The sequence below is a fragment of the Actinomycetota bacterium genome (assembly GCA_019347575.1).
Lineage (GTDB): Bacteria > Actinomycetota > Nitriliruptoria > Nitriliruptorales > Nitriliruptoraceae > JAHWKY01.
This window is the reverse complement of sequence record JAHWKY010000013.1, coordinates 56635-110087: the sequence shown is the minus strand read 5'-3', so window position 1 is coordinate 110087 and position 53453 is coordinate 56635. Positions and strand designations below refer to the sequence as shown.

80 protein-coding genes and 1 pseudogene (1 of these 81 running past the window's edge) are annotated in these 53453 nt (G+C 69.0%); 13 read left to right on the top strand and 68 right to left on the bottom strand.

The window, feature by feature from the left end; all coding sequences use genetic code 11:
• Positions 1–83 precede the first annotated feature (83 nt).
• Positions 84–824 (bottom strand): RNA polymerase sigma factor WhiG, encoded by a 741-nt coding sequence (whiG, locus tag KY469_10920; protein MBW3663601.1) that lies wholly within the window; start codon positions 822–824, stop codon positions 84–86.
• A 64-nt stretch (positions 825–888) separates the two neighbouring features.
• Complete coding sequence (locus KY469_10915; protein MBW3663600.1) at positions 889–1845, bottom strand: tyrosine recombinase XerC; 957 nt, start codon at positions 1843–1845, stop codon at positions 889–891.
• Positions 1846–1988: 143 nt separating this feature from the next.
• Between KY469_10915 and KY469_10910 the strand changes: the two genes are divergently transcribed.
• Complete coding sequence (locus KY469_10910; protein MBW3663599.1) at positions 1989–2840, top strand: alpha/beta hydrolase; 852 nt, start codon at positions 1989–1991, stop codon at positions 2838–2840.
• 3 nt (positions 2841–2843) lie between these two features.
• Here the strand turns inward: KY469_10910 and KY469_10905 are convergent, their stop codons facing one another.
• Both KY469_10905 and KY469_10900 read right to left on the bottom strand, forming a co-directional pair.
• Entirely contained in the window at positions 2844–3971 is a 1128-nt protein-coding gene (locus KY469_10905) for a DNA-protecting protein DprA (protein ID MBW3663598.1), read from the bottom strand.
• Positions 3968–4600 (bottom strand): ATP-binding protein, encoded by a 633-nt coding sequence (locus KY469_10900; GenBank protein ID MBW3663597.1) that lies wholly within the window; start codon positions 4598–4600, stop codon positions 3968–3970. The genes KY469_10905 and KY469_10900 overlap by 4 nt, the downstream gene beginning before the upstream one ends.
• A 94-nt stretch (positions 4601–4694) precedes the next feature.
• Between KY469_10900 and KY469_10895 the strand changes: the two genes are divergently transcribed.
• Positions 4695–4901 (top strand): hypothetical protein, encoded by a 207-nt coding sequence (locus KY469_10895; protein MBW3663596.1) that lies wholly within the window; start codon positions 4695–4697, stop codon positions 4899–4901.
• Here the strand turns inward: KY469_10895 and KY469_10890 are convergent.
• A complete protein-coding gene (locus tag KY469_10890) occupies positions 4898–6082 on the bottom strand; it encodes a Fic family protein (GenBank protein MBW3663595.1) in 1185 nt (394 codons plus the stop codon). The two genes, KY469_10895 and KY469_10890, sit on opposite strands and share 4 nt — an antisense overlap.
• 122 nt (positions 6083–6204) lie before the next feature.
• Between KY469_10890 and KY469_10885 the strand changes: the two genes are divergently transcribed.
• From KY469_10885 to KY469_10860, 6 genes are all read left to right on the top strand, one after another.
• Entirely contained in the window at positions 6205–6369 is a 165-nt protein-coding gene (locus tag KY469_10885) for a hypothetical protein (protein ID MBW3663594.1), read from the top strand.
• A gap of 31 nt (positions 6370–6400) precedes the next feature.
• A complete protein-coding gene (locus KY469_10880) occupies positions 6401–6898 on the top strand; it encodes a hypothetical protein (GenBank protein ID MBW3663593.1) in 498 nt (165 codons plus the stop codon).
• Between the two features lies 1 nt (position 6899).
• Positions 6900–7304, top strand: a complete 405-nt coding sequence (locus tag KY469_10875) for a hypothetical protein (protein ID MBW3663592.1) — start codon at positions 6900–6902, stop codon at positions 7302–7304.
• Between the two features lie 210 nt (positions 7305–7514).
• Positions 7515–9812 carry a cell wall-binding repeat-containing protein gene (locus tag KY469_10870; GenBank protein ID MBW3663591.1) on the top strand — a complete coding sequence of 766 codons (2298 nt, stop codon included), beginning with the start codon at positions 7515–7517 and terminating at the stop codon, positions 9810–9812.
• 13 nt (positions 9813–9825) lie between these two features.
• Positions 9826–10056, top strand: a complete 231-nt coding sequence (locus KY469_10865) for a hypothetical protein (GenBank protein ID MBW3663590.1) — start codon at positions 9826–9828, stop codon at positions 10054–10056.
• Positions 10053–10319 (top strand): hypothetical protein, encoded by a 267-nt coding sequence (locus KY469_10860; GenBank protein ID MBW3663589.1) that lies wholly within the window; start codon positions 10053–10055, stop codon positions 10317–10319. Before KY469_10865 ends, KY469_10860 begins: the two co-directional genes overlap by 4 nt.
• A 214-nt stretch (positions 10320–10533) precedes the next feature.
• Here the strand turns inward: KY469_10860 and KY469_10855 are convergent, their stop codons facing one another.
• From KY469_10855 to KY469_10650, 42 genes and pseudogenes are all read right to left on the bottom strand, one after another.
• Complete coding sequence (locus tag KY469_10855) at positions 10534–10719, bottom strand: hypothetical protein (GenBank protein ID MBW3663588.1); 186 nt, start codon at positions 10717–10719, stop codon at positions 10534–10536.
• 3 nt (positions 10720–10722) lie between these two features.
• The gene (locus tag KY469_10850; protein MBW3663587.1) at positions 10723–11622 is read right to left on the bottom strand and encodes an N-acetylmuramoyl-L-alanine amidase; all 900 of its coding nucleotides are present in this window, start codon (positions 11620–11622) and stop codon (positions 10723–10725) included.
• Positions 11615–11869, bottom strand: a complete 255-nt coding sequence (locus KY469_10845) for a hypothetical protein (GenBank protein MBW3663586.1) — start codon at positions 11867–11869, stop codon at positions 11615–11617. The genes KY469_10850 and KY469_10845 overlap by 8 nt, the downstream gene beginning before the upstream one ends.
• Complete coding sequence (locus KY469_10840) at positions 11866–12393, bottom strand: hypothetical protein (GenBank protein ID MBW3663585.1); 528 nt, start codon at positions 12391–12393, stop codon at positions 11866–11868. Before KY469_10840 ends, KY469_10845 begins: the two co-directional genes overlap by 4 nt.
• A complete protein-coding gene (locus KY469_10835) occupies positions 12390–12641 on the bottom strand; it encodes a hemolysin XhlA family protein (GenBank protein MBW3663584.1) in 252 nt (83 codons plus the stop codon). The genes KY469_10840 and KY469_10835 overlap by 4 nt, the downstream gene beginning before the upstream one ends.
• A gap of 254 nt (positions 12642–12895) precedes the next feature.
• Positions 12896–16009 carry a hypothetical protein gene (locus KY469_10830; GenBank protein MBW3663583.1) on the bottom strand — a complete coding sequence of 1038 codons (3114 nt, stop codon included), beginning with the start codon at positions 16007–16009 and terminating at the stop codon, positions 12896–12898.
• 70 nt (positions 16010–16079) lie between these two features.
• Positions 16080–16337 carry a hypothetical protein gene (locus tag KY469_10825; protein MBW3663582.1) on the bottom strand — a complete coding sequence of 86 codons (258 nt, stop codon included), beginning with the start codon at positions 16335–16337 and terminating at the stop codon, positions 16080–16082.
• 53 nt (positions 16338–16390) lie between these two features.
• On the bottom strand, positions 16391–16654 hold the full coding sequence (locus KY469_10820; GenBank protein ID MBW3663581.1) for a hypothetical protein: 264 nt from the start codon (positions 16652–16654) through the stop codon (positions 16391–16393).
• Positions 16655–16866: 212 nt separating this feature from the next.
• A complete protein-coding gene (locus tag KY469_10815; protein MBW3663580.1) occupies positions 16867–17451 on the bottom strand; it encodes a hypothetical protein in 585 nt (194 codons plus the stop codon).
• Positions 17448–18515, bottom strand: a complete 1068-nt coding sequence (locus tag KY469_10810; protein ID MBW3663579.1) for a hypothetical protein — start codon at positions 18513–18515, stop codon at positions 17448–17450. The genes KY469_10815 and KY469_10810 overlap by 4 nt, the downstream gene beginning before the upstream one ends.
• Positions 18512–20092, bottom strand: coding sequence for a hypothetical protein (locus tag KY469_10805; GenBank protein MBW3663578.1), 1581 nt, complete (start codon positions 20090–20092; stop codon positions 18512–18514). The genes KY469_10810 and KY469_10805 overlap by 4 nt, the downstream gene beginning before the upstream one ends.
• Complete coding sequence (locus KY469_10800; GenBank protein ID MBW3663577.1) at positions 20092–22428, bottom strand: tape measure protein; 2337 nt, start codon at positions 22426–22428, stop codon at positions 20092–20094. The genes KY469_10805 and KY469_10800 overlap by 1 nt, the downstream gene beginning before the upstream one ends.
• 83 nt (positions 22429–22511) lie before the next feature.
• Positions 22512–23054, bottom strand: a complete 543-nt coding sequence (locus KY469_10795) for a DUF5361 domain-containing protein (GenBank protein ID MBW3663576.1) — start codon at positions 23052–23054, stop codon at positions 22512–22514.
• Positions 23000–23266 (bottom strand): hypothetical protein, encoded by a 267-nt coding sequence (locus KY469_10790; protein ID MBW3663575.1) that lies wholly within the window; start codon positions 23264–23266, stop codon positions 23000–23002. Before KY469_10790 ends, KY469_10795 begins: the two co-directional genes overlap by 55 nt.
• A 93-nt stretch (positions 23267–23359) precedes the next feature.
• Complete coding sequence (locus tag KY469_10785; protein MBW3663574.1) at positions 23360–23566, bottom strand: hypothetical protein; 207 nt, start codon at positions 23564–23566, stop codon at positions 23360–23362.
• 40 nt (positions 23567–23606) lie between these two features.
• Positions 23607–24167: a phage tail protein gene (locus KY469_10780; GenBank protein MBW3663573.1), complete on the bottom strand. Its 561-nt coding sequence runs from the start codon at positions 24165–24167 to the stop codon at positions 23607–23609.
• Between the two features lie 59 nt (positions 24168–24226).
• Positions 24227–24637, bottom strand: coding sequence for a hypothetical protein (locus KY469_10775; protein ID MBW3663572.1), 411 nt, complete (start codon positions 24635–24637; stop codon positions 24227–24229).
• Positions 24638–24740: 103 nt separating this feature from the next.
• Positions 24741–24986, bottom strand: a complete 246-nt coding sequence (locus KY469_10770; GenBank protein MBW3663571.1) for a hypothetical protein — start codon at positions 24984–24986, stop codon at positions 24741–24743.
• The gene (locus tag KY469_10765; GenBank protein ID MBW3663570.1) at positions 24987–25310 is read right to left on the bottom strand and encodes a hypothetical protein; all 324 of its coding nucleotides are present in this window, start codon (positions 25308–25310) and stop codon (positions 24987–24989) included. It lies immediately after the preceding gene.
• The gene (locus tag KY469_10760) at positions 25307–25699 is read right to left on the bottom strand and encodes a hypothetical protein (GenBank protein MBW3663569.1); all 393 of its coding nucleotides are present in this window, start codon (positions 25697–25699) and stop codon (positions 25307–25309) included. The genes KY469_10765 and KY469_10760 overlap by 4 nt, the downstream gene beginning before the upstream one ends.
• Before the next feature lie 77 nt (positions 25700–25776).
• A complete protein-coding gene (locus tag KY469_10755; protein MBW3663568.1) occupies positions 25777–26118 on the bottom strand; it encodes a hypothetical protein in 342 nt (113 codons plus the stop codon).
• A 17-nt stretch (positions 26119–26135) separates the two neighbouring features.
• On the bottom strand, positions 26136–27170 hold the full coding sequence (locus tag KY469_10750; GenBank protein MBW3663567.1) for a major capsid protein: 1035 nt from the start codon (positions 27168–27170) through the stop codon (positions 26136–26138).
• A 532-nt stretch (positions 27171–27702) separates the two neighbouring features.
• A pseudogene (locus tag KY469_10745) lies at positions 27703–27810 on the bottom strand (head decoration protein).
• Between the two features lie 146 nt (positions 27811–27956).
• Positions 27957–28637, bottom strand: coding sequence for a hypothetical protein (locus tag KY469_10740; protein MBW3663566.1), 681 nt, complete (start codon positions 28635–28637; stop codon positions 27957–27959).
• Positions 28638–28715: 78 nt separating this feature from the next.
• Positions 28716–29498 (bottom strand): hypothetical protein, encoded by a 783-nt coding sequence (locus KY469_10735; GenBank protein MBW3663565.1) that lies wholly within the window; start codon positions 29496–29498, stop codon positions 28716–28718.
• Position 29499: 1 nt separating this feature from the next.
• Positions 29500–31041 carry a phage portal protein gene (locus KY469_10730; GenBank protein ID MBW3663564.1) on the bottom strand — a complete coding sequence of 514 codons (1542 nt, stop codon included), beginning with the start codon at positions 31039–31041 and terminating at the stop codon, positions 29500–29502.
• A 13-nt stretch (positions 31042–31054) separates the two neighbouring features.
• A complete protein-coding gene (locus tag KY469_10725) occupies positions 31055–32848 on the bottom strand; it encodes a terminase (GenBank protein MBW3663563.1) in 1794 nt (597 codons plus the stop codon).
• Positions 32802–33146 carry a hypothetical protein gene (locus KY469_10720; GenBank protein MBW3663562.1) on the bottom strand — a complete coding sequence of 115 codons (345 nt, stop codon included), beginning with the start codon at positions 33144–33146 and terminating at the stop codon, positions 32802–32804. Before KY469_10720 ends, KY469_10725 begins: the two co-directional genes overlap by 47 nt.
• 209 nt (positions 33147–33355) lie before the next feature.
• Positions 33356–33832: a hypothetical protein gene (locus KY469_10715; GenBank protein MBW3663561.1), complete on the bottom strand. Its 477-nt coding sequence runs from the start codon at positions 33830–33832 to the stop codon at positions 33356–33358.
• A gap of 219 nt (positions 33833–34051) precedes the next feature.
• The gene (locus KY469_10710) at positions 34052–34345 is read right to left on the bottom strand and encodes an HNH endonuclease (GenBank protein MBW3663560.1); all 294 of its coding nucleotides are present in this window, start codon (positions 34343–34345) and stop codon (positions 34052–34054) included.
• Complete coding sequence (locus tag KY469_10705; protein MBW3663559.1) at positions 34342–34584, bottom strand: hypothetical protein; 243 nt, start codon at positions 34582–34584, stop codon at positions 34342–34344. The genes KY469_10710 and KY469_10705 overlap by 4 nt, the downstream gene beginning before the upstream one ends.
• 301 nt (positions 34585–34885) lie before the next feature.
• A complete protein-coding gene (locus KY469_10700; protein MBW3663558.1) occupies positions 34886–35653 on the bottom strand; it encodes a hypothetical protein in 768 nt (255 codons plus the stop codon).
• On the bottom strand, positions 35650–35916 hold the full coding sequence (locus KY469_10695) for a hypothetical protein (protein MBW3663557.1): 267 nt from the start codon (positions 35914–35916) through the stop codon (positions 35650–35652). The genes KY469_10700 and KY469_10695 overlap by 4 nt, the downstream gene beginning before the upstream one ends.
• A gap of 36 nt (positions 35917–35952) precedes the next feature.
• Complete coding sequence (locus tag KY469_10690; protein MBW3663556.1) at positions 35953–36579, bottom strand: molecular chaperone DnaJ; 627 nt, start codon at positions 36577–36579, stop codon at positions 35953–35955.
• Between the two features lie 286 nt (positions 36580–36865).
• Positions 36866–37585: a hypothetical protein gene (locus KY469_10685; protein MBW3663555.1), complete on the bottom strand. Its 720-nt coding sequence runs from the start codon at positions 37583–37585 to the stop codon at positions 36866–36868.
• A 48-nt stretch (positions 37586–37633) separates the two neighbouring features.
• The gene (locus KY469_10680) at positions 37634–38068 is read right to left on the bottom strand and encodes a hypothetical protein (GenBank protein MBW3663554.1); all 435 of its coding nucleotides are present in this window, start codon (positions 38066–38068) and stop codon (positions 37634–37636) included.
• A complete protein-coding gene (locus KY469_10675) occupies positions 38055–38906 on the bottom strand; it encodes a hypothetical protein (GenBank protein MBW3663553.1) in 852 nt (283 codons plus the stop codon). Before KY469_10675 ends, KY469_10680 begins: the two co-directional genes overlap by 14 nt.
• A 279-nt stretch (positions 38907–39185) precedes the next feature.
• The gene (locus KY469_10670; GenBank protein ID MBW3663552.1) at positions 39186–39701 is read right to left on the bottom strand and encodes a hypothetical protein; all 516 of its coding nucleotides are present in this window, start codon (positions 39699–39701) and stop codon (positions 39186–39188) included.
• On the bottom strand, positions 39698–39931 hold the full coding sequence (locus tag KY469_10665) for a hypothetical protein (protein MBW3663551.1): 234 nt from the start codon (positions 39929–39931) through the stop codon (positions 39698–39700). The genes KY469_10670 and KY469_10665 overlap by 4 nt, the downstream gene beginning before the upstream one ends.
• The gene (locus tag KY469_10660) at positions 39928–40179 is read right to left on the bottom strand and encodes a hypothetical protein (GenBank protein ID MBW3663550.1); all 252 of its coding nucleotides are present in this window, start codon (positions 40177–40179) and stop codon (positions 39928–39930) included. Before KY469_10660 ends, KY469_10665 begins: the two co-directional genes overlap by 4 nt.
• Entirely contained in the window at positions 40176–41168 is a 993-nt protein-coding gene (locus tag KY469_10655; GenBank protein ID MBW3663549.1) for a phage Gp37/Gp68 family protein, read from the bottom strand. The genes KY469_10660 and KY469_10655 overlap by 4 nt, the downstream gene beginning before the upstream one ends.
• Positions 41165–42577, bottom strand: coding sequence for a DNA cytosine methyltransferase (locus tag KY469_10650; GenBank protein MBW3663548.1), 1413 nt, complete (start codon positions 42575–42577; stop codon positions 41165–41167). The genes KY469_10655 and KY469_10650 overlap by 4 nt, the downstream gene beginning before the upstream one ends.
• Before the next feature lie 50 nt (positions 42578–42627).
• Here KY469_10650 and KY469_10645 point away from each other — a divergent pair, with 50 nt between their 5' ends.
• Positions 42628–42819 (top strand): hypothetical protein, encoded by a 192-nt coding sequence (locus tag KY469_10645; GenBank protein ID MBW3663547.1) that lies wholly within the window; start codon positions 42628–42630, stop codon positions 42817–42819.
• A gap of 7 nt (positions 42820–42826) precedes the next feature.
• On the opposite strand, the gene KY469_10640 is transcribed toward KY469_10645, so the two are convergent.
• From KY469_10640 to KY469_10540, 21 genes are all read right to left on the bottom strand, one after another.
• Positions 42827–43543 (bottom strand): hypothetical protein, encoded by a 717-nt coding sequence (locus tag KY469_10640; GenBank protein ID MBW3663546.1) that lies wholly within the window; start codon positions 43541–43543, stop codon positions 42827–42829.
• A 19-nt stretch (positions 43544–43562) separates the two neighbouring features.
• Positions 43563–43784, bottom strand: coding sequence for a hypothetical protein (locus KY469_10635; protein MBW3663545.1), 222 nt, complete (start codon positions 43782–43784; stop codon positions 43563–43565).
• Between the two features lie 150 nt (positions 43785–43934).
• The gene (locus KY469_10630) at positions 43935–44417 is read right to left on the bottom strand and encodes a septal ring lytic transglycosylase RlpA family protein (protein MBW3663544.1); all 483 of its coding nucleotides are present in this window, start codon (positions 44415–44417) and stop codon (positions 43935–43937) included.
• Position 44418: 1 nt separating this feature from the next.
• Positions 44419–45306, bottom strand: coding sequence for a YfdQ family protein (locus tag KY469_10625; GenBank protein ID MBW3663543.1), 888 nt, complete (start codon positions 45304–45306; stop codon positions 44419–44421).
• Entirely contained in the window at positions 45303–45677 is a 375-nt protein-coding gene (locus tag KY469_10620) for a hypothetical protein (protein MBW3663542.1), read from the bottom strand. The genes KY469_10625 and KY469_10620 overlap by 4 nt, the downstream gene beginning before the upstream one ends.
• Positions 45670–46038 carry a hypothetical protein gene (locus KY469_10615; GenBank protein MBW3663541.1) on the bottom strand — a complete coding sequence of 123 codons (369 nt, stop codon included), beginning with the start codon at positions 46036–46038 and terminating at the stop codon, positions 45670–45672. Before KY469_10615 ends, KY469_10620 begins: the two co-directional genes overlap by 8 nt.
• Positions 46035–46298 carry a hypothetical protein gene (locus KY469_10610; GenBank protein ID MBW3663540.1) on the bottom strand — a complete coding sequence of 88 codons (264 nt, stop codon included), beginning with the start codon at positions 46296–46298 and terminating at the stop codon, positions 46035–46037. Before KY469_10610 ends, KY469_10615 begins: the two co-directional genes overlap by 4 nt.
• Positions 46295–46915 carry a hypothetical protein gene (locus KY469_10605; protein MBW3663539.1) on the bottom strand — a complete coding sequence of 207 codons (621 nt, stop codon included), beginning with the start codon at positions 46913–46915 and terminating at the stop codon, positions 46295–46297. Before KY469_10605 ends, KY469_10610 begins: the two co-directional genes overlap by 4 nt.
• Positions 46912–47169: a hypothetical protein gene (locus tag KY469_10600; protein ID MBW3663538.1), complete on the bottom strand. Its 258-nt coding sequence runs from the start codon at positions 47167–47169 to the stop codon at positions 46912–46914. The genes KY469_10605 and KY469_10600 overlap by 4 nt, the downstream gene beginning before the upstream one ends.
• Positions 47166–47735, bottom strand: a complete 570-nt coding sequence (locus tag KY469_10595; protein ID MBW3663537.1) for a 3'-5' exoribonuclease — start codon at positions 47733–47735, stop codon at positions 47166–47168. The genes KY469_10600 and KY469_10595 overlap by 4 nt, the downstream gene beginning before the upstream one ends.
• Positions 47732–48109 (bottom strand): hypothetical protein, encoded by a 378-nt coding sequence (locus tag KY469_10590; protein ID MBW3663536.1) that lies wholly within the window; start codon positions 48107–48109, stop codon positions 47732–47734. The genes KY469_10595 and KY469_10590 overlap by 4 nt, the downstream gene beginning before the upstream one ends.
• The gene (locus KY469_10585) at positions 48106–48468 is read right to left on the bottom strand and encodes a hypothetical protein (GenBank protein ID MBW3663535.1); all 363 of its coding nucleotides are present in this window, start codon (positions 48466–48468) and stop codon (positions 48106–48108) included. The genes KY469_10590 and KY469_10585 overlap by 4 nt, the downstream gene beginning before the upstream one ends.
• Positions 48468–49193: a hypothetical protein gene (locus KY469_10580; protein MBW3663534.1), complete on the bottom strand. Its 726-nt coding sequence runs from the start codon at positions 49191–49193 to the stop codon at positions 48468–48470. Before KY469_10580 ends, KY469_10585 begins: the two co-directional genes overlap by 1 nt.
• Positions 49190–49417: a hypothetical protein gene (locus KY469_10575; protein ID MBW3663533.1), complete on the bottom strand. Its 228-nt coding sequence runs from the start codon at positions 49415–49417 to the stop codon at positions 49190–49192. The genes KY469_10580 and KY469_10575 overlap by 4 nt, the downstream gene beginning before the upstream one ends.
• Positions 49414–50061, bottom strand: a complete 648-nt coding sequence (locus KY469_10570; protein ID MBW3663532.1) for a hypothetical protein — start codon at positions 50059–50061, stop codon at positions 49414–49416. The genes KY469_10575 and KY469_10570 overlap by 4 nt, the downstream gene beginning before the upstream one ends.
• Positions 50058–50348, bottom strand: a complete 291-nt coding sequence (locus KY469_10565; GenBank protein ID MBW3663531.1) for a hypothetical protein — start codon at positions 50346–50348, stop codon at positions 50058–50060. Before KY469_10565 ends, KY469_10570 begins: the two co-directional genes overlap by 4 nt.
• A 75-nt stretch (positions 50349–50423) precedes the next feature.
• Positions 50424–50747, bottom strand: a complete 324-nt coding sequence (locus tag KY469_10560) for a hypothetical protein (GenBank protein MBW3663530.1) — start codon at positions 50745–50747, stop codon at positions 50424–50426.
• Complete coding sequence (locus KY469_10555; protein MBW3663529.1) at positions 50744–50911, bottom strand: hypothetical protein; 168 nt, start codon at positions 50909–50911, stop codon at positions 50744–50746. Before KY469_10555 ends, KY469_10560 begins: the two co-directional genes overlap by 4 nt.
• Positions 50904–51305: a hypothetical protein gene (locus KY469_10550; GenBank protein MBW3663528.1), complete on the bottom strand. Its 402-nt coding sequence runs from the start codon at positions 51303–51305 to the stop codon at positions 50904–50906. Before KY469_10550 ends, KY469_10555 begins: the two co-directional genes overlap by 8 nt.
• A complete protein-coding gene (locus KY469_10545; GenBank protein MBW3663527.1) occupies positions 51302–51604 on the bottom strand; it encodes a hypothetical protein in 303 nt (100 codons plus the stop codon). Before KY469_10545 ends, KY469_10550 begins: the two co-directional genes overlap by 4 nt.
• Positions 51604–51849, bottom strand: coding sequence for a helix-turn-helix domain-containing protein (locus tag KY469_10540; GenBank protein ID MBW3663526.1), 246 nt, complete (start codon positions 51847–51849; stop codon positions 51604–51606). The genes KY469_10545 and KY469_10540 overlap by 1 nt, the downstream gene beginning before the upstream one ends.
• A gap of 269 nt (positions 51850–52118) precedes the next feature.
• Between KY469_10540 and KY469_10535 the strand changes: the two genes are divergently transcribed.
• The 4 genes in view from KY469_10535 to KY469_10520 are tightly spaced (at most 29 nt apart) and all read left to right on the top strand, a layout consistent with a single transcriptional unit that may run on beyond the window.
• On the top strand, positions 52119–52484 hold the full coding sequence (locus KY469_10535) for a helix-turn-helix domain-containing protein (protein MBW3663525.1): 366 nt from the start codon (positions 52119–52121) through the stop codon (positions 52482–52484).
• A gap of 10 nt (positions 52485–52494) precedes the next feature.
• Positions 52495–52716, top strand: a complete 222-nt coding sequence (locus KY469_10530) for a DUF4177 domain-containing protein (GenBank protein ID MBW3663524.1) — start codon at positions 52495–52497, stop codon at positions 52714–52716.
• A gap of 29 nt (positions 52717–52745) precedes the next feature.
• Positions 52746–53186 carry a hypothetical protein gene (locus KY469_10525; protein ID MBW3663523.1) on the top strand — a complete coding sequence of 147 codons (441 nt, stop codon included), beginning with the start codon at positions 52746–52748 and terminating at the stop codon, positions 53184–53186.
• Positions 53186–53453 carry the 5' portion of a hypothetical protein gene (locus KY469_10520; GenBank protein MBW3663522.1) on the top strand. The gene runs 116 nt beyond the window's last position, so only the first 268 of its 384 coding nucleotides appear in the window; its start codon is at positions 53186–53188; its stop codon lies off the right edge, out of view. The genes KY469_10525 and KY469_10520 overlap by 1 nt, the downstream gene beginning before the upstream one ends.

The following is a 53453-nucleotide window of genomic DNA, read 5'->3' as shown; positions in this document are numbered from 1 at the left end:
CCCGCGACGGTGGTCACCGTACTCAGGACCCAAGGGAACGAGACGCCGACGTCCACGCAGGGTGTGGAAAGCGCGTCACCTGTCTAGCCCTGGATGCGCTCGGTGAGCTTGGCACGCAGGCTCATGACCGACTTCGTGTGGATCTGGCAGATCCGGGACTCGGTGACCCCGAGGATGTCGCCGATCTGCGCGAGCGTGAGACCCTCGAAGTAGTACAGCGCCAGCACCTTCTGCTCACGCTCACTGAGACGCGTGATGGAGTCCCGCAGCAGCCGCTTCATCTCCGCGTCGTCGACCGTGGCCTCGGGGTCAGGCATGAGCTGGTCCTGGATGGTGTCCTTCAACGGGACGCGGTCGCCGTCACCGATGTCGAACGTCTCGTCGAGCGCCACCATCGAGACCAGGGAGACCTGCTGCAGCATGTCGGCGAGCTGATCCTCGCTCACCTCGAGCTCGTCGGCCAGTTCCTCGTCCGTGGGTGTCCGCTGGAGCTGGTGCTCGAGGCGGGCGACCGCACGCTCGATGCGCTTGGACTTGGTACGAACCGAGCGCGGGACCCAGTCGACGGAGCGGAGCTCGTCGATGATGGCGCCCTTGATGCGGGTGATCGCGTAGGTCTCGAACTTGACGCCGTGCCCGAGGTCGAAGCGCTCGAGCGCGTCCATCAGCCCGAACATGCCGTACGACACGAGGTCGTGGTGCTCGATGGTGTTGGGGAGCCCGACGCCGACGCGCCCCGCCACGTACTTGACGAGCGGGGCGTAGTTGAGGATCAGCTGCTCGCGAAGCCCGGGGTCGCCCGTCTCCTTGAACCGCTCCCACAACGCGCGGATCTCGGGATCCACGCCGCTCCTTCCACGTGTGGTACCGGCGAGGGCCGCGCTCATGCTACCCACCCCCTCCCGTCGAAGGCCGTACACCGGCACGCGGATGGGCGGCGGTGTAGACCTCGACCAGGCGACCACGGGAGACGTGGGTGTAGCGCTGGGTGGTCTGCAGCGAGGCGTGACCGAGCAGCTCCTGGACGGCACGGAGGTCAGCGCCACCCTCGAGCAGGTGGGTGGCGTAGCTGTGCCGGAGCGTGTGGGGCGTCACGCGACCGAGCCCAGCAGTGCGAGCCGCGGCGGTGACGGCGGTACGCGCGTCGCGGGGTCCGAGCCGGTCGCCGCGGGTGTTGAGGAACAGCGCGGGCTCGGCTCCCGTCGCGAGCTCGGGGCGGCCGCCCACGACGTAGGCGTCGAGCGCGGCGATGGCCGGCTCTCCGAGCGGGACGATGCGTTCCTTGCGGCCCTTCCCGAACAGCCGCACCTGCGCCTCGGCGAGGTCGAGGTCGGCCAGGTCGAGCGCACACGCCTCCGACACCCGCGCTCCGGACGAGTACAGCAACTCGAGCAGCGCCCGGTCGCGCAGGCCCGTCGGCGACGTGGGGTCGGGGGCCAGGAGCAGCGCCACGACCTGATCGGGGCGCAGGACACGCGGCAGTGCCCGCCCCTGCTTGGGGGTGATCAGCAGGTTGGCAGGGTCACGGTCGACGTAGCCGCGACGGCGCAGGAACGCGAAGCACGTCCGCAGCGCGCTGGCCTTGCGGGCCATGGTCGAGCGGGCGTAGCCCGCGCCGGCGAGGTGGGCGAGGTACCGGCGCAGGACCACGAGCTCGACCTCGCCGGGATGCTCGATGCCGAGGTCGCTGCACCACCGGGCGAGGTCGCGCACGTCACGACGGTAGGCGGTGACCGTGCCCGGGCTGAGGTCACGCTCCGCCGTCAGGTAGCCGATGAAGGCGTCGATCGCGCCCGCCCACGCGGGCGGCAGCGGCGATCCCGCCGCCGCTGTCGCCTCCGGCATCTCGCATCCTCACACCGTCCCCCGAGACACATGCTGTTGTAGTTGTGAACTGTTGTCAAGAGCAGTGCCCGCTTGATGTGACCTGTGCGAGGGAGCACCGGGCCACCGGTACCCTACGGTCACGTCCCACCACGGAGGGAGACGTGCCAGCGTCCGCATCCCCGCCGGAGCCGCAGTGGTTCGTGCACGACGGTCACAGGCTGGTCTACGAGGTGCACGGCGAGGGCCCCCACACGCTGGTCTTCCTCCACGGGCTGCTGCTGGGCTCGGGGATGAACCGCGCGATCGCCCGTCGCCTCGCCGCCGAGGGGCACCGGGTCGTGCTCCTCGAGCTGCTGGGGCATGGCCGTAGCGACCGATCGCCGTACGCGTTCGATCACCGCATCGAGTTCTACGCTGAGCAGGTCGTGGGGCTGCTCGACCACCTCGAGGTCGCCCAGGCGGTCGTCGGCGGTACCTCCCTCGGTGCGAACGTGGCGCTCCAGGTCGCGAACGACTTCCCCGACCGCGTACGTGCGTTGCTGCTCGAGATGCCGGTGCTGGAGCGGGGCGGGGTCACGGCTACGTTGCTGTTCGTGCCGCTCCTGATCGCGCTGCGCTACGGGACGCGCACGGCCCGGGTGGTCACCTCGCTGGTCCGACGCCTCCCCCGGACCGGCTACGACGCGTTCGACGCCTTGCTCGACCTCGCCTCGGCAGATCCCCGCAGCATGGCCGCCGTGCTGCACGGACTCACGTCCGGCCAGATCGCCCCGAGCCGTCGCGACCGCGAGCGCATCGAGGTTCCGACGTTGGTGATCGGCCACCCAGCAGATCTGCTGCACCCCATCGACGATGCGTCCGCGTTGGTCCGCGAGCTACCCAACGCCGAGCTCGTCCGCGCGTGGTCGGTGGCCGAGCTGCGCACCTTCCCCGGGCGCCTGGTACCCACCATCGCGTCGTTCCTCGACGGAGCCTGGGTCCCGTACCTGACGGCCGCCGCCGACGAGGCCTGAGGCTCACCGCGGGGCGCGCGACAACCGGACACCTTCGGCCGACTCGGCGATGAAGCCGGCGACCCGCGCCCGCGTGAGCGCGGCGAGCAGCTGACCGGCAGGCGTGCCGGTGATCGCCGCGAGCTCGTCGACCGCCACCGCCCGCGGCCAGCGCCGAGCCAGCTCCGCGTGCACCGGCTCCGGCAACGGCGACGGTGTCTGCGCCGGACGGTCGTGATCCACCTCGGACCGTCCCAGGGCGTCGAGCACGTCAGACGGACCCGTGCACGGAGCGGCTCCCTCGGCCAGTAGACGGTGCGGCGCGGCGGACCCCGGAGCGCGTACGTCGCCGGGCACCGCGAGGACGGGCACATCCAGGGCCGCGGCCGCGGCGGCGGTCCGGAGAGAGCCGGAACGGTCGCTGCCCTCGACCACGACGACCGCGTCGACCATCCCCGCCACGACCCGGTTGCGCGCGACCACGTTGTGCGGTTTGGGCTCCACGCCGGGCAGGTACTCCGACACGAGCGCCCCACCCGCCTCGAGGGCCTGATCGAACAGCCCGCCCACGGTCGCGTGTGGTCGCGGGTAGCGAACGTCGTGGCCACAGCCGAGCACCACCGCGGTCGCTCCGGACGTGCCGAGCGCAGCCCGGTGGGCCGCGGCGTCGATGCCCACAGCTCCCCCACTGACGACCAGCACACCGGCGCGCCCCGCCGACTCGGCGATCCACGCGGCGATCGCAGTTCCGTAGCCGGTCGCGCGTCGCGCCCCGACGATCGCGACGGCCGGCACGTCGGGGATGCCAGCCGCCGGACCACGCCACGCGAGGAGCGGCGGGGCGCCGGACTCGGGCCAGCCGCGGGCGAGCCGCCACGGGTAGGCCGGATCGCCGACGGCCGCCGCCCGCACGCCCAGCTGCCGCCACAGGCGCACGACCGGGATGATGCTCTGGCGTTCGGTGAGGGTGGTCGGGGGTGCGATGCGGTCGAGGAGGTCGTCGGGGTCGAGTGAGCCTTCGGTGATCGCCAGCTCCACGGCGTGCTTGACCAGGGGAGAGGTACCGCCGCGCCGCGCGATCGTCGCCACGAGCCGCTCGAGGACCGCGGGGTCCGTTCCCGGCGCGGCGATGTCCCCCCAGGGGGCGCTCACGCGACCGACGTGAGGTCGCGCAGCCGGTAAGCCACTGCCTCCTCGACGTCGTCGGTGCCGATCGTGTCACGGCCCGCGAGGTCGGCGATCGTCCGGGCGACCCGCAGACTGCGGTCGAAGGCTCGCGCCGACAGCCCCATGGCCTCGATCGCCGCGGCGAGGGTCCGCAACGCGCCCGGCTCCGCGGTCTCGCGGACACGCGACGAGGGCACGCCACGGTTCAGCGCGCCGGCTCCCCACCGGTCGCGAGCGACGGCCCGTGCGGCGGCGACCCGCTCGGCGACCACGTGGCTCTCCTCGCCGTCGGGGGGGCCGGTGAGACGGGACTCCTCGACCGGGCCGAGCTCGACCTGCAGGTCGATGCGGTCGAGCAGCGGACCCGACAGCCGGTTGCGGTAGCGCTTCACCTCGTCCGGGCGGCAACGGCACGCCCGCCTCCGCGAACCGAGGTGCCCGCAAGGGCACGGGTTGGTCGCCGCGACGAGCAGGACCTCAGCCGGGAACCGCACGGTGGCCTTCGTCCGCGTGATCGTCACGTAGCCGTTCTCGAGGGGCTGACGCAGGTGGTCGGAGACACCGCGGGGCACCTCGAGCAGCTCATCGATGAAGAGGACACCTCGATGGTCCAGGGTGCGTGAATCACCCTAGGCGGCAAGTGTGGCGAGGGACCACCCAACGCGCCTGATACTCGCACCACATCACATCAGCGACCAGGAGGTCATCATGCAGTTCCGTACCGCCACCGTCTATTGGAACAAGGAACAGGAGTCGGTCCCTCAGACCCTGCACGACGTCGAGGTCGCGCTCGAAGGCGACTGGGTCCGCATCCGCCGCGACGACGGCGGCGAGACGAGCTACCCGTCCCGGAGGGTCGACCGGATCGAGTGGGGCAACGCCGAGGAACACGGCTCCCGCCGCGACGACGGCTAGTCGGTTGGATGGGTGAGTGGCAGGAAACCTTCGAGCACCGCGATGTTCGGAATCCAGCCCTTCTCCCGGCGCACGACCAGCCCAAGTTTCGAGAGGGCGGTGAGATCGCGCGTAACGGTCTTCCTCGTCTTGTCCGCGTACTCGCGCGCAAGCCGAGGACTCAGATCAGGGATCTCGTCGCGCGTCACCGGCTGGTCGTGCGGCATGTCGAAGACGAGATGCTTCTGACGGCGCCGGGCTGGCGTCTCCTTCTTCTTGCCGAGTGCCCCGTGGACGAAGTTCTCCCACGTCGCACGCATCTGGAACCCCCGGACGAACTGAAGTTGGTCGCGAAGCTGGTCAACGAACCCCTGGATCGCGTAGTGAAGGAACCCGTCGACGGAGTACGGCTGTCGGGTAGATGTGCGGTCGAGCTCGATGTAGTAGCGATCACGGGTCAGGTTGTAGAAGTCGCTCATCAGGTGAGCAGCGGGGACGGGGACGCCGGCCTCGATAAGCAGCTGGAACTCGATGAGTCGAGCGACTCGGCCGTTGCCGTCATCGAAGGGGTGGATCCATGCGAGATACAGGTGCGCGAGGATCGACTTGAAGACGGCGATCGCGAAGCGCATCTCGTCGTCGACGACCTGGAGGTCCTGGAGCCATTGACACATGCGGTCGACGAGGTACTCCGCATCTTCAGCGGGGACGGCTCGGTAGCGCATAACCCCTACCTGGTCGGTGCGGAACTGTCCCGGGGTGACACCGTCCCGCAGCTCGGTCTCCTCCAGGACCATGCGGTTGAACATCTTGATCCGCTCGGACGTGAGTTCCAGCGTTCGCCCATGAACCACATCACCGATGATGTGGTTGTAGGCGGCGAGGATGTTCTCGATCTCCTGCTGCTGGTACTCCCGCGACGGAGGAAGGTCCAGGTCGCCCTCGATGATCTTGAGAACTTCCTCCTCGGTGAGGGTGTTGCCTTCGATACTCGTGGTGCCGTGGACACCTTTCGACAGATAGATGTTGTTGAGGGAGTCCTGCTCCATCGGCTTCAACGGCACCCCGGCGATGTGTTCGCACTTCGACTGCGCCTCACCGATCAGCATCCATGTCTTGTGACTCAACGCCTTGAGGTCGGCTGTGAAGTCAATCCATGGATGGGTTTCCTGGTACCGCCGTAGCAATGCCGCGTTGCTCATTCAGATGCCCTTCGCGACGGAGGGAAGATTGTAGACCAGTTACCTGTCCATGTCGATGTCCGTGCGGTTGTCCAGTTCAGACGGTAGCCTACGCGAGACCTAACCGATGGAAGAAGGCGTAGATGGCTGAGGAGCGAAAGCTCGGGGATCTGCACAATGACGTCGTGCGTCACGTGCTTGATCTACTGGAGAAGGAGACCTTCCCGCTGAAGGTGCTGCAACTGGCGGAGGCGTACGCCTGGCTCAGGAGCCCAGCCCAGCCGCACGGGTCGAGTGGCAGCGCCTGAGCCGTCATCTCCCAGTAGGAGTTCAAGTTCAATGCAGCAACCCGACGACGTACCAACACCCCGTGATGCACGACCGCTCAAGCGTCTCGTGTTCGGCTCCAACGAGTTCATCAACACCCCCGCGATCCTCCTGGCGGGGGGAGAACCCCAGATCTTCCTCGAAGTCCGCGAGGACCGGCAGCTGCTCCTCACCGCCGACCTGTACGACGAGCAGGGCACGCACGTCGCTCGGCTCCGACGGAACGCATGGACGTTCAACCCCGAGGACCGATACACGATCACCACGTCCCCGAGCGATCTGTCGCTGACCGATGGAGCCACGGATCAGGTCGTGTTCCACGCTTCGGTCGAGTCCCGGGACGAGGTCGTCGTCGACCAGGGATCGTTCTTCACCTCTGGAGGCGACCGCATCACCGTGGAGCCGGACAGGTTGGTTATCGGTGGCATGACGATGATGAGCAGCCGGTTCGAGAACTGCCGAGCAGGCATCGAGATCGGTCAGGGGTTCGTCGGGCTGGGATCGGGCTGACGTGCAGCTCGAGTTCGTGACGATGGCGCGTGGCGCCGAGCTGCGCGGCCGTCACTTCTGGGCCGCGGGGGCGGGTTGGAACGACCTTGGGCTTCGGAAGACTCCGGTCGAACTCGACAAGCTAGCCGTCGTGCTCGTCTTCTCTGTCTTCGCAGACGACCGGATGACGGCGTGGTCCGCCGAGATGGTCGACCCTGGCGGCAACATCATCGCGGGAGCGGACGGACTGTTCAGCCTCGACCGCTGGCCCGACGGCGTACCCGACGACTGGCCCTTGCAGCTACCTATGACCGTCGAGTTCGAGAATGTGGTGCTGCCAACCACCGGACAGTACGAGGTTCGCGTCTCGCTAGAAGGTGAGGGTGAGGTCTCGTTCCCGGTCCTGATGTGGCACTCGAACCGTTGACCGAGACGCTGTAGCCCAGGTCGTCAACATCGACCTCGGCGGGCCGGTCCGGGGCCTCGATCCAGTTGACCAGGCCCAGCTGCATCCGCGGTGTCGTCACGACCCGTCCTCGGGGACCCATCCGTCGGGGATGCCGTCTTAGAAACCCATCCCCCAGCATGCGACCGGCAGGTAGGGTCGCGGAGCCGACGAGCGACCACGGGGGTCCTGATGTTCCGCACGCTTCTCGCCACTGCTGCCCTGACCGCCACCATCCTCGCACCTGCCAGCGCAACCAGTCATCTCGAGGTGGTGTGGCTCGCCGTCGGGCAAGGCGACGCAGCCCTGTACCGAGCCCCGTGCGGCGACGTGGGGCTGGTCGATGCCAACGCCGGTGCGGCCGACGAGGTCCTGGCGCAACTCGACGCGTGGGGGTCTCGGTCGGAGCTGCGATGGATGAGCGTGTCGCACTACGACGCCGACCATCTCGGCGACGTGCAGGACGTGGGCCAGGCCACAGGAGTCGGCGTCGCGGCGGTGTACGACCGTGGCGGCGACCGAACCGTCAAGGACTCCAACACCTACCGCAGCTACTTCGACTGGGTGACCGGCGAGACGGTCCGCCAGCCCGTCGACATCGGGGATGCGTTCTCGCTGTGCTCCGGGGCGGACCGGGTCACGTTCACGGTCATCTCGGCCGGCACGGATGGCACCGCCGCTGACGGTGTGGCCGTTACCGAGGAGAACGACCGTGGCGTGTGTCTGCTGGTCGAGTACGACGACCTCGACATCGCCACCTGCGGTGACGTCAACGGCACGGACGAGGGGTCACGTGCCGACGTCGAGTCGGCGGTCGCAGCCTCCTACGGCGACGTGGACGCGGTCAAGGTGAACCATCACGGAGCCCGATTCTCCTCCAACGAGACGTACGTGTCGACGCTGTCGCCACAGGCTGCGGTCATCCCGGTGGGCAAGAACAGCTTCGGGCATCCAGATCCTGACGTGGTCGCGCGCTGGGACGAGAAGGGCCGCGTGTTCCAGACCCAGCACCCGGACACTGGCGACCCCGTCGACGGCAACGTGACGTTGACCAGCACCGGCCGTACCTCGTTCGCCATCACCACATCCGCCTCTGGGGTTCACGACACGTTCACGCTCGACGAGGCGTCTACCAGCAGCGGACACATCCGCCGGTTCGCGGGCGATGACCGGATCCACACCTCCGTGCTGATCTCGCAGGCGACGTTCCCCGGTGACGGCGCCGTGGACACGGTCGTGATCGCGCTCGCGTTCCGCTATCCGGATGCGCTCGCCGGTGCACCGCTGGCCCGCAAGCGTGGCGGACCGATCCTGCTGACCGGCGGGGACCGGCTCGACGAAAAGGTCGCCGATGAGCTGCGTCGACTGGCGCCTGCCCGCGCGATCTTGCTTGGCGGTCCCGAGGCATTGTCGGAAGACGTCGAGGAAGATGTGCGTGCCGCCGGCGTCGGCGACGTGTCCCGCATCGGCGGCGATGACCGGTTCCACACCGCCCAGCTCGTCGCGGCCGAGGTCGCAGGGCCCGACCTCGATCACGTCTACGTCGTCGAGGGTGCGGACCTCGACCCCGGTCGGGGATGGCCCGATGCCGTGTCCGTCGCGGGTCTCGCTGCTCGGCAGGGTGAACCCGTGCTGCTCGTCACCACCGAGGCGCTCCCGCCCGCGACACGGCGCGCTATCAGCGATCTCGGAGTGGGTACAGCCACGATCGTGGGTGGGCCAGCGGCTGTGTCGACCGACGTCGAACAAGCCATCCGCGACCTCGGTGTGACGGTAGCCAGGATCGCCGGGGACGATCGCTACGACACGTCGAACCGGGTCGCCGCTCGTGCGCGCGACCTTGGCGCCGACCCGGCCCGGACCTGGCTCGCGACCGGGCTCGACTTCCCCGACGCGCTGGCGGCAGGCCCCGCCGTCGCGGCAACCGACGGCATCCTGCATCTGGTCCACGGACACGAGCTAGCGCGGTCGCCATCGACGGTCGACTGGATCGACGAGCACGCCTGCACCTTCTCGCCGCTGACGTTGACCGGCGGGACGGCCGCCATCAGTGCCGCGGTGGAAGCTGCCATCCGTGACCGCATCGCAGACCGTTGCGACCCTGACCCTGACCCCGAGCCCGAACCGTCGCCGGAACCGTCGCCAACTCCGCCACCGGGCTCCGCCGATGTCACCATCACCGGCGTGGTCGCGGACCCTGCCGGTGACGACGTCGCCTTCGACGGCGGCGAGTACCTCACCGTCCGCAACGACGCCTCGTCGAACGTGACCATGACCGGCTGGTACGTCCTCGACGCCGCCAACAACCGGCTGAACTGGTGCGGCATCAGCATCGCACCGGGTGCCACGGCCCGACTCTACAGCGGTGACGGCAACGACGGGGCCGACCACTGCCACGCTGGGCGCGGCTCAGCCGCCCTGAACAACGACGGCGACACCCTGCGGCTGTACGACCCCGGCGACAACCTCGTCGACACCTTCAGCTACTGAGGAAGGCTGGACCATGGACCCAGATGTCACCGCTCATCTGCGGCAACTCGCGGCAGAGGTCCGCGACGACATGGGCACTCTTCAGTCGCAGATCAACGATCTAAGCGCCGGAATCAGCGCGCTGGTGCTCGCGATCAACCGAATGGTGATCGACGAGGATGTGTCGAACCGGTCGTACGTGCGGGCCCGACTCACTGATGTGAAAGCACTGCTCGATCGTGCCCGACGACGAGCGCGCCAATGAACGAGGACCAGTGGGGGCGTGTGCTCGCCCTGTTGACTGCTCGCCTCAATCGTGACGCTGACGCATGGGTGCGGCTGATGCCATCCGATGAGCAGGACTGGTGGGACACAGCCGAGGCCTTCGCGCGTGTCGCTCTGATGTTCGTGGACGAGCTTGCGCAGGAGCGTGACGTACCGATGAGCGAGCTGCTTGAGGCTGTGGCGATGCAGTCAGCTGTTGATGATGCCTGGCGCGGTCAGGGCACCGACGACGATCTCTCATGAGAACGCGACGAGCCCCCGCCCGGTGAGGGGGCGGGGGCTCGTGTAGTGGTCCTGGCACCGCCAGGTGTGTTACATCGCTGTAGTTCGGTTCGTTGCGTAGGTGTGCGTAGCGGACTGGCTGGGTTCGTCCGTCAGCGTCGACCTGGGCGTGTCGAGCCTGGTCGGTTGTGGTGGTAGCGGTGGAGGTCGGCGAGGACCCAGCGGAGTGCGACCATCAGGCAGCCTGCGACGACGTGGAGACACTCGTGGCGCGCTCGAGCTGGTGTAGGCACGGCTCGCAGATCACGACGTGCCACACGATCGCGCCCCGTCCGACCTGCCAGAGCATCCAGCGGCGACACCCCTTCACGGGGCAGCGGTACGCGACCGGCCGCGGCGCGGCGGCGGGCGAGGGTTCCACGGGTCATCCGGCGATGGTCCCGCGGATCGTCACCGTCGAGCCCTTCTTGACCAGCTCCGAGTGGGGGTGCTCGGGGACCGACTGAGACGGTGCGGGTCGGAACAGGGCGACCAGCGACACCAGTCCGGAGTCGGCGATGCCGTTCTCGGGACGGTCCAGCTCCTTGAGCAGCCGGTTGGTGGCGGCTTCGGTCGCACCGCCGAAGGTGGACTGCTTGCGGTCGGCGGCGAGGTCGAGACCGGCGACGTCGACGCCGAGTGCCGCAGCAAGTAGCGGCACGGCGTCGATCCATCCGACCACGTGCGCCCCTTTGTCGCCTCGTTTCATCTCGACCTCCTCGATGTGGGGGGGCTTCATGGCGCCGATGCGACGCCGCCACCGGGACCCGTCGATCGCTACCCGGTCGGGCTTGCGACCGCGCCGGGTGGCAACTTCCTTGTGCTCGGCGATGTTGCTAAGCGGATGGGCGAACTCGCGGCACATCTCGTACGCGATCGCGGCCTGCGTGTACAGGGACGCATCGGTCCAGCGCTCGTCGGCCTGGCCGGAATGTTCGGCCTCGTTCCCGGCGAACTTGTCGTTCAGCGACGTGTAGCCGCCCCACGATGAGCGGCCCGCATGCCAGGACACTCCGGCAGCGACGAGGTAGGCAACACCGCTAGTACGAGCCGTGAACCACATCGACAGGGAGTTGCGCAGCCTGGCCCGTCCGAACGTGACCGTGCGCAGGGATGGTGCATCGCCGGTGCGGGGCCCGCCGACGTGATGCTGGACGTGACCGACCAGCACCTTCATCTGACCGGCGCCGCGGGTCTCCCACCCGGGGACCAGCACAACGGTGATGCCCCAGACGGTGCGGAGACGTGCGACGACCCGCTGCAGCCGCGCGGAGATGTCAGCCATGCTCGCCACGCTCGGCCGCCGCGATGACCACGTCGGCATCCATGATCGTGTCGACGGTCTTCGGACCCCACGCGTGACTGCGTGCGACCGCGCCGCCGCCGGTCACGATGCCCAGCTGGCCCAGCGCCGTACCGATGGCGAGGTAGAGGGTCGCGCCGCTGTCGAGCAGGACCAGCGCCGATGACGCCGCGATGAACAGCCCGGCGACGAGCGCGGACAACATGACGGGTTCGTTGCTCCACTTCATCGTGAGTTCCTTGGGTCGATGCAGCCGAATGGAGTGACGAACACGTCGCAGGTAGGCGACGGAGACGGAGACGGAGACGGAGACGGTGAAGGCCTGGGGTGCGGGAACGGTGACCGCGACGGCGACGGGGACGGTGTCGGTCGCGGGGTCGAGCTCCTCGACGGGGAAGGGGACGGTTCGAGGCCATCGCCACCGAAGGGCTCCTGCCCGGATGCGCGGATCTGAGACCGCAGCGCCGCGACCTGTGCCTCGAGCCGCCCGATGGTCGCCCGCCCCCCCGCGACCTCCTCGGCGAGATCATCGATGGAGTTCTGCATCCGGTCGAAGCGGCGCAGGTTCGCGGCCCGCTGTTCGGACAGTTGGGCCAGGGAGTTGCGTAGCGCTTCCTCGGAGTCGCGACGGGCGGTGGCGTTCTCGATCAGCGTCCCGGCGAGCAGCCCGATCAGGATCGCGCCGCCGGCGATGCCGGCCCACACCAGCGCCGGTCGCCAGCTGCCCCGCCACCACGTCCCGAACCTGCTCATGATGTCACCGCCAAGATGACCAGCGCCCCGATGACCATCACCAAAATGGGGAACAGCAGCGCGGTGACCATCGCGCGTCGGCCCCAGGTCGTCTCGCTTTTGAGCTCCTTGATGTCGTCCTGGACGTTGCCTATCGCGAGCTTGAATACGTCCTGGGAGACCATCTGGTCGTCGATGCGGGCGAGCTGGCTGTCGATGCGGGCGAGGATGCGCCGGATCTCGCCGGAGGTCATGTTGTTGTCGGTCACGTCGGCTCCGTCACCGGCGCGAGGGGGAGGACCTCGTTGACGATGCGGAGGACGCTGCTGGTCAGGATCGACACGGCGAGGCTCCTGAGCGAGATGATGAAAAGGCGGTTGGCACCGTCACGGCGATGCGACGTGTCCGAACGGGGCGGCGAGTTCCGTTGGAAGAACCGAGCTTCTAACAAGGCGCGTTTAGAACTAGTTGGTAGTTCGCCTGGCCTGTACCTAGTGGGCGCTCAGCGGTCGAGCACGACATATCAGGAGACACGTCGTGCCTCTACGAAGCTTTTGATGCGCACGGTCGTGTCGCCTACTACCGCAGTGTTTTGACGGATCATCGGCGTGATCGACCCCTTCGCGACGCCCATGGTGACCAGGCCACGCATTCGTAGGACGGTGGGCGTGGTCGCCAACGTTCCGATGGCCCTCCCCTCACCCCCAGCATCGGTGGTCAGCGCCGCCATCTGGGCCGAGCCGACTGTTGTGCTCCCGGCTACCGCTGGGCCGATGCCGTCCAGGCCGATCTCATGCGTTGCGCCCGTGGGAACGTCCAGCGCAACCTGTACGTCAGCGGTGTCGGGACCTGTCACGAACAGCGTGTAGTCCACGATGTAGATGCCGTTGGACCGACCGACGAACGACAACTCATTGATGGGGGTGAGTATCGCGGTGTTGTTGATGATGAAGTCGGCGGTCAGCCGCTTGAATATGGCGTCGGCTTCCCCGGCACGTACACCAGTGTTGTACGTGATCGGGTTGTTCTCACCGCCAGCGTCGAAGGTGGCTTTGATGCCGCCGTTGTCGAGCGAGTAAGACAGAATGTGGTTGTGTTCAGGAGGATTGGCTGCCCCGCCGTCGTCGCCCTCAAAGTGGACGCCGCCCGCCGTAGGCTGCACGAAGGCAAAGGTGTTGTTGCGAGCGCGGTTCGTCCCGCCCGTCGGGTCCCGGCGGAACACGAGGCATCTGCCGGTCGTGGAGGCGGCGAAGCGGAAGCCACGGATGCGCGTGAAGAACTCGTTGTCCGCGTTGGCCAGATCTATCCCGTGCCCGTCGCCGTACAGGACCGATACCTCGCCCCACCAGTTCAGGCTCGTGTTGCTTCCGGCTGCACCCGATTCCAACCGGATGCAGGTCCCGGAGTGGTTCTCGGTCAAACGCACCGCGACCCGGTAGAACATGTTCTCTTGGGTGTCTCCCGCTTGCGCTGCCGCGGCCGGGTTGGTCGTGGACAGCAGCCCCACTCCGCCAGCCTGGACGTGGGTGATCATGACGTCGAACTCTGCCCCCGCAACTGAGACGAGTTCTAGGCCCCGGTCGGCGTGCGTGCCGGTCGTCCCACAGTGGATGCCGACGCCCATGACGCCGCCGCCGAACAGGCGACGGCCGAGCACCTCGCCGGTCATGCGCACCACCGCGCCGCCGACTAGGCGGGCACCGCACTTGATGATGGCCGCCGGTGAGCTGTTGTCGAAAACATACGCCCCGACACCCACCGGACAGGCAAGCCCGACATGGTCGTCGTCGATAACCAGCGTCGAGTCCACCCGATAGGTCTTACCGGCCTCGAGCAGGGCCCACCCGCCGCCCGCCGCCTTAGCCGCAGCGAGGGCGGCCCGGATCGCTGCGGCGTCATCGGTTATGCCGTCGGCCAACGCCCCATACTCCGCCACCGGGAACCGGCCGGTCAACGCGGCGCTAGCCGCATCCAGCTCGGCGTCGACCAGGGCGAGTGCAGCCTGCACATTGGTGACCCCGGTGACGACGGCCAGGCCCGTGTCAGAGAACGACACACCGGACGCAGCGTGTGCAGGGGCGGCGGCGGCGTGGACCGCGTCCTGAGCGTCCGCGTGAGCGATCGCGTCGGCTTCGGCCGCATCCGCTTTCGCCTGCGCCCCGGACTGCGTTTCGAGCAGCGACGTGTCGGCGATCCCGTGAACGGCCGTACCGTCTGCCTGGTGAGCGTCGACCTTCGCCTGCGCTCCGGCGGGAGTCTCTTTGTCAGCTTCTAGCTCCACGAGCGCGGCTTGTACGTCCGTGGCTGCGAAGCCTGCCGCGAGAGCGAAGCTGATTGCAGCGGCATCGTGCGCATCTACTGCGTCATTGACGTGAGCGTCGACCTTGGCCTGCGCCCCGGACTGGGTTTCAAGAGCGGCGGTGTCGGCAATCCCGTGAACGACGGTGGTGTCTGCCCGGTGTGCCTCTACGGTCGCGGCGACCTCGGCCCCGGTCTGGTAATCAGCAGCAGCATGAGGGTCCGCGGCGGCAGCAACGTGGGCAGCGTCGGCGGCGTCGGCGTGCTGCTTCGCGTCCGTCTCTGCCGCGTCTGCCTTCGCTTGGGCTCCGGCCACGGACTCGACGGTGGACAAACCAACACCGTGGACCCCGGTCACGTCGTCGGCGTGGGCATCGACCTTGGCTTGCGCCCCCGCGGGAGTCTCTTTCTCGGTGTCGAGTTCCGCCAGCGCGTTCTGCACGTTGGTCGCGGCGAGATTCGCTCCCACCACGGGGGCGAAGCTAACCGCGGACGCGTCGTGTGCATCCGCCACATCGTTGACGTGAGCATCGACCTTGGCCTGAGCGCCCGCCTGAGTCTCAAGCAGCGACGTGTCGGCGATACCGTGAACGGCGCTAGTGTCGGCCTGGTGCGCGTCGACCTTGGCTTGCGCGCCTGCGGGGGTCTCTTTCTCAGTTTCAAGTTCCGCCAACGCGGCCTGCACGTTGGTCGCGGCGAGGCCCGCCGCGAGGGCGACGCTGACTGCGGCTGCGTCGTGCGCGTCGTCCACGTCGCCGACGTGAGCGTCGACCTTGGCCTGGGCGCCCGCCTGGGTCTCGAGCGCGGCCGTGTCAGCGATACCGTGAACGGCGAGGCTGTCTGCCTCGTGGGCCGCGAGGTCGGCACCACCACCGCCTGAGGCGGCGTCTAACTGCTCGATGGCCCCCTGCACCGTGTTACCCGTCACGACCGCGAGCCCGGACGGGTCGAACGTCACGACGGCTGCCGTCAGCACGTACGTGGCCGTGGTGCCGTCGACTGGTATTGCGTCGGCCAGGTCGATGGTCGCACCGGCCGCACCGGCCGCACCGTGGGGGACGTCGATGGTGTAGATCCGGATCGGCGACCCGACGATCCGCTCGGTGACGGTGTAGACGCGCCCCTGCGGCTGGATGCCGGGGTCGTCGGTCGCGTACAGATCGACGCTGATGTGTCCGTTCTCATCCAGATCCGCGCTGATCGTTCGAGGCGCAACGATCTTGTCGTCGGCAGAGTCGGCCATCGCGCCGGAAAGCTTGAACGACACCGACCCCGAGGCGGCCTCGCCGGTGGCACGCTCGAGGTAGGTGCCGGTGACGGTGACCACGGTCAACGCCACAACGGGCCTCCATAATCGGTGATCACGACGATCTCCTACCTAAGTGCGTGGACAGGGCGTCAGCAGCCGCCTAGTCGTGAATCGCGATCACGTGCAACGTGCCGGTTCTGGACGTGATCGCGTTATTGACGACGTTCACCACGCACGAGTCGGCTGTCTTGACCCGCATCCGACGGACACGCAACGACTCGCCCGGGTCGTCGATCTCCACGATCGCGGTCGCCGTGTAGTTCGTGTCGGGGAACGCGGTCGGGAACGTGACCGTGATGTCGGCCTCGCCCGTAGCGCCGATCGAACCCGTCGCTACACGGACGGCTCGAACGTCCATGCTCGACGCTGTCGTGTACGGCATCTCAGACCACCAGTCGCTGTGTCAGGGACTCACCCGACTTGTTCGACCCGGACGTCGGTGTCGGCCGCAGACGCGATCGCCCACACTGATGATTCGCCGACGTCGGGCCAGCCGAGATCGGTAGGCCACTCGTACGCTTCGCCCGGCTTGAGGTAGATCCCGGCCGTGGCGACGGTGATCTGGTTGGTGTAGCCAAGGCCGACGTTGCCGGGTCCGAGGTTGCGGACCGTGGGGCGTTTGTATGCGCCCGTGACGATCTGGATCGCAGTGGTTCCGACGTCGAACTGCGGCATGTCAGGCTCCTGTGCTCAAGGTGGAGGAACCGTCCAAGCCACGACGGACCTTCCTGATCGATGCTCGCGGTGGTGGTCCTAGGCGGCCCCGGACGTCCTCGATGCGCAGCCACGATCAGTTCGTGACCGACGACTCGACGGTGAACGCGCCAGTACCGACCGCCACGAACGCGACCATCGTTCAGGCTCCCGTGTTGGATCACGTCGATGGGTCAGGCGGGTGCGGCTGTGACGGACCAGAAGATGCTGTTGAGGTGGACGAAGTCGGCGCTGCCGCCCGAGGCCGTCCCGGCTCGCCACTCGATCGCGCCGGTGGGTCGGATGACCAGACGGCCGAGCGTGATCGTCTCGGTGTTGAACAGGAATGCGAGATCATCGGGCGCGCGGAACCCTGCCGGGAGGGTCGCGATGATGTCGCCTGCGGCCGGGACGGTGGACTTGGTGACGGTGCCGCGCAAGTGCACGATGTCGCCGACTCTGCGGTACATGCCGGGAGCCCATCCGCTCCCGCGATCGCTCCATCCAGCGTTGAACGGCAGGGCGGTCCAAGGCGTCGGGACTGTCGCGATGCCGAAGATGAACCGCCGTCCCTGGTCGACCAGCTTCCACACCGTGTCGTCGACGGCGAGCACCCCACCAGTGATGTTCGATGCGGGCAGCCCGTCCACGAACAGCGGGTCGACGGCGGTGACGACCCCCTTGCTCAGGGTCGGGTGGGTGAGGGTGGTTCCGTCGTCGCCGCTGGTCTCGGCCTGGCGGAGATCACGCAGCCCCAGCGGCAACCTGTCGGCGGTCACAGTCTGCGCCTGCGCGTCACTAGCGCCATCTCGCCAGGACGGAGCGGTAGAGCGACGGCGTCCAGGACGAACCGGCCGTCCACACCGCCCAGGTCGGGGTCGGCAACGGCGACGACCTGGGCGACGTCGCGGCGCGGGTCGGGAATCGCGATCATCGCGACCTCATCGGCGAGACCGATCAGGCGGCGGAGCTGTGCATCAGCCGCACCCTGCACGTGAGCATCGGTGGTCATGAAAGGTGACGTGAGGAAGTAGGGGCGGCGGTATTTGCCCACGTAGCTCGCCGAGTTCGGGTCGTCGTCCTCCGCCGTCGCCCTCACCGGAGGACTGTCGTCTGCAGGCTCACCGGTCGCCACGACGACGTTGTGTACCCGGCCGAACCTGCGACGGTTCGCATCGACGTAGGTGGCTTCGCCGGGCTGGTAGGTCCACACCACCGGGTCGGTGTCAGGATCCGGTACCGGGTCGAGACGAGCACGGCCTGCACGGTCCCAGTACAGCCACATCCCGGCCGACTTGGCCATCTTGTCCAGGTCGTCCCACGGGTCGTTCTCGCGCTCTTCACCCCACACCACGGCCGTGGTCGTCTGCGACGTGGGGGTGAAGATGAGGTCGGCGGCGGTGAGCCACGGGATGCGGGTCAGCAGCGCCGCCGCGAGCGCCTCGTCGATCGGCTGCCCCGCCGCGACCTCGTAGGGCTCTTCCCACCGGGCATCGGAGACGAGCTGGGTGAAGTCAAACCCGGCGATCTCGACTACCCCGGAGCGGCGGGTGACGTTGTCTTCCTCGAACGCGTACACCCCGACGGGTTCCTCGAACTCGGTGCCGGTGCGCGGGTCGACGGCGCCGCGGTACAGGCGCAGCAGCGTCCCGGTGGGGGCCAGCAGGCCCGCCGAGTCCGTCTGCAGCGTGACCTGGCAGGTACGGATGACGCGGCGAGACACGTCGTAGATCACCTGCCCGTCCACCACAGCCACCCCGACGTACGGTCCACCGGGAGGGCCCACCTCGGCGCGGGACGTGACGAGCGCCCCCTCACGGGTCAGAACATCCAGGCTGCTCACGGGGACGGCCTGGCGACCTCGACGAGCGCCCCGCGCCACCCGTCGATACGGGCCGCATCGTGGAACCGCGGAGCCAGGTCACGGCCCGCTTCCCACCGGACGTACGCACGCAGGCGACGGTCGCGGTACAGCAGCGTCCTTCTGGAGCGCAGCAGCGTCTCCATCGTGGCGTAGCTGTCGTCGTCGAACGTCAGGCCCTCGACGACGATCCGCTGCACGACCGGTTCTGACTCGACGACCGCCAGGACGACTGTCACGTCACCGCCGGCGGCAGGGATGTGGACGTGCTGCCGGCCCGGCACGAACCCGCGCTCCACCCGGTCGGCCCACACCGACCCGCCCACAGAAGGGTCGAGCGGGTCGGTGAGCCACCGCAGCTCGTTCGCGAGCGTCGCGATCTTCGTCGTCGACCAAGGCCCGGCGACGATCTCACCAGTCACGTCCGCAACGCCGCGGGCCCGATAGGACACCACCGTGTTGAAGGGTGTCTCGCGGTCAACCACGGTCGCGTCACGAGACATGTCCGGTTCGAGTTCACGCCCATCGATAGTGGCGCCACGCACCTCCACCCACGTCCCGTCGCCCCAGTCAGCCTGGACCTGGTACCACTCCGGCTCGATCTCGCCTACGACCGGGGCTGCGCTCGACACGTCGAGGACGACGTTGGCGGTGTCGGGATCGGGTGTGACCGTCAGCGTCGGGGGCGGTGGGGCGGCGAGGTCGAGAGTGAAGGTGGCGTGGACCCAGCCCGACCAGTGGGTTCCGTCGCCGGACCAGACCTGACGGGCCCGCACGTACACGCGGTAGGCGGTGTCGTTGTCGAGCGTGTCGACCTGATGTTGGGGATTCGACGACGACACGTCCCCGGAGGTGTAGACCGGGTCCGCGGTGATCGTGCCGTCGTCGGGGTCGGCAGGCCATCCCGTGCCGGGCATGTCCGCTTCGAGGTAGATCCGGACCTCGAAGCCGGACTGTGCGTCGCCTTCGGGGTCGGCGTAGGTCCAGGTGACGAGAGGGCGGGACGTGTCAGTGACCGGTGTCGCCGGGCCGGTCAACGCGACGGTCGGGCGCTCGTTCCAATCCACATCGACGTAAAGCTCAGCGACCCGCAGCGACGGTGCGCCGGAACCGGTGAAGTGCAGCACCGTCACCTGCGCACCATCGAGACTTGCGTCGGTGAACTCGGCCTGCGGATTGCTCGTCCACCACTGCGACGTCCAGCTGACCATCGGCCCGTCAGCGTCATGCGTGAAGCTCTGGCCTACGTCGTAGGTGACCGCCCCGCCCACGATCGGTCCCAGGAGGCCCAAGGAGAACTTCGTGGTTGTACCGGGTGTTCCGCCAGCGACCCCGACGATCCCGCGGACCCTGACTGCCTCGATCTTCGACCCGGCCGGCGAGGCGACGTCAGCGACGCCGACGACGGCCTTGCTAGTCGAGTGCGGCGCGGAGGTCTGGAGGTAGGTCGCGTTGTTGTCGTCGCTGGCCGCGGCGTGTGCCGTGGTGCCCTGCACGGACCAGGTAGATCCGAGCGAGACGGTCGAGTTGGGGCGGAGGGTGACGTCGGCAGTAGGCATCAGGAGGCCCGCAACTCAAGCGCGTGGCGACGGTCGTGGGTGTCGAGCTGCCGGTCGGCTTCGACCCGCATCCGACCGATCAGCGTCCCGTCCGCATCGACCACCACGAGTGTCGACGGGACCTGTGGTGGTGCGGCGACCGGGAAGGCCTTGTCGAGCGGAATGACCGCTTCGGGACGGCGCTCAGCGATCATCGCCAGGGTCGGTGACATGGCCACGCCACCCTTGTCGAGCAGCGGGATGTCGGGAACGCCGAGGGTGAACCCGCTGAACTTCGGTCCGGGCCCGGGAGGGTCGAACCCGGGGATGCGGAACTCGAGCCGGTTCCACGCCCTGATGATCCAGTTGATCGCGGCCCGGAACGCGTCCTTGATGCCGTCCCACATCCCCGACGCGACCCTCGCGATGCGGCCGGGCATCCCCTTGATGAACTCGACGACCCGGTCGAACTGGGTGCGCACACCCGTCACCAGGTCCGTGACCTTGGCGACGGCGAGTTCCTTGAGGCGGGTGAAGAACCCCACGACCCGGTCACGTATCGCCGTGGCGATCGCCACGAGCCGATCCCGCAGCGACACGAAGAACCCCACGACCCGGTCACGGATGCCGGTCACGATCGATACGAGACGGTCGCGGGCGCCCCGGAACGCGGCCGTGACCCGGTCCCAGTTGCGCACGACCCACAGCACGACCTCGGACATGCCGCCCGTCATCGACGCCAGGACGACTCGCATGCCGACCTTGACGACGTCCACCGCGATCCGCCACGCCGAGCGGAGCTTGTCGGTCACCCAGGTCCACGCCTTGCGGGTGAACGCGACGACCTTGTCCCAGTTCGCGACGATCAACGCGACCAGGCCAACGACGGTGGCGATGACCCATCCGACCGGACCCATCGCGACGACCCACGCCGCGGCGACCTTGGCGGCGTGGAGCAGCGACTTGACGCCGGCCCATGCCCAGCGGGCGATCATCTTGCCGATGTTCAGCGACGTCGCCGCAGCCGCAGCTACCCCACCCGCCGCGGACGCCACCCACGCCGCCGCGACCTGCAGCGACGCCACCACGGCCTGAATGCCCAGCTTGATCCAGTGGGGGACGAACACGACCGCGAGGAACGTCGCGATGCCCTGCATGACGCCCTTGTTCGCCGTCATCCAGCGGCCCGCAGCCGACAGCGCACCGCCGACCCCGGAGAGTGCCGTGACGAGCAGACCGAACCCTACGAGCAGACCTCTGCGGAGTAGCCCGTCGGTCGAGGTGAGGCTGCGCATGACGGCGTCGAAGGCGGGCTTGACGACGCTGTTCCATATCCCCACGACCGCGTCGAACGCGCCGACGAGGACGTCACCGACCGCGCCTCCGAGCGTGATGACCATGCCGATGACGGCGTCGCCGTGCTCGCTCCACCAGCCCCCGAACTGGCCGAGCCAGCCGGTCACGACAGCGAACGCGCCAGCGAGCTTGTCGGCGATGACAGGCACGAACGGGGCGATTCTGGCGGCGAGGAGGTCGAGTCCGTCGGTGATGCCGGCGAACCAGCCCTTGGCAGCCTCGAACGCGGGGCCGAGGATGATCGCGCCGAACCGGCCCAGCCCCGCACCCATGTTCGCCAACGAACCCGTGAACGACTCGCCCGCCTTGAGGGCGGCACCGCCGATGTTCTTCTCGATGGCGTTCTGGAACGTGGCGAAGTCGACCTCGCCGTCGGAGACCATGTCACGGACGGCCAGCGCCGTCACCCCGAACTCATCCGCGAGCCACTGGATGATCGGGACGCCACGGTCGGCGAGCTGGTTGATCTCCTCCATCGTGGCGCGGTTGCCGGCCGCGACCTTGTTGAAGATCGAGCCCATCTCGCCCAGCGAGATCCCCGCGATCGACGCGGCATCCGCCGTCAGCGACAGGGTCCGCTGCAGCTCCTTCCCAGGCTTGATGCCGGCCGCGACGGTGGAGGCGGCGATCGAGGCGGCCTCGCCCAGCCCGAACGCGGTCCCCTTCACCGACGCGAGCGCGTCCGTCATCATCGCGTCGACCACGGCAGCGTCGTGGCCGAGACCGGCGAGCTTGAACCGGGCGTCGTCGATCGCCTTCAGACGGCCGAAGCCCTTGACCAGCGATGCCCCGAACGCGGCCGCGGCCGCGACCCCGCCCACCTTCAACGCCGTCGATACGATCCCGGTGAACGCCCCCGAGAAACGCCCACCGGCTCTCTCGCCGGCCCTCTGACCCGCCTCGGCGGCCGGTCCCGACAGCTCCCGGTCGAGCTGCTTCTTGATCCCTCTCGTCGAGGGCAAGAGCTGGACGTAGGCCGTGGCGAGCTCGACAGCAGCCATCGCCTACCTCCGTGTCGCGCACTCGCCGTGCCGGGGAACGGGATGAGGTCCTCGGAGGGCGACGACCGAGGGCAGGACAGCGCTCACGGTGAGCTGCGGCTCTGACGCCACCAGCGCTTGTAGTGCATGGAGCACATCCCGCGTGCGTGGACCGGCCGGGAACAGCCCTCAGCGGTACAGGACGCCTCTACTTCGGCAGCGCGCACGGGCTCGGGACGGTTGATCCGGGCGAAGAACGCCTGTGCCTGACTCAGCGACATCTTCCCGGTGCCGAACCGCCGCTGATCCTTGGGCTTCTCACCTGGTCGTGCCACTGGCTTGGGCCGGCGTCCCTTGCCTCCTCCACGCTGCCAGTTGCCCGCGTTCAGCGCGTCAACAGCCGCAGCGAGGAGATGGTCGCTGACGGACCACGAAGCGGCGTCGCCGTGCATGGAGCTGGCCAGGGCAGACGTGGCCGGCGAGTACACCACCACGGCTCTCAGCCGCGACCAGTCGAGACGGGGAGTGCCAAGATCGCCTAGGTCGAGGCCGAGGGTGAGCAGGTCGTAGTCGATGGCCTCACGGTGCTGCTCTACGAGCCCGTAGAGGCCGAGGATTCCCCCAGCGACACCGACGCCTTCTCCCACGCCTCCATCAGCTCCTCGAGCTGGTGGCCTTTGAGGTCATCGATGATCGCCAGCACATCGTCGTCGGCGACGGCTTCGAGGATCGTGAACGTCTGGTCGGCTTCACTGAGGCGGCGGACCTTGCGGATGAGCCCGGCCTTGATGTTGCGCATGTGGGGCAGGACGATTTCGCGGCCGTCGTCGAGGCGGTGGTGGAACTGCTCGTTTGTCATCGCGCTGGCTCCTGTTGCGCTGGACGCTGATGCGCTGGAGTGGGGTTGTCACCGGGGAGGCGGGCCAGCGCGGTCCCGCCTCCCCGGCGCTTGTCACTCGCCGTCGCCCGTGCCGTCGGTCCCCGACCCGTTCTCGTCCGTGTCGGACTTGGTCCGGTGGATGGTGACGTCGTGGCCGGAGTCGGCGAGCAGGTCTGCCTCGTCGTTGGTGACCTCGGTGCGGTCGCCGCGGCGCAGCACCCGACCCGACCCCGAGATGCGGAGCGCGTTCTGGGGACCGTTGAAAGTGACTTCTCGCATGTTGACCTCCTGCGACCATCGCCTCAGCGGGCGTGTCGGATCAGACGACTGCGACCTCGGCCATGTAGATGTAGGCCTTGTTCCCGTTGGCGTCGGGGAAGCACGAGATGGTGACCTCGCGCCCGACCGCTTCGCCGTTGACGTAGGTGATGTCGCCACGTTCGGTGACCTGACCATCGGGGATGACGACCCGTAGGACGTGCTCACCGTCGAGGACGGACAGGACCCAGACGCGGTGGGGCAGCTCGACACCGTCGATCTCTACGGTGTCGTCGACGGGGTTGCCGACAGCGACGGAGTCGGCCGCGGCGAAGTTGCCGTAGTACTCGCGCAGGGTGACCGCGGACGTCTCGATCATGGTGAAGCTGTACATCAGGTCGTGGCTGGTCTTGACCTTGCGGACCTTCGCGCCGTTCTGCCACGCAGTGATGTCCTCGACGTCCTCGTCTTGGCTCTCGGTGACGCCGTCCTCGGAGATGTAGCCGACGTCCACGAACGCGGCGATCAGGGCCGCAGTCGCGTCGGTCGGCCGAGCCGTTCCTTCTGGGGCGACGTACACCGCACCGGTCACGCCGACGCGTACTTTGGTCGCATCTAGCATGGTTCTCTCCTTCTGCAGAGTCGGCCACCGGGCGGCGGCGGTTCAGGGGGGCGCGCTGGCTAGACCGGCAGTGGTACGCCTCGCGTGTGAAGCTGCACGGTCCACGAGTAGCGGGGCTGGCCCGACACATCAGGGAGTAGTGCCGGGCCGGAGAACTCGTCGGTGTGGTAGATCAGTTCGCCGGACGGGGTCCGCACGTTGCGGGCTGCGGCGACGACGGCACGAACGATTCGGGCCGTATGAGCCGCAGCGGGGGCGTCGTCGTCCCAGCACTCGAACGTGACCTGCGCCCCGTCGACCACCACGTTGCGTTGCGGGCCGCCGGTGCGCACGACCCGGATGAACCTGGCAGGTCGGGGGTTGGGGACGCGGGTCGTGACGGGCTGGTCGATGCCGTGGGCGGCCAGGACGGTGGGGAGCCAGGCCACCAAGGCCGCTTCGATGTCGGGGAACGCCACCGGGTCGCTCATCAGTCCCGGTGCCACTTCTCGTGTGTCCGCTTATCGGCGACAACGGCACCGCACGTCTTGCAGACGGTGAGCTTGGCGAGGTCGACCTTCACGGTGGCCATCATCATCGTCCTGCGTCGATGGAGCGGGTCAGGGCGCGACCCGTGGCCTCTGCTCGTCGTGCCTGCGGCGTGGAGGCGATCACGGAGGCTCGGGCACGGCTCTTGCCGATCCTGGTGTCGACGACCATGCCGGGTCCCGCGGCGGCGGCGATCCGTTCCGCGCGAGCGGCCAGGTCTGCGGCGACACCGGCGGACTGGCGCAGTAGGCGGGGCCCGTTGCGGGTGAGGCGGATCTTGACGCGTGCCATCTACCCCTCGATCCGTTCCAGAGCGACCTGGACTCCGCGGGTCACGCCCGTGTGCGGGCTGACCCACAGGCCCGGTTCACCCACGATGCTGTAGCGCACGCCACGGACCGTCATTTGATCCAGTGGACTCATCTCGACCTCGTGGGTGAGGTAGACGGTGAGGCCCACGATGGCGGTATCGCGGTTGTTGCCGGTCTCCTCGCCCTGACGCGGCGCGACCGCAGCCCCCTCGACCGTCTCGTCGGTGTAGGTGTAGGTGGTGTTGCCGTGCGCGTCGGTGCCACCTGCTGCGTGGCGGTGGAGGGTGACGGTCTCTCCCGTCACCAGGACGACCTGCCACCGTGCCAGCCGGCAGGTCCGGTCCGTTGCGGCACTGTGAACGCTCCGCCTCCAGCCGCGGAACGGATGATGGCCCGGTCACCCTTGGTCAGGTAGACGCGCTGAGCGGCCTCGGGTCCGTACGAGACGGAGAACGGACCGACAGTGTCCTGGGTGAGCCCCGCGGGGTTGTCGCGGGCACGTTCGACCATGCCGACGACGACCTCGACCAGCTCTTCGGGAGGGTCGGTCTCCCACCGGCGGTTCGCGTCGGCGCGTACGAGGCTGGACGCGTAGGCGAGCAGCGACTCGGCCCGGTCGACCGAGTCCGGGTCGATCTGTCCGACCCGCCGTTGCAAGTCGTCGATGGTGGCGAGCAGTGGCAGCTCAGGCATCGCTCGACCCTCCGGGACGGTCCGGCACGAGGAAGCCCTGGGGCGGGACGGTCACGACCCGCCCCAGGGCGGGGCGGTCAGCCGTTGGCGGTGTGAGCCGCCGAGACCGCCTCGATGATGTCGTCACGGCTGGCGTCTTCAGCCAGCTCCAGCCCGAACTTCTCGGTCGCGTAGGCGCGCCACTCCTCGGTTCCGGAGCCCTTCCCGGCGCGGGGCGGCGCATCGTCCGGCAGTGCCGGGGCCTCCCCACCCGCATCGTCGGTGGCGTCCTGGGCGGACGTGTCGCCCTCCTCCCAGGCGTTGGGGTTGGTGATCCTGTTAGCCACCTCCGGGGGAGGGGTGGTGCCGGCCTTGAACACCTGCGTCTCGCCCGCCTCGTTGGCGACGTGGACATCGGTCTTGAGCTTCTTGGCGCTCATGATGTGATCCCTCCTGATCAGGCGACGTCAGCGACGAAGAGCCGCTTGGCGTCGGTGAGGACGGGCATCCCGACCGCATCCACGAACGTGAACTCGCGGTAGGGGGGGCCGATCTTCTCCACGACCCCGACGATGCCAGGAGCCTCCTCGAAATCCATCTCAGCCAGGTTGGAGTCAACGAGCTCGAGCGCGGTCGCGGAGATGCCCATCGCGACCTGCACCAGATCGGTCAGCGACGCCGGCGTGAACAGCAGCCGGTCGTCGGGGATGGTCCGCGTGGCGGTCCCATCGACGTCGACCTGCGTGTCGTAGGAAGCGACGACCTGCGGCAGCCCCTCGGATGCCAGGAGGCTGTTCAAGTCATCGATGGTGACGCGTGTGCGTCCCTGAGTCGAGCCGTGGACGGCGTCGATGATCTCCTTGTTCTTGGTCATCAGACGGATGACCCGGTTGGACGTCCGAATCACCTCGGGGATGACCCCGTTGCCGATCTGCACGTCGTACCAGGCAACAAGGTCGGTCAGGACGGTGGCGTTGGTCGTGTCGGTCCACGCGATGGCGGCCGTCACGATCTGGTTGGCGGGGACGCCGTAGTCGGCCTCGCCAACGAACCCGCCCTCGTTGATAGTGAGCTTGCCGTCGGTGAGCACGTCACCGATGGCCTGCTCGAGCCGGTTCTGCACCTCGCGGGTGAGCCGCTCCGCGTCGTTGTAGATGGCGCGTGCGAGTGCCTCCTGTCGGGTGCCGCCGGTCCGGGCGAACTCGAGCTGGAGCCGCTCGTATTCGCCCATCGACAGCGACGTCGACAGCGGCAGCAACTTGACGCGCTTCTCCTCGCCGGTGTCGCGCGCCGACACGTGGATCCGCCCGTCGTAGCTGCGGTACCGCGCGGTGCGGTTGGTCTGGGTGATCTCGGCCCAGTCGATCGTGTTGTCGGTCTCGAATCGTTCGCCCGACTCCTCCAGCAGACGCAGTTCGGACGGGATGGGGACCTCGCGGATGAACGTGGTGAGCGCGTCGGGTTCGACCGGCGCGTCGAAGAAGATCGCCATGATGCTGTTCCTCTCGGTTGGCGCCTGGTCAGGCGAAGTGGATGAGGGTCAGGTCGGCCTGCCCGGCCGCGTCGAGCGCGACGGGGAGCTTGGCCGCGTCCACGAAGCCGTGGACCTTGAGGGCGCCACCGACATCCTTGGTCGTGTCGGCCGTGTCCGGCACCTTCACCGACGCGAACAGCAGCCCAGCTGCAACCTCGCGGCCATCCGACACGGCCGAGCCGCCCTGCGTGGTCGTCGTGACCGTGACGGTGCCACCGGTCAGGCCAGTCGGCGTGACGGTGACCTCGGGCACGTTGACGCCGGCGTACTGGCCACCGAACGTGAGCGTGATCGTTCCCGGCAGCGGTCCGCCGGTCACGACGACATCGCCCGGGTTGATGTTCGAGAGGTTCTCGAGCTCGGTCTGCACAGCGGCCGCACTCGCGTTGAAGGCGATCGCCCCGGTCGTCTCACCGTCGAAGGTGATCGTGATCGAGCCGGCGGTGGCCGCGCCGAGATCGATCGTCTGCACCTCGTTGGTGCGGCCGCCGTACGGTCCGTACAGCCCGGTCGCGGTGATGCGGCCGAGCGGCAGCCCGGACGGCAGATATCCGTCCGGATAGTGGGTGCCCGCCGTGAAGGTGGACACGTCGAGGGTGATGCTGGGGGTCGTGCCCGGCTCGCTGCCGTGGGGGCTGAGATCCCACGACCGGTCCTCGACCTGGTACTGGGTGGTTTCCACACCGATGTAGGACATGGTGTGCTCCTCTCAAGTTGTCGACGGCCGGACGTGTGCCCGATCCGCTACTGGTTGCTCTTGGCGGGCTCACCGAACCGTCGGCGGGCCTCTTCGAGCCCCTTCTCCTTGGCTGAGAGCTTGGATGAACTCCCTCCGCGTCCCTGCCTGCGGGACGACGGTGGTAGCGGCCTCTCCTGGCTCGATCCGAGGCGGGCGGCGAGCTTCTCGGCTCGCTCCGCGATCTCTTCGGGGGTGCCTGTCCCGAGCAGGTCGAGGTCTTCCTCGGTCAGCCCGTGCTTGACGGCGGCTTCGAGCTTGGCGGCCTGCGCCTCGGCTTCGGCGGCGCGCTTCTCCGCTTCGGCGGCCCGCTCGGCCGCGCGCTGCGCCTCGGTCTTGTCGGCGTCCTCGAGTTCCTTGAGCTTGGCCGCCTTGGGCTTCAGCTCGTCGACATCGCCGCGGAGGTTCTGGATCAGCTTCCACGCCTTCTCGGGGTCGAACTCCTCGTCCGAACCCCACGGAGGCTTCGAAGCGGTCTGCTGTGACTTCGTGTCGGCGCCACCGTCGCCGGCTGTTCCGTCTCCGGAACCCTCAGCATCGCCGCCGTCGCCGTCACCAGACCCTTCACCTTCGGTGCCCTTCCCGTCCCCGTCCCCGCCCCCGTCGCCGTCTTCGGCCCCGGCAGGGATGGGGTAGACCTTCCCGGTCTGTGGGTCGGTCACGGTGGTGATGCGTCGCAGGTGTCGCATGTGTGCCCTCCTGGGGCTTGGCGCCGTCGCCTTGGACGGCACGGTTTTCCGTCCGCTCGGACGGAAGATCGATCTCTCCTACCGGGCGGGGACGAACCCTCGTGCCCGGGAAGCTGATGGTCTGGGGCGGCGTGGACCGTCGGTGCGGCCCTCCCAGACACGTCGGAACGCGGTCAGCTGGTCCCGCTCGCCCCGTGTCGCGTCGTTCCAGATGTCGTGGAAGCGGCGTGCCTGGGGGGTCCAGCCATCACCGGCGACGACGACCTCGACCGTGCATCCGCACCGGTCGTGAGCCTGGAACTCGGCCGTGTCGCGTGTCAGATACACGGGACCGCGGGAGACGAGCATCGCGCAGAAGGCGCATGGGGAGCCGTCCGACACGCGTGTCCAGCGGTTGAACCCCTCGTTGAGTGCGGTCGCCAGGGCGGTGGCGCGTCCCGCGTCGAGCACGTGTCGTGACGCCGCGGCGGCGACCTGGGCGAGCGCGGTCCGGGAAGTTCGGGCCAGCGGTGCTCCGGCGGCGGTGGCCTGCTTGATCGTGACGGGGCCGGTGACCCGTAGCGAGGTGACGAGCCGGTCCCGATCGAGGCCGATGATGGGTTCCGGGCGGGTCAGTGTCCGGCCGGCCTCTGCCTGCAGGAACGCTCGTAGGTACTCGAGCGTGAGCTGTGCGGAGCGGGGCCGCCCGCGCGTCACCAGTGCGGTGATGGCTTGCTCGAGCGCGGGCCAGGTGCGTGTCAGGTCGGCAGGGTCGAGTGCGGGCCACACCCGGCCGACCTGGACGACGGTCAGGGCAGCGAGCCTGACCTGACCGACCCGGTGCGCTTCGGTCAGTGCTGCCCCTGCAGTGGTGGCGGCCACGTCAGCCCTCACCTGTAGTTGTCGTGGTCTCCGTACGACGCAGCGATGTCGGCCTCTCTCCGGTGAACTGCAGCCCTTCCAGACCGACCCGTCGTGCCGCGTCGCTGGGCTCGACCCCGGCCCGGATCATCACGCCCAGCGCGGTCGCCTTGGCCTTCAGGTCGTCGTCTGTCTGCGCCTGACCGTCCAGGGTGCGAAACAGTTCGGTGAGCGGGTCACCTTCGAGGTGCTCCCGCAACCGCTTCCGGTCATCCTCATCGAGGCCGACCCGTTCCCAGGTGACGTCGGAGTCGGCGGGGAGGATCCCTGCCTCGACCAGCTTCTGTGCCGCGTCGGCCGCTGCCGACAGGGTCGGGGTCGCTGCGGGGCGCCAGTCCGGAGTGGGGGTGACGCCCGGGTCTTTACCGTCGCGGATCCAGACGGCGATCCGCATCAGCTCGCCCTCGTCCTCGCCGAAGTCGGCTTGACGTTCCTCGGCGCGCAGGTTCAGCCGCGCCTCGGAGACCAGGGCCGCATCGGCCGACGCCGGGTTGGCATCGTGGACCAGGCCGAGGTAGCTGATCGGCAGTGCCGTCTCCGCCGACACCATCTGCGCCAGTCCGCGCAGCTGCTCGAGGAACGGTGTCGGTGATGCTCCGTCGAACGTCTCGACCTTGGGCGTGTTGCCTGACCCGTCGCTGGAGATGGCGTTGAGCCGACCGATGTAGGTCTCCCACGCCGTCTTCGGCTTCCCGTCGGGACCGACGAACGAACTCTCGTCCGCGCCGAGGAGCCAGAACTTGGGGGCCGCGTAGAAGTCTCGTGACACCTCCATGGCGATGATGGTCCGGACCGCGTTGTCGGTGGCGGTACGCAGCGGGCGAGTGATCTCCGAGGCGCCCTCGCCCTCACCGGCCGAGTAGCGGTTGACCAGACGGACCACGGGTGGTCGAGCCAGGCTGTGCGTGGAGCGCTCCTCCACCGTCCAGCGTCGGTCCGCGTAGGTCAGCTCGACGATGACGTCGTCGTACCACAGCGTCGCCCCGTCGAGCTTGCCCTGCTCGTCGGTGGAGAGCAGCAGCGCTTCGGTGACGCGCTTGCGGCGGCGGTCCCAGGTCACGGTCATCCGTGTCGGTGACTCGACGGTGACCAGTGGGTTGGCTTCGCCCTCGTCCTCGTTGCCTGTGCCTGCCACACCGAACGCGATCCCGTACCGCATCGCCTTCGTGCGGCCCGACCGCAGCTCACGGTCCAGCTTGTTGGCGGCGATGATCTCGTCCAGTCCGAGATCCTCGCCTCCGGGAACGATCCAGCCGTCGTGGACGAGCCGTTCCCCCAGTACGTCGACGGCCATCGCGGGCCAGCCGATGGCGGCTTCGAGATCCCGCAGGTGTGGTGGGATGGCGATCCCGAGGTCTCGGGTGCGCTGCACCGCGTCGTAGTAGCTGTCCTGGCGGTCGTTGACCTTCTGGAACTGGCGCAGCCTGGCCATCAGCCCCTTGGCGATCTGCTCCTCGTCGTCGGGAAGCGCCGACAGGCCCTTGGAGGGGATCCGCAACGCCACATCCGCCTCCTGGCTAGGTCAGCACGACCACACGGGACGGCTTGGGCTTGGCGAAGCTCTGACCGGACCCCAGCGCGATCCGACGGACCATCCGGGCGCCGATGACGCACACGGCCGCGTCGATCTTGCGGGGTGAGTCGGGCGACTCCTTGCCGATCGCGACCGCGTCGCGGTACGGGCGACGACGAGCGTTGACGACGTGCCGGGTGGTCTCGGATCGTCCGTCGTGGGTGAACGGCCGCGCGTCCGGATCGCCGCGCTGGACCGCCTCGAAGCCCTCGACGATCTCGTTGTGGACCGCCTCGGTGGCCTTCGCAAACTCGTAAGCGTGGCCGCGCATATCCCACGCGATCGCCTGCGGGGGCCGAGACGACGGCGCGGCCCACACCTTGAGCTGCTCGCCGTACCGCTGCGGCCACGTGGTCAGGGTGAACTGCTCCCACTCCCGCACGTCAGCGAAGAACGCGACCACGTTGAGGTTGTCCATCGTCTGCTGGACGGCGAGGTCGACCGCGGCGACATCGACGGTGTCGTCGGGATCGTTCGGGTCCGGCTCCCACACGTCGACGGTGAACACGTGGTTGGTGTTCAGGGTGCAGCCCACGAGCGCGGTCGCGTCACGCGACTTCGACCCGTCGAAGAACAGCACCACCGGCTCTTCGGGGTCGACCTCGACCTCGGCGCGGAGCGCGACCCACTGCTCGAGCTCGACCCAGGCGTCCTCAGCGGCCGTCGGTCGGTTCAAGTACTTCCGCTTCGAGTCGTTCGGCCGCGACTTGGGGCTGTAGATCCGCTCCATGATCGAGCGGACATCGGGCGGCTGGTCACGTAACGGCTCACCGTCAGGGCCGTGCGGCTTCTTCCAGTCACAGTCGGCGTAGACGAACTCGAGCGCCTCCCGCAACCGGTCCGGGTCGGACATGTCCACGTCGGGTGGTGCGATGACCGCGTCGTACAGGATGCGGGTCTGCCCGCGGGTGCGGCCCTCCTCCTGAGCGACCCAGGCGTTCCACGACGCCTCAGCGACCGACTCCTGACCGGGGATCCACGAGTTCGCGGTCTCGATCATCCGCGCACCCGACTTGGCGAGGTTGTCCTCCAGCGTCGCCGCCAGCTCGACGCCGCCGTTGGAGGGGCGCCAGTGCTCCGGCTCGTCCCCGACGATCGCGGTCGCCTCCGCACCCTCCGCAGCGGTCGGCGACGACGTGATGACCTCCAGCGTCCCCTCGGGAACCCGGTAGTAGGTCGTCTTCCCAGGGTCGATGTGGAACTCGTCGACGACCGGCGACCGCTTCGGCGCGAACGCCCGCACCATCCGCATCGTGTTCTTCGTCTGGCTCTCGGCCGTCGCCGCGATCTGCACCAGCGGCAGATCGACCGGGCGGCCCATCGCCCCGCCAGGGATGCGGTCGTCGAAGCTGTCGAGCCTCACCGATGCGAGGAACTCGACCAGCGCCCACACCGCTGCGTAGGGGGACTTGCCCGACCCCTTCGCGAGCCGACGCACGCCGTGGGTGAACAGCCAGTCGCCCTGGTCGTCGACCGCGTACCACCACAGCGTGAACCGCATCTGCCGGTCGGTGAACAGGAACCGCCGTCCCGCCCGGGGACCGTTCGGCTGGACCAGGCCGTGCCAGCGGCGACGCCACTCGCCCCGTCGCCAGTCCCACTCGAGCCCTTGGGTGAACGCCCACGCGTGGAACCCCAGCGTGCGGTATCCGTGATCCTCGGGCCACCCGGCCGGGAGGGTGTCGAGCCGGTCAGCCGGTCCCACGGCGGCGGCGGTACTCGTCGAGCTCGGAGACATCGGCAGCCTCCTCCTCGTCACCGCCGACGCTGCGGTCCAGCTCGATGCGTGCCCGTCGTCTCGCCCCCTCCGTCGTCAGCAGCTCCGTCGCACCCGACTGCCACCGTTCGATCAGCGCCGCGGTAACCTTGCCCGCCCGCAGCGCGCGGGACAGCAGCTCGGTCAGCACCCGGGCGGTCTCCCAGTCCGACGGCTCGTAGAACTGGGACTGTGCCGACTCGGCCAGCGACCGGTACCAGTCCCGTGCGAGGGGGTGCCACTCCTCCGACTCGCCAGACGGCAATCCCTCGTCGACCATCGTGATGATCTCGCCGCGGGTGGCGTTCGCCGGCACCTGGTGGCCGAGGCTGGTGGCGTACTCCCTCCACACGTCAGTTCCGGATCCGGCACCGGACCGTGGTGGCTCGCCGGCCCTCACCGGCTTCGCCGTCGTCGTCGCTCGATCGACCCACGAGGCCTTGTTGCGGCGACGCCGCTGCTTGGGATCCTTCGGGACGGGGCCGGGCATCAGGCGACCGAACAAGCCGCCGCGGCGCCGACGCCGCAGGCACCGAAGAACCGCGACACGTCGTCCCGCCACAGACCGTGCCGAGCCACCACGTCGTTGAACTCCTCCAGGTCGTGGCCGCGCAGCGACAGGTCCCCTGATTCGTCATCCACGTCCAGGTGGCACAGCTCGTGATCGACGACAGCGGCGCGCTGGCCCGGCTCAGCGCCGACCCACCAGTCCTCCGCGATCTCCACCACGAAGAACGCGTACTCCTGGGCCTCGATGTACTCCTCGCTCGCGTCGCCCGCCGCGACAGCGGCCAGGAACGCCGGCAGCCCCTTCGTCACCCGCGCACGGCCCAGGACCATCCGTCCCCGCGACCGCGGCGCCGAGTCCCGGAAGATGTACACGATCGGTGCATCGACCAGCCGGTGATGGTGCTGGCTGACTAGAGGCGCAGCGACCTGCGCCACGTCCGGAGCGAGGCGGTACATCCCTGCTCCTTCGTCTCATGGGCAGAAAACCTGCAACCCGTACGGACTCTCAGCCGCTATGCCGAACGGTGGCGAACTCCCTGGGGGGGAGGGGGTACCCCCCACCCTTTGATTCGTGAGGGCTGCCAGGATGTCGCGTGCCTGCTGTCTCCGCGCAGGTTGTGGCCGCGGGGTTGGGTCGCTGGGGCGGCGCGGGAGAGACGGTCTGACGCGATCGTTTCAGTCGGTCAGTCCTGGATGTTTGGTGGGGGGGCGTTGTCTTCGGGGGCGGGCTGCTCGTGACTGGGCGTGGGTACGGAGGCGGTGGTGATCAGCACAGAGGGTGCGGAGGTTGTCGAGGCTGTGGTCGTCGGGGTCGCCGATGTGGTCGCATTCGAGGTTGGTGGTGGCGGGGCAGCGTGTGCCGTTGGGGAGGGTGGCGACGCATCGGTGGCCGTCGCGTTCGCGGGTGGCCTTGACCCGCTTCTTCCAGTCGGGGGGGAGGCGTGTGGAGCCGGGGCTGGTCCAGGTCACGGGTCGCCGGCCGGGGTCGGTGTGGCCTCCTCGTGGTAGGCGACAGCGACCATGCCGACGCGTTCGAGCCACGACATGCCCTCGGACCAGGCGATAGAGAGGCGGACTTGCCCGTCGGGTTCGATGACCTTGAGGAGCACGACCGCGGCGGCGACGAGATCATCGTTGTCGAGTTCTGTCTCGACTCCGAGCGAGTCGATGAGTTCGCCGATGTGGCGCACCACGTCGTCACTCATCATGCATGAGCCCGTCGCCGTGGTCGGATGTGTGCGTGGTGAACGCGGTTGCAGGCTTCGGTTCCGGTGGGGTCGTTCCATGGGCGGCGGTACATGGCGTCGATGCGGCGGCGTGGTCGGGCGGCGTCCCAGGTCGCGATGAACAGGGTGGTCAGCTCGAGGGGCACAGGTGGGTCGACAGGGGCGGCACGTAGCAACGGGCGCGCTCCTGCGAGATGGTGGCGGCGGGTCGAGGCATAGGTTTTCCGCCTGCACTGGTGACCATCCTAACGGTTGCGACGGGTTCGGCAACTCATCTTCGACGTCAGCCTGTGTTCTGCTGTTCTCGCCAGCGTGCGGTGCGGCATCGTCCGCAGGTGGCGCGGTTGGGTGGGGCTGCGGCGCCGCATCCGTTGGCGCAGCGTCGTACGCCCCGGTTGGTCCACTGGGCCAAGGTGCTGGCGAGGTGGCGCATCTGAGAGGCGAGGTGGTCGAGGGTGTCGACGGTGGGGCGCAGCTGCTCGTCGCCGAGGCCGCTGCTCCGGGCGTCGCGCCAGGTGCCGCCGAGTCTGGATGCGGCTTTGCTGTGCCAGGCGGCTGCTCGGGACACGGCTCCGGTGAACGCTGCCGTGGTGGCTGGGGTGCCGAACAGGTCATCGACGATGCTGGCCGGATCTAGGTCGAGGCCGACGGTGGCGGCGACATCGGTCAGGGACGCGGGGCAGCGGCAGTCGCCGGGGTCGGTCCCGGCGAGGGGGCACGGTCCGGCGAGGTGGGCGTAGGTTCGTGCTGCCCGTTCGGCGGTGTCGATCGTGGCGGCGACGCGGGACAGGGTCGGGTCGGCATGCCCTGATCCGCGACGGGGCGTGGCGCGCTGCGGCTGAGGGGGAAGGGCTGCGGTGGCGTTGTGCAGAGCGGCCGCGACCCATCCGGCTTCGAGGCTGTAGCGGTCGACTGCACGGTTCAACCGGACGGTCAGGCTGCGGGAGCGGCGCGGGGCCTCCTCGTGCTGCCGGTCGGACTGGGCGGTCAGCCAGCGCTGCTCCGGGCCCGTCAGCCGCAGCGCGACGTCGGGATCCTCGGCGTGGGTCATGTGTGGTCCTGTTCCGCGACGGTGAGCGATCCGGCAGCTGCGCACAATGGGCAGAGCTGCGGACCCTTGATGTGGTCCCCGACCATCCTGTAGACGAGGTGACCCGCGCAGAAGAACCCGTGGCATCCAGCGTCCTCAGCACCACCGCATCGGTAGGCGAGTCCCCGGTCGATGACCGCGTCGCAGTCGGGGTGCTCGCAGACGGCGTCGACGCCGTATCCGGCCTCCTGGCCGCGCTGATCGATGTAGTGCGCGTAGCCCACGTCAGCCCTCGTTCTCGTCGTAGATCGGTAGTGGTCTCACGCGCTGCGCTCCTGGTCGATGTTGAGTAGCTCGCGGGCTCGTTGGAGCTGGCGGAACAGGTCGGCGTCCCCGCCCTGGTCAGGGTGCAGACGCTTGGCGGCGACGAGCCATGCCGTGCGTGGGCTGGCGGTGACCTGCTCCTCGGTGGAACCGGAGTGCTCTGCGACGAACGCGACGGCCTCGGCGAACGTGGACGGGCCCGAGCCCTCACCGGCGGGCAGCGCGGCCCAGCCCGTGTACTGCTCGCCCCGCGACGTGATGCCGTAGCGGTCGACCTTGCGGAGCGCCTCAAGGCCCAGCGCGATCGCGCGGACGTTGTCCTGCCAGGCCCGGAAGCGGTCGGCGACGTACTTGAGGGGGCCGTGGGTCGAGTCGAACGCGACGACCACGCCGGGGTAGCCGACTCGGGCGTCGGCCTTGGGGTAGGTGCCGTCGAGGCGGATGTCCAGCTCGGAGCAGTCCACCAGGATCACCCCGTTACTCGCCCCGAGTTGGGTCAACTCGCGCTCGAGAAGCTCGACCGTGCTGATCCACGTCGCCGAGAACGGCGAGCGGTCGTGGCTCGAACGGCGCTCGCGCGGCCACGAGTCGAGAGGCCGGAACCGCAACATCGTCGGTCTCACGCCCCGTGCTCCCCATGTTGGGAGTCGCCGCTAGCCACTGGCTGCCACCATCCGACAGCGAGCCCCTGAGCTGTGTCCTCGGTTCGCCACCGGCCGCTTCGCCCACGCCGAAGTTTCCACGGGCCGACGAACACGAGAGCGTGCCCACGACGCCCATCGGGCTCGCTGGTCACGCCCCGGTCCACGAACGGTGCGCCGCCAGCCTGCGTGGCTGTGGTGACGAACAGGCGTCCGATGCTGAAGGTGCGCCTCATGGGTTTTCTGCTGTCCCTAGCCGTCGGTGTGTTCACGCCTCGATCGGAAGGCACGCCTCGCCGTGGTCCGCGAGCAGCCTCGAGAAGTTGTCGAACGAGATCCACGCAGTCCCGCGGAGGCCCCACCCCCGGCCCCACGAGTTCTTCACCCTGAACACTTCGCGATCGGTGTTCACGCCGTTGAGCACGTAAGCGTGCCCGCCCACTACATCGCCCTCGGGGACGATCTCGCCGTCGCGGTTCGGATGGAACATCGCGGCATACCACGTCGTCCCGACCACGACAGGCCCCACGAGCAGCAGCGCCCGCGCGACCGTCTCCACGTCGCTCGCCCATCGGTATTCCGCGAGCAGCCCGCGGGCGTGGAGCACCTTCGCCCCGGCCCGGACCGAAGTCCCTGAGTAGGAATCGCCTGGCCACTCATCGACCTGCTGCGCTTCGCGGTAGATCTCGGACGGGATCACGACGGCTCCGCGGTCGTGCTGCGCGGCACGCTGCGGAACGAGCGGGGCGTGCGTCCGCGGTCCGTCCTCCAGCAGATGCGTCCACGCGTAGGCCACGCACTGCGGGGTGAACTGCTGATCGCCCCACCATCCGTCCTGCCACCAGTAGCGGTAGCCACGCACCTCGGCCTCGGGCAGCGCCGCAGCCATCGGATAGTTCTCGTCACGCTCGTCAGGCATGAAGATCCGGCCGAGCGGGTTCGGTTCGAGCGGTGAGGTGAGCGCCTCGCCGCGGGTGTGGTCGTTCACGGGTTCCTCCTTCGGGTCACGCTTCGATCGCTCTCGAGCCGTCCGTGTTCACCGTCGCGTGCTCCCGACGGTGGGTGGGTGCGCGTAGCTGCAGCTGCACTCGTCGCACACGCCGGTGATCCAGCCCTCGCCAGCGTCGGTCCAGGCCACGCTGCCGCGGCAGACCATGGCGGCGACCGTGCCCTTGCGCGGGTCGGTGGTGCCGATCACGTGGCTGCACCGTGACGGGCGCGGCACCGTGGGGGCTGCCGGCGCCGGGGCGGCGGCGCGGGTGCCTGCGATGGTCTTCTCGCGCAGCACCGCCAGCGAGGGGCGGCGGTCTTCGTCGCGGGCGAGTGCGGACAGGGCACGCTTCACCGACGACGCGTCGAGGTCGCGTAGCTCGTCCCACCACACCTTCGTGGCGACCTCGGTCAGCGGGCGGGAGCCGGGCCACAGCCCGTTCATCGTCTCCACCAGGTCGCGCCACTCAGTCGCCAACACGGCCAGCCTCCTGCTCCTGTTCTGCGGCTTCGCGGGCTTGCAGCTCGGCGAACACGGCGTCGTAGTCGGGCCCGTCGCGAGCACTGCCGTTGCTGGTAGCAGGGGTCTGCCAGTCGTCGAACGGGAACTCGCCGGCCGTGTCGGGGCGCAGGAACCGCACCGGGTCCTTGGGCAACTGATCGGACGCCGCCAGGTTGCGAGCGCCGATCCAGGCGCGTCGGCGCTGCTCGAGGCTCAGGCGTCGCCACGCCTGCAGCGCCTTGCCCTTGCCGATGCGTTTGCCGTTGCGGGGCGGGTACAGCTCCCACCAGGCCTGGAACGTCGAGAGGGTCTGCTCGTCGTCCTCGTCGACCAGGACGAGTTCGTCGTCGCCGTCAGGCGACAAGGGGTTCTGGTCTTGATCTTGGGGTTCGGGTACGGGGTCGGGGACGGGGTAAGGCGAACTTCGCGACCTGTTCGCTTTCCCGTTCGCGTTCTGTTCGCGCGAACGCCTGCCCTTGTTGGCGCGAACACGGCGCATGCGTTCGCGCGCTTCCGCTCGCTTCTCCTGCTGCTGCTCGGACGACGGGTGGTACTCGAGGAAGTCGTGCACCCACCAGCCGTCGCCGTCGGGGTCCGGTTCCCACAGACCCGCCTCGACCAGCTTGGCCGCGTGCCGCTTCGGCGAGGTGATCCCCACCGCGAGGCGTGGGAGCTGCGCGGCTTGGACGTGCCCGTCGGTCTCGTAGCGGGCGCAGTGGATGACGGCACGCATCGCGAGCAGCTCCGCCATCGGTCCGGCCGCGACGACCTTGGGGTGGTCGGTGAACTGGTCGTCGAACTTCGCCCATCCCATCATCGACCTCCTGTCGAGGTTCGAGTCACATCGGTGTAGTTCCCGTTCCGGCACGGGTCTGCACAGGGGCGTGGAGCGGACGGGGTCATGCCTGGGACCTCACCAGCCGCGCGGTCCGGCCAGCACCGCGCACAGTGATACGTGGAAGATGGTCGGCGCAGACGACGGCGTCAGCGACCGTCTCGCCGCGTCGGTTCGTGGTCGTGACGTGATGGTGTCCGTAGTGGGCACCACACACCACGCACCCGGCGATCCGCGGTCCGCACCGTGCGCAGCCCGGCATCACGCGGCCCCTTCCCGCCGCAGCGCATGCAGCACCGTCGTGTGATCGCGGTCCAGCACCTCACCGATCTGCGACAGGGTCAGGCCGGCGTCGCGGCACTCCACCGCTACCCGCCGACGCACCGCCGTCACCCGCACCGAACGGTCGTCCTGGGTGACGGCGCTGGGGTCGAGGCCTGCCGCGCCCGCGACGGCTTGCAGGATTCGATGTCCCTGCTCCATCGCGGCGGCTTGCTCGAGTTCGCGGCGGAGCCGACGACGGGTGCGCTCCAGCGAGCGGTCCAGCCGCCAGGCGCCACGGACCGTGACCGGGGCGGACGCGACGACCTTCACCAGCCCATCGGGCAGCGCCGGGTCGGGGCTGACCTGCACGTCCAGCTCGCCGGTCAGGGTCGCGTCGAGCCTGTCGGCCTCGGCCAGCGCGGCGACGTGGATGTCGGCCAGGCACGGTCCGGGCTCGCGCTCCCACCGCTCCGCCCGGAGCGTGTTGATCCACACGAACGTGTAGGCCGTCATCGGCGATGCTCCGCGTGGACGTACCCGACCCGCTCGCCGTCCTCGTCAGTCACGCCGACGATCAGGTCGCCCTCGTGGATCGGCTCGTCGCAGGCCAAGCAGCGCCCGTCGTCGGCGGCGGGGAACTCGTGGAACCCGTAGATGCGTCGAGGTGGACGGTCGATGGCGAGACAGTCGGCGCACCACGACGGGTCATCCATGCCGTGCGGGCACTCGGTCACGGTCGTCACGCCGACTCCTCCTGGTCGGCGACCCAGCGGGCATACACGTCGCCTGCTCTCGAGTGGGCTTGCAGCCCCAGCGCGCGGAGCCGGGACGCCGCCGACGAAGCAGCCTGCCGCTCGCGACAACGGACCCGTCCCCACCTGCCCGGATGCGCGCGGAGCAGACCCACGACGTAACCCCAATCGATGGGATCACGTCCGGCCTCGACGGGCGGAACCGCGTCGACCCACTCGATCTCCGGGAACCGGGTCACGCCGACACCGCCTCGGGCCACTCGCGCACCCGCAGATCCGTCGGCCACTCCTCCGGGTCGCCGCCCTTCGAGTGGCGGCTAATCGGCCAGTCCGTCACCCCAGCGACGACATGGTGAAACGGTCGCGAGCCGAGCTGCTTCACGAACACTGGCACCCCGGCGGCCTGGCACTGCCCCACGATCGTCCGCGCCCAAGCGACATCCATCGGGCGGGCACCGGGACCGGACTCGCCACCGACGATCACCCACTGGATCGGAGACGGCCCCATCCAGCGCGCGTTGTCGTACTCGCACGCGGGACACATCGCCCCGCCGCCCAGAACAGGGACCGAGCCGCTACCACCACACCGCTCGCAGATCCCAGGACCGTGGAGGTAGTCGCGCAGGTCGAGGCGCCCGAGCAGCGGTTCGCACGACAAGAAGCGCACCGCCGCCGGGGTGTCGATCAGCGCCGGAATGCGCTCGTCCGCGCGCTGCGCGTCTTCGACGCTGACACCCAGCCACACGTTCGGAAGTGGCCAGTCCGCGTCGTAGAGGGCCTGCGCCTCCCGTTCGTCGTGAGCGACCTCGAGGAGCGTCTGTAGACCGGCGGCGTAGTCGCCACCCAGGAGTGCATGCATCCGCTTTGGCCGCTTCGTGAGCACCTGGAACGTGTGCTGCGGCGCGGCCGCCATCGTGGCGAACACACGCGCGATGAACTCCTCCGGGATGCGCGGGTGGAACAGGTCGCTCGTGGAGTTCACGAAGATCCGGCGCGGCTTGCTCCACCGCAGCGGCTGGTCGAGCTTGTCGGCATGCAGCGCCACCCCGAACCCTGGCCCCGACGTTCGCGGGTCACCGTCGAGCTGGTAGCGCGGGTTCCCCATCGCCTTCCAACGCCGCGCGCCGGTCAGCGCGTAACAGTTGTCACACCCGGGCGAGACGCGATCGCACCCGGTCACCGGATTCCAAGTGGCGTCGGTCCACTCGATCTTCGACCCGTCGCTCACGCCGCCTCCTCCAACGCTCGCAGGACACGCCCCGTGATCCACTGCATGACGGGCGGGGTGACCGCGTTCCCTGCGAGCGTCACCCGGTCGGTCTTCGTGAGGCGGCCGGGGATGTAGCCCTCGGGGAGCGCCATCGCCGCGTCGATCTCATGGGGCTGGAGCATCCGGAACCCGCAGTCGTCCACCAGCTCGTCCGGGTCGATCAGGCCGCACCGGTCACGGGTCGTCACCGTCGGCATCGGCCGGTCCGTCGGGCGCGCCTGCGAGCGGCCGTGGTAGGGCAGCAGCAACGACTGATGCCCGCGCGACGTGACAGTGCGGGCGGGCTCGGTCACCGGCGTGACCATCTCCGCGCCGCCCCGGTTGTTGCGCATCAGCAAGCCGTGGTGAGTCCCTCCCGCGGTCACCGTGGGGACGGGCTCGTCCAGCGGCTTGAGCTTGGCGTTACGGCGCATCGGTGCGATGTACGCGGGCGGATGAGCGAGCGCGTGCTGCGCCGTCGTGCCCTGCGTCGCCAACGGCTCCGACAACGGGCGCGACCGGTTGCCGGGCGTGGTCTCGAACGTGTGCCCCGCGCCGGCGGTGACGACCGCGATCCACCCGTACCGTTCCAGCCCCGCGAGGATGCGTCGGCGCGTGTTCTCCGCCAGAGGCCGCTTCCGGTCGCCGATGCGTGGGCAAGGCAGCGACCAGTCGATGATGTCCGCCGCCGGCCGCGTCCCCGGCTCACACGACGCGCCGCACTCGACACACAGCCACAGCCACTGCTGGCGGTACCGGCCCACCCACCGGTCAGGCTTCCAGCCCTGGCGGACAGTCCGTTCCCTCTCGCAGCGCGGACACCACGCGACCAGCTCGAGCTCGAGGTCCGGATCGAGGCCCTTGCGCCACAACACGACGTAGATCCGGTCGCGGGACTGCGGCACACCGTGATGCATCGAGTTGTGCGACAGGACGCGGCGTTCGTAGCCCAGGTCGTCCATGACCTGGCACCAGCCGCGCCACCCCACCCACTTCGTGGCCTCGACCACGTTCTCCACGACGATCGCGGAGTAGCGGATCTGCTCGGCGAACCGGGGCACGTCCCACATCGTCGCGCGCGACCGTTCCGCTGCCGGGTCGGGCGCGTCGAACAACGACGGGTGCTGTCGCTTCCGCGACACGCCGCGGGCCTGGGAGTGGTTGGTGCACTCTGGCCCGGCGATCAGCACGTCGGTGGCCGGGTAGCGGCGCGGGTCGGCCTGGCTGATGTCGGCCAGGTCGTGGCCGGCGTCGGGGAAGTTGGCCTGGTGGACCTCGATCGCGACGTCCCAGTGGTTCGCGGCCATCACGAGGCGCATCCCTGCGGCTTCCGCGCCGAGCGATGAGCCGCCCGCACCGCAGAACAGGTCCGTCACCGTCGCCGTCATCTCTCCGACTCCCCCACCGGTAACGTCCGTGCCCGGGCAAAGGGGAACTCGTGGAAGACGTCGCACCGGCCGTTGTCGTCATCGTGGCCAGCCTCTACGGCGCCCTCCTCATCGCGTTGATCGTGGGGTTCTTCATGGCCGTGTCGGCCCTCCAGCGCATCGCCAACGCGAGCGAAACGCAGGCGTCGCTGATGGACGCCATGGCTGAGGCGATCGCTGACATCGCCGACCGCGAAACCTGAGCTGCGATCAGTCACCGGTCGCCCCGTAATCGCCGCTCGGCACCGTCTCGTGTGGGCAGCCGTACTCCTCGCAGCCCACAAGCGGCGTCAGTGCTCCATGCTCCAGCGTGACCATGTCGGGCTGCGTGAGCCACCAGTACGCCAGCCGCGTCGCGAACCCCCACGTGTTGCCCGAGTGGCCCTCATCGGCCCCTTCGACGTCGGACGGTCCCAGGTCGCCGATCGCCTCACGGACCTGCTGGACAAGGTCGTCGGAGTCGATGCCGAGCCCCGGCTCCAGGCCCAGCATTGCCCCGACGTGTCGGGCGGCCTTGACCGCGTCTGTGCAGCAGACCAGCTCGTAGTCAGCGAACTCCCACCACCACGAAGGCCCCTTGGTCCCGACGAACTTGTCGATGCGGCGCTGGAACACCTCAGGGAGCGCATCGACCTGCGCCTCGAGCCCGGCGCGTGCGTCTTCGAACCGTTCCAGCTTCGCGACCTTGTCCCGCGCCACACCGAGGGCGTGTCGGTGAGCGCGTGTTATCTCGTCGCGGTAGAGGACCGTCCGCCCGTCATGGACGATGCGCACGATCTCGCCGAGACTGCCATGCGTGAACGTGGCCTCGACCACGTCGCCCACTTTGAGGCCGTGGTCGTGCGGGACGAGAGGCGCACATCCGGTCGCGCCATCCCGCAGCTCGACCCGGTCATCGCTCACACTCGTCACGGTCATGATTGGCATCGGTCTGTCCTCCCTGTCGCTAGCCGTCGTCGGAGTAGGTCTCGCCGCTGTGGACCGGCTCTTGGCTGGCCGCGCACGGAGCGCTGTGCTTCCTCGTGCGGGCCTCGTGGTCGTAGTACGAGAAGGCGGCAGCCGCCGCAGGTGGATGCGGGCACGGCCCCTCGGTGCGTTCGCAGACACGAACGTCAGCTGGGGACCCCTCGACCCAGCGGTACACGCACTCGGCTCCGCACTGCTCCATCGTCATGCTCCTAGCCGTTGCTGCGCAGGACCACGATCTGCTTCGTGTGCTCCATCGCGGGTGCTTCACCGCGCCGCACCACCCGCGACCCGCAGCACCAGCACACCGACCCCACCCCGTACACCTCGCACCGCCTGCACCGGTACCAACTCACGGGTTCACCTCGACGGTGACGAGCAGCACACCGACACCGAGCGGAGCCAGCTGCTCGAACGCGGCCGCGGACAGATCCAGACACCGGCCGGTCCACGCCGCCGGGCCCCGGTCAGTGATCGTCACCGTCACGGAACGCTGCGCCGACCCGACCGCGACCGTCGCGACCACCTCGCTGCCCAGCGGCAGATCCGGATGCGCTGCGGTCAGCGCGTCCGAGTCGAACGGCTCACCGTTCGCCATCGCCAGACCGCGATGCTCCTCCCCGTAGTAGCTCGCGAGGCACGGAGGGGTGGCCGGCACCGTCCGGACCGTGGGGCGCGGTAGGGACGGTGCCGGCCGAGCCTCCCCGACCGGCGTCGGAACCGGCACGGGGAAGCGGACCGTCCGACGCGGGGGAACATCGGACGGTCCGGCGGCGTAGCCGGCGGAGAGCACCACCAGGCCGATCACCGCGAACGCAGCGAACACTCGGGTCATGTCAGCGCCGCGGAGTGGGGGCGGACCCGGCGATCACGTCAAGGTCCAGAGCGTCACCCACGAACGTGGTGACCTCGTTCACCGCATCCTCGACGACCTTGTCCAGGTGCAGCAGCACGTACCCCAGTGACAGGTGGCCCTCGCGGATACGGAACCGGAAGCTGCCCTCGATCTTGACCGGTGGGGAGCCGCGGAACGGGCGCAGCGCCACCGTGAACCGGCGCGGGATCTCGGCCTTGCCGGTCACCCCGGCCTTGGCCGCGATCTGCTCCTCGTAGACCAGCTCCTGCTCACCCGAATGCAGCACGGTGGACTGCTTGAACGTCGCACCCTTGGTGGCCTGCAACGTCCGGGCGACCTCGAGCATCGTCGCGCCGTCGGGTTCGGCGATCTCGTGGTTGTGCTCCTCAAGGAACTCGGCCAGCTCGACCTGGCTCAGCCACTGGTCGTTGTGGCTGGCCCATGCCTGCCACTCGGGTGGGTGCGCCAGCTTGAGCACGGCACGGTGGTCGCCCCAGCCGGGACGGTGCTCGTCCCCCCCAGCAGCATGGTCGTTGAGGATCACCGTGACGGTGCGGGTGTCGATGTCACCCCACAGCGTCGACGCGAACTCGTCGAGGTGGCGGAGGCAGTACTGCACCAGCCCGCCCTGGGTGTGCACGAGGACGGCGCCGCGACGCGCCTGCGGATGGCCGCGGAGCACCTCCTCGTTCTCGGAGTGGACCAACTCGCCGCGCTGGTTGAAGTACAGCGAGCGCAGCACCTTGCCCTCTTCGCCGTCATCCCACACGTACTCGACGTGGACGGGCTCCGCCTCGCGCGCGATCGTGGCGATCGCCTCGGCCTCGGTCGCGAAGCCCTCCAGCTCCGTCAGTTCGGTGCTGCTCAAGATGCATCCTCCTGCTTGTCGTTGATCTCGCCGGTCTCGGTGTCCACCACACGCAGCCCGTCATCGATCGACAGCTGCCGCGGGTTGTGGCGGGTCAGCCGGCCCTTGTCCGCGAACATCAACGTCGCGTCACGGTCCGGCTCGGGGACGGTCGCCTTGATCGAGTCCACGATCGCGAGCGCGTCCGACTTGGGGATGGGGTCGATCGCGATGGTGAACACGACCTTGCCGGGCTTGCGGTGCTCCTCGACGGCGGTCACGACGTCGGCGAGGACCTCAGACAGCTCGTCGTGGGTCAGACCCTTCCGAAGATCACGGATCAGCTCTACGAAGGGTCGGACGTGGCGTTCCTCCTGCTGCACATCAGCCATGCGGCTGCTCCTGTCGTTGAGCCCACTGGCTGATCAGCAGCCCGCGAGCGGTCGCTTCCTCGGGGTTGTCGTGGATGCGTCGATGACAGATCGCACACACGAGAACGATTTGGGCCGCGTCGGCTGGATCCCCTCCCCTGCCGCGGGTCAGCGGCTCGTGCCCGTCCACCGCGAGGCCGTCGCAGCCGGGCAGACGCGCCTCACACCACGGGCCGCGCTCGTCCAGCAGCGCCGCCAGCACCTCACGACGGGCACGCTGACGGGCCGCAGCCCTCGCCGAGCGCTGACGCATCGCGGTGACGCGACGCAGCGGAGCGCCCCGCTGAAGCGCCACACGGCGACGGAGCGGCGTGCGCTTCACAGCGGCGCCCCGTCCGTCGAGGCGTCCCGGAGCGACTCCACGCAGGCGCGCTGCACGTCGCGGAGCTCGCCGAGCGTGCCGACGCCGCCTCGCCAGCGGTCCACGGCGTGCTGCAGCTCAGCGGCGAGGTGGAGATCCACACGGGACCAGTGCCGACCACACATCAGGTAGCCGCCAGCGATGCTCGCCCCGCACCCATCGGCAACGCAGCGGCCGGCGCCGGGGACCAGCCCGTTGATCGTCAGCTCGTCGTAGCTCATGCCGACACCGCCACGTCAGCAGGCGGCCGCCACAGCCCCTGGTAGCCACGCATCGGGACCGGCGGGTCGATGGACTCGACGTCCTCGAACATCCATGCGAACCGGCCCGGGGTGAAGTCGCCGTAGGGGGCCTGGTCCGTGATCGTCTCGGCGACCTCGTCCTCCTCCCAGATGTGCAGTGACGCCTCCGGGTGCCCGGGCGGGCGACCGGACCACCACCCGACGTATGGTTGAGACCAATCGATTAGGTCACCCGATGCGACGATCGGGAGCACATCGACCAGCTCGCCGCGTGCGACCGCCGCACCGAAGGGCAGCTCGTGGATGACGGTGTCGGTCGCGGGGGTCCGCGGCTGCATGAGCACCATGCGCTGCTTCGACCGTCGCGCACATGGCGCGTCGATCTCTCCGTCGCACGCACATCCATCGACGTGACGGACGTCGTAGTACCAGGGCTCCACCAGCCAGTCACCGAGCCACCCAGGTTCCGGCCGACGCTTCGCGGCATGGATGACGACCGGGCCGCGATACGACGTCGACCACGACCGGGTCTCGATCCGCTTCACCCCAAGCGGCATCAGCGACGCCCGCGGCTGCCACAGCGACAGTCCCCTCACGTCGCGTGCCTCCCCGGATGCCCGTCCGGCAGCACGCACCACGGCCACATCCCGCACAGCAACGGCGAGCCCCGGAACGTCCGACGATCACGCTCATCCCACGACACCCGCGTCGGCGTCGGTACCCCATCGACCTCCACGACTGCCCCCTCGTGGAACCCCCTGTGGCCGGACGGCTGGCCACACTCGATGACCATCAGCGACGTGCCCGCACGCTCGTTGCCGGCCATGCAGCGCGCATCACAGGTGCTCACGCGACCACCTCCGTGAACCTCTCGTAGAGCCGCTTCACCCAGCGGGCGTCACCAAGCGCCGTGTGGCGCTCCTCGTCGGCAGGAGGCTCGACACCGACCAGGCGCGACAGCTCCTCGCTGTCCCACGGCAGCGGCAGGAGCTGGACGGAGCCGTGCTCCGCGTCGCGTCCGTACAGCCACCCCACCGCAAGTGTCTCGACGTCAATCAGGTGGTAGTGCCAGCGGGGCGGCAACTGCTCGAACCGGCGGTACAGCGACGTCAGATGACGGGCGTCGAAGTCGGGCACCGCGCCCAGGATGTGCGCTCCGTCCAGCCACGTACGCAGCTCGTGGAGCGCGGTCAGCGGGGCCTCGTCCCACCTCCAGTCTGGATCGGCGATGCGCTCGTGATAGCGGTTGACCTCCGCCGCCTTCGGATGCATCGCAGCGACGACCTCGGGACGCGGCTCGATGCGCCACACCGTCTCGATGCCCGTGTCCAGGTCGATGGTGGCGATCTCGAACACGTCCTCGACGTCCGGGTCCAGCCCGGTCGTCTCGGTGTCCAACGCGACGATGCGACTCACTCGTCACCCGCTTCTGCGCAGGGCACGCACGAACCCTCGTCGGCCCGCTCACCGAACAGCCGCCGCTTGCAGCCGGGACACTTCACGTACGGCACCTCGGTCTCGCCATCGGGCCGCTGGTAGCCGTCCTGCTTGAACGCCGCCGCGACGCACCCCGCTACGAGGTCGACGAGACCGTCGAGGTCGAACATCACGATGGGGGTGCGCGGCTCGCCCTGGACCCGGAACTGGAACGCCACGGCGGGACGGCCCTCGACGGTCATGCCCGACATCGCCAACCCGTCAGCGACGACTGCGGCCATGTCGGACGCCACTGGCTGGCCGAACTCGCGGAACGGCACGTTCCCGACCAGCGATCCCAGCACGTCGCTCACGCGGCCACCCCCGTTCTCGTCTCGGGGGCCTTGGCGACGAACTCCGCCTCTGCCCTGTGCGCGTTCGCCACGGTTTGGAGCAAGCTCACCTGCTGGCGACGGGACCGCACCGACTCCAGCGCCGCCTGACGCATCCCCTCCGCCAGATCACGCGCGTCCCGCTCGTCAGCAACCTGCGCATCCACCCACGCCTGCCGCTCCGGGACCGTCCCCTCGGGCGCGCGCAGCCACGCCTGCGACTTCGCCTTCCGGTACGCCTCGGCACACTCACGCGCCGACGCGCGCAACACGTCCAGGCCCGCGTCGAGCAGCCCCGACAAGCGGGACCCCTCAGCCATCAGCTCGGTCAGCGTCTCCATCAGAACGGCACGTCCTCCTGGATGGCGCGGTTGCGAACCGCGTCCGCCTGCTCGTCGGTCAGCTCGCGGAACTGGACCGGCCAGCCCTGCTCGTCCATCCACGCCTTCACGCGCGCGCGGCCCTGCTCGTCGATCTGCTTGATCGCGTCGAACGCGGCCTGCTGCGACGTCGTCAACGGCGGCGGCTCCTGCTGCTGAGCAGGGGCGTCATCGGTCGGAGACGGCACCTGCGCCTGCTGTTGCGGCGACGGGGGCTGCTCGTCGCTGGCGAGGTCGCCCTTGGCCCACAGCTCCAGTGCGACGCCGAACCGCATCGCCGCGTTCCGGATCGCGTCGCCGATGGCTTCCTTGATGCCGTCCGCACCCTTCGACGCGGGCAGCTCCCCGAACCCGGGACGGGTCATCCCGCACACCGTCAGGCGGATCCACAGCCCGATCGGCTCACCCTTGGTGTTGCGGACCAGGGCGGGCTGGCCCTGCTCGTCGACGCTGAACGGTTCCCACGTCCAGCACGCGTCGATGTCGAGCAGCCGCGCGGTGACCTGGGCGTGGCCGACGTAGTCGAGGTGGATCGACGCGGGCTCGTGCCAGCCGTTGCAGACGCCGCATCGGGCCTTCGGCTTGCTCTTGTCGACGCCCCTGGGGAGCTTGTCGGTGGCGTCGGGACCGAACGGCTCGCGGAGCTTCGCCAGGCCCGCCTCGTCGATGCCCGTGTCGGTCGTCACGACGCGACCTTCCACGGGCGGTGACAGTCCTCGATCGCCTTCAGCTCGTCACACAGCCCCTTCGTGTCGCCCGGGTCGAGCCCGACCGCCTCGGCGAGCAGGTACCGCATCCCACCGTGCATATGGTCCCGGTAGCTCGCCCGATCGTTTCCGTAGCCCGCAGCGAACTCCGCCGCCGACCGGCACGCGTCGGTGAACCTGGCCACCAGCTCGTCGCGGGTCACGACTCACCACCGTCGAGCTCCGGAACGGACGGGGCCATCTCCGCCGCAAGGCGACTGACAAGTTTCTTGTCAGGGCGGACCACCAGCATCTCGCGGCTGTAGGTGACAGCCACGCCGGGGACCTTCTCCCCGGTCGTCGTGTCCACGCAGTAGCCGTCGAGAACGATCAGCAGCCCACGGTCGAGCAGTCCCTCGACCGCCCCGTCGGCGACGCGCCACTCCGTCACGATCTTCAGCGCCGCCACCAGGTCGTGCCAGCGGTCCGCGTGGGTCTCGGCGATGGACCGGGTCGGGTCGCGCGGGTCGGTGATCGCGGTGATGACGGCCTGGTGGTCGATGACCTCGACCCGTTCGGTCTGCTCGACGAGGGTGTCGTCGACGTCGCGGCACCAGTCCGCGAACGCGTCCGCGTCGGTGATGCGCGGCTTGGCGTTGCCGCCCTGGATCACTGCCGTGCCGGCGTCGGCCCGCAACGTGAACTGGCCGCCGGCCTGCTCGGACAGGTCACGGATGCGCGGCTCCAGCCACGCCCGCACAGCCTTGTCGTGGCCGGCGATCAGCGACTCGGCCGCCTTCACACGAGCGATCTCGGCGACCGCATCGGCCGGGGTCTCAGGGACGGTGAACGCGATCAGGTCGGTCACGACGGGACCGCCACCAAGTCCCGGTACGGGCACTCCTCCCCCACGTGCGGATTGGGGACCGCCAGTACCTCCTCGACGGCCGTCACGAACGCCCGGATCAGATCGACACAGCAGCCGTCCCCGCCGTCACCCTCGACGAACACGCGCGGGCCGGTATCGCACCCGCACGACAGCGGCTCGGGCGGGTATACGAGCCCGGTCAACTCGTGCCCCTGATCGTCGGTCGCCAGCACGTCGTGATGGACGACGTGGCCGTCATCGCGGAACATGACCTCAACCTTGTGCATGTACGCTCTCCTCGCTCTGGCCTGCCGGTTCGTGTGCTCACCCCCGTGGTGCGCGACCGGCAGGCCGCTTCTCGTTCAGGTCCGGTGCGGCCGACCCGCCAACGGTCGGGGCTGCTGTTGGCCGACGAGCAACACGTCCACGTCAGCGGGCCAGCCGCCCGCACGTCCCACCCCGCAGCCCTCATCGCGGAAGGGCACCCGGCCGGGTGAAGTGCCGGGTTCGGATACGGAGTGGGACGTGCCGACGCCCGACCGCTCACGCGCACGACGTTGGCGGACCAGCTCGTCGATCTCGTCACGGTCCCAGCGCTGCTCGAGCCGGAGCGTCGCCACGACCGCGATCACGGTGAGCACAGCGAGCAGACCGATCAGGAGCAGCCACGAATCAACGGTGCTCATGCGGCACCCGCCTCGACCTCGCGGACCGTGTCGACGGTCCGGGCGATCGTCGCGATGCGTGCCAACGTCGCCGGATCCTCGACCTTCAGCGGCACCCCCGACGCGACCGTGGACCGCTCGACAGCCTCGGCGACGTCCTGATCGGTCCAGCGACGCTCAGACACGAGCCACCCCCGCCCCGCGAGCGACCTGGCGGACATGGGCCTCGTGGGCACGCCACGCGTACCGCTCGGTGGAGATGTGCTCCACGATCAGGCCCGGACAGCGCGTCAACGTCTCCCCGCAACCGCAGCGCACCAGCCAGCGGGAATCGGCCACCTCAACCATCTCGGGCGCGTGCTCGGCGATGACGTCGAGCAGCTGCTTGGCACGGGCCCGGTCGTCCACGTTCACGTCCACCGACGCGGCGACCCGCTCGAGTTCGGCGATCCGCTCCGGTTCGGTCAGGTGAGGCTGCGGCTTGAGGCTGCGCGTGAACTTCTCGCGGAGGTCGCGGCCACGCTCCTCGGCCTCGTAGTCGCCCTCGGTCATGTAGCGGCTGTACCCGGTGACGCTCATCGACGGCCCCACACACGGTCGGGGTCGTCGTCGTTGACCAGGCCTTCGAACGGATCGCTGATGGGCGGGGCGGGGTCGCGCAGGTCGAGGCGCCCGTCGGAGATGTGCACCAGCGCCGCGGCGAGGTGGGCGCACCGCGGCGTGCGGGCCGGGCAGTTGCACACGCCGGTCTTGCCGTCGGTGTGGACGCCGTAGGTTGCGCCCGACGGGGACACGACCGTGTACAGCTCCCCCACCGCGTGGGTGACGGTGCAGTCGTCGGCCTTGGCGAGCACGGCAGGGCTGAACGTGGTCGCCATCACGCCACCGCCTCGGGCTCGGACTCAACCGGGTTGGCGATGAGCGCATCGGGGTGAACACCGAGCGCCTGCGCGAGCGCGCGGATCGTCTTGGCCGAGCCCTGACGGCGACCGCTCTCGAGATCGATGACGGTGCCGTGGCTGAGCTTCGCCTTCGTAGCCAGCTCGGTGACGCTAAGAGCCGACTTCCGGCGCAGCGCGATGAGCGCCTCTCGGTTGATCCGGATCCGCCTGCTGCTGACCACTCGTCGCGCTCCATCTCGGTTCGTAGCGCGACACTACGCGCGACGTCGCGCGACGTCAACGAACGACCGCGACTTTCCGCGACGACGTGCGCTACGCGCTCTGTCCTGGTACGTAGCGCGCACACGCGCGACCGAGCGCGACACGCGACGTGCGAAGCGTCAAACCCGCCCTGACCTGCGAAAAAACAAGCGTGTAACTGCCCTCGACGTCGCGCTACGTCGCGCTAGCGTGGTGGATGTCGCGGCACCGATCGAGGACGGTTCAGCCCATGACGACACCCGACTGGCAGGCCGTCGCCGCCGCCGTCAAGAACCGCAGGGCGGAGCTCGGCATGAAGCAGAAGGAACTCGCCGAAGCCGCCGGCTTCGACCCCAGCACCATCCGCAACGTCGAGACCGCCGCCCGCAGCTCCTACGACTACGTCACGCTCGCGAAGATCTCCACCGCCTTGAAGTGGCTTCCCGACGCGCTCGACCGGATCAGCAAGGGCGCCGACCCCGCCGAGATGGAGCCCGAGGTGCCCGGCGGCACGGCCGCGCACGACGGCAGCATCGAGCAGCTCGCCACGCTGGTCCGTGAACTGCAAGACGAGGTCAGGGAGCTGCGGCGCCAGCTCGAGGAGCGCACCGACTGAAGGCATCACGATGGCAGGCTGGGAATACAAGATCTCTGAGCTGAACATCTCCGAGAAGTGGGGGTCGAAGCGCCAGGCCAAAGAGGTCGAGCGGTTCATGGAGCACCTGAACGAGATGGGGTCCGACAACTGGGAGATGGTGAGCTACGAGTCGATCCCACTCACGGGCTCGTTCTCTGGGAACGTCAAGGGCTACGCGTACCTGTGCTTCTTCAAGCGCCCCAAGGCGTGATGTCGCACCGGGCGGCTCGACTCCCCGTCATGACGTGGAACCCGTGGCGGAGCCTGCGCGAACGACCCCACCTGCTCCTGCTCATCCGCAACCTGCCCGCCAGCGTCGGCGGCGGCATGTACCTGCCCGACGAGCACGGCGCCGCGATCGTCCTCGACCGTGCCCTGACCCAGCAGCAACGTCGCGACGTCCTGGCGCACGAGCTGGTCCACGACGAGCGCGGCGGCGGCGCCCACCACCCAGCCATGCCCGACACGTGGGCCTCCCGAGTCGCGATCGACGAGGCCCAGGTCGACCGCGAAGCCGCTTCCCGTCTCGTCCCGGTCGAAGCTCTGGCAGGCTTCTGTGACCGCATGGCCGATCTGGGCGAAGGCGTCGGCCCCGACGAAGTGATGGACGAGTTCGACGTCACCCGCCGCATCGCCGAAGCCGCCCTGGACAACCTCACCCGGCACGAACGGGGGTTCTGATGACCATCCACCGCACATGCCTGCTGACGATCGTCCTGACGCTCACGCTGGCCGGATGCGGCGACACCTCCGACGACCTCACCGTCATCGAGTCACCGACCGTGCCGGAGAAGACCGACGTGCCGATCGCGCCGGCGTACACCGCCGAGTGCGGCGACGCGTTCGCCGACGCTGCCGCGGTCGACGCGATGCAGGACACCAACGAGGACCTGTACCCCGCCGTCATCGCATGCCAGGACCTGGCCGCGTTCGCCGATGCGGCCGAGG

Bases quoted from the DNA above. Each gene is read 5' to 3' on its own strand.
- KY469_10650 (MBW3663548.1), bottom strand. From the start codon at position 42,577: ATGACGGCGACGGTGACGGACCTGTTCTGCGGTGCGGGCGGCTCATCG.
- KY469_10565 (MBW3663531.1), bottom strand. From the start codon at position 50,348: ATGCACAAGGTTGAGGTCATGTTCCGCGATGACGGCCACGTCGTCCAT.
- KY469_10845 (MBW3663586.1), bottom strand. From the start codon at position 11,869: ATGAAGTGGAGCAACGAACCCGTCATGTTGTCCGCGCTCGTCGCCGGG.
- KY469_10775 (MBW3663572.1), bottom strand. From the start codon at position 24,637: ATGAGCGACCCGGTGGCGTTCCCCGACATCGAAGCGGCCTTGGTGGCC.
- KY469_10545 (MBW3663527.1), bottom strand. From the start codon at position 51,604: ATGGCGACCACGTTCAGCCCTGCCGTGCTCGCCAAGGCCGACGACTGC.
- KY469_10760 (MBW3663569.1), bottom strand. From the start codon at position 25,699: ATGCCTGAGCTGCCACTGCTCGCCACCATCGACGACTTGCAACGGCGG.
- KY469_10820 (MBW3663581.1), bottom strand. From the start codon at position 16,654: ATGCCGCAGTTCGACGTCGGAACCACTGCGATCCAGATCGTCACGGGC.
- KY469_10785 (MBW3663574.1), bottom strand. From the start codon at position 23,566: ATGCGAGAAGTCACTTTCAACGGTCCCCAGAACGCGCTCCGCATCTCG.
- KY469_10740 (MBW3663566.1), bottom strand. From the start codon at position 28,637: ATGCGACACCTGCGACGCATCACCACCGTGACCGACCCACAGACCGGG.
- KY469_10865 (MBW3663590.1), top strand. From the start codon at position 9,826: ATGGACCCAGATGTCACCGCTCATCTGCGGCAACTCGCGGCAGAGGTC.
- KY469_10670 (MBW3663552.1), bottom strand. From the start codon at position 39,701: ATGACGGCCTACACGTTCGTGTGGATCAACACGCTCCGGGCGGAGCGG.
- KY469_10895 (MBW3663596.1), top strand. From the start codon at position 4,695: ATGCAGTTCCGTACCGCCACCGTCTATTGGAACAAGGAACAGGAGTCG.
- KY469_10530 (MBW3663524.1), top strand. From the start codon at position 52,495: ATGGCAGGCTGGGAATACAAGATCTCTGAGCTGAACATCTCCGAGAAG.
- KY469_10890 (MBW3663595.1), bottom strand. From the start codon at position 6,082: ATGAGCAACGCGGCATTGCTACGGCGGTACCAGGAAACCCATCCATGG.
- KY469_10635 (MBW3663545.1), bottom strand. From the start codon at position 43,784: ATGGAGCAGTGCGGAGCCGAGTGCGTGTACCGCTGGGTCGAGGGGTCC.
- KY469_10720 (MBW3663562.1), bottom strand. From the start codon at position 33,146: ATGGTCGACGAGGGATTGCCGTCTGGCGAGTCGGAGGAGTGGCACCCC.
- KY469_10585 (MBW3663535.1), bottom strand. From the start codon at position 48,468: ATGGAGACGCTGACCGAGCTGATGGCTGAGGGGTCCCGCTTGTCGGGG.
- KY469_10675 (MBW3663553.1), bottom strand. From the start codon at position 38,906: ATGATGGGATGGGCGAAGTTCGACGACCAGTTCACCGACCACCCCAAG.
- KY469_10525 (MBW3663523.1), top strand. From the start codon at position 52,746: ATGACGTGGAACCCGTGGCGGAGCCTGCGCGAACGACCCCACCTGCTC.
- KY469_10880 (MBW3663593.1), top strand. From the start codon at position 6,401: ATGCAGCAACCCGACGACGTACCAACACCCCGTGATGCACGACCGCTC.
- KY469_10805 (MBW3663578.1), bottom strand. From the start codon at position 20,092: ATGCCTACTGCCGACGTCACCCTCCGCCCCAACTCGACCGTCTCGCTC.
- KY469_10620 (MBW3663542.1), bottom strand. From the start codon at position 45,677: ATGGCTGATGTGCAGCAGGAGGAACGCCACGTCCGACCCTTCGTAGAG.
- KY469_10610 (MBW3663540.1), bottom strand. From the start codon at position 46,298: ATGAGCTACGACGAGCTGACGATCAACGGGCTGGTCCCCGGCGCCGGC.
- KY469_10790 (MBW3663575.1), bottom strand. From the start codon at position 23,266: ATGACAAACGAGCAGTTCCACCACCGCCTCGACGACGGCCGCGAAATC.
- KY469_10560 (MBW3663530.1), bottom strand. From the start codon at position 50,747: ATGAGCACCGTTGATTCGTGGCTGCTCCTGATCGGTCTGCTCGCTGTG.
- KY469_10885 (MBW3663594.1), top strand. From the start codon at position 6,205: ATGGCTGAGGAGCGAAAGCTCGGGGATCTGCACAATGACGTCGTGCGT.
- KY469_10640 (MBW3663546.1), bottom strand. From the start codon at position 43,543: ATGCCAATCATGACCGTGACGAGTGTGAGCGATGACCGGGTCGAGCTG.
- KY469_10755 (MBW3663568.1), bottom strand. From the start codon at position 26,118: ATGAGCGCCAAGAAGCTCAAGACCGATGTCCACGTCGCCAACGAGGCG.
- KY469_10725 (MBW3663563.1), bottom strand. From the start codon at position 32,848: ATGTCTCCGAGCTCGACGAGTACCGCCGCCGCCGTGGGACCGGCTGAC.
- KY469_10535 (MBW3663525.1), top strand. From the start codon at position 52,119: ATGACGACACCCGACTGGCAGGCCGTCGCCGCCGCCGTCAAGAACCGC.
- KY469_10870 (MBW3663591.1), top strand. From the start codon at position 7,515: ATGTTCCGCACGCTTCTCGCCACTGCTGCCCTGACCGCCACCATCCTC.
- KY469_10825 (MBW3663582.1), bottom strand. From the start codon at position 16,337: ATGGACGTTCGAGCCGTCCGTGTAGCGACGGGTTCGATCGGCGCTACG.
- KY469_10715 (MBW3663561.1), bottom strand. From the start codon at position 33,832: ATGTACCGCCTCGCTCCGGACGTGGCGCAGGTCGCTGCGCCTCTAGTC.
- KY469_10915 (MBW3663600.1), bottom strand. From the start codon at position 1,845: ATGCCGGAGGCGACAGCGGCGGCGGGATCGCCGCTGCCGCCCGCGTGG.
- KY469_10630 (MBW3663544.1), bottom strand. From the start codon at position 44,417: ATGACCCGAGTGTTCGCTGCGTTCGCGGTGATCGGCCTGGTGGTGCTC.
- KY469_10750 (MBW3663567.1), bottom strand. From the start codon at position 27,170: ATGGCGATCTTCTTCGACGCGCCGGTCGAACCCGACGCGCTCACCACG.
- KY469_10705 (MBW3663559.1), bottom strand. From the start codon at position 34,584: ATGATGAGTGACGACGTGGTGCGCCACATCGGCGAACTCATCGACTCG.
- KY469_10780 (MBW3663573.1), bottom strand. From the start codon at position 24,167: ATGCTAGATGCGACCAAAGTACGCGTCGGCGTGACCGGTGCGGTGTAC.
- KY469_10800 (MBW3663577.1), bottom strand. From the start codon at position 22,428: ATGGCTGCTGTCGAGCTCGCCACGGCCTACGTCCAGCTCTTGCCCTCG.
- KY469_10860 (MBW3663589.1), top strand. From the start codon at position 10,053: ATGAACGAGGACCAGTGGGGGCGTGTGCTCGCCCTGTTGACTGCTCGC.
- KY469_10770 (MBW3663571.1), bottom strand. From the start codon at position 24,986: ATGGCACGCGTCAAGATCCGCCTCACCCGCAACGGGCCCCGCCTACTG.
- KY469_10840 (MBW3663585.1), bottom strand. From the start codon at position 12,393: ATGAGCAGGTTCGGGACGTGGTGGCGGGGCAGCTGGCGACCGGCGCTG.
- KY469_10850 (MBW3663587.1), bottom strand. From the start codon at position 11,622: ATGGCTGACATCTCCGCGCGGCTGCAGCGGGTCGTCGCACGTCTCCGC.
- KY469_10550 (MBW3663528.1), bottom strand. From the start codon at position 51,305: ATGAGCGTCACCGGGTACAGCCGCTACATGACCGAGGGCGACTACGAG.
- KY469_10700 (MBW3663558.1), bottom strand. From the start codon at position 35,653: ATGACCCACGCCGAGGATCCCGACGTCGCGCTGCGGCTGACGGGCCCG.